The sequence below is a fragment of the Lactobacillus sp. B4015 genome (assembly GCF_026536055.1).
In the GTDB taxonomy this organism is placed as follows: Bacteria; Bacillota; Bacilli; order Lactobacillales; family Lactobacillaceae; genus Lactobacillus; species Lactobacillus panisapium.
In genome coordinates this window covers 115,344-173,014 of sequence record NZ_JAFNOY010000002.1, presented here as the reverse complement: position 1 = coordinate 173,014, position 57,671 = coordinate 115,344, and the positions used below count along the sequence as shown (strand labels likewise).

The following is a 57,671-nucleotide window of genomic DNA, read 5'->3' as shown; positions in this document are numbered from 1 at the left end:
TAAGACCTGCAAACGGAAATATTACTAGTATGAAGTTAGGGCAGGCTATTCGTCAAGGCTATACACTATGCAAATGGGAATATTAAAAAAAGAGGTTAATGACAATGATAAAAGTAGGTCTAAGAAAGCCAAGTCTCAAAAAATCTATTGCTACAAGAACCAAGGGTAGAGCTACGAGAGCTCTAAAAAAAGCAATCATTCCTAATTACGGGAAACGCGGTATGGGTTGGGCACATCCGAAGCAAAAAGTGTACAATGCCCTTTACAGCCGAACTACCATTGATTCACGAAAATTATTTACTGAAGCCAACAGTCAAAAAATCAAAACAAAAAGTGCGACAAATAGGCAAGCAAACTCTGCTAAGTTTTTTAACGAAAAAAATACCGTTCAAGAAAGCCGCATTAACAGTAATAATGATCATCAAAAAAAGCGTCAAAAATCAGATATTTTAAGGTCAAAAACCAAAAAGACTGGAAAATTAACCGGATACTTTATTATATAAAAATTATCCGCTCTTGCTTTCTGTGGTTTGGAGTGGCTGTATCAGTTATCGGGTACCTTGAAATAGGTCTATTACCACTCTTGATTTGGCTTGTACTTAAATTACCTACTTTGCCATTTGGAGAACCGATTGCACTTTCAAAGCTTAAAAAAGCACAAGAAACGCAAAAATTCAATGAGAAATAAACATCAAAGCAAAGCTTAGTATTTTAATACTGCAATAAACTTAAAACTAAAATAAAAGCAAGTCAGCCTAATTGGTAAACTTGCTTTTTTGTAACTCTAATTGAATAGTTTATCCTCTCAGTTCACTTTGTTTAAGCTAAACTATCGTAAACATTTAATTATGGTACATACTTTTTCATAATGCTAACTTTTGTTAACAGCATTTTACACTATATAAAAGTACAATTATGTGCGCGGTTTTTACATTTACCAACCTTCTTTTATTATTTACTATTGATTATGGAAAACGCTTTTATAGTGGAAAAATAGAACTTTAAAAATGGAGGTTTTCAATGATCAATAACTCAAATTTATGTCTTAATCGGAAGTCTGCTCCCGGTCTTCCAATTACGGATTTTATTAAACTAGCACATGATTTAGGAATTAAGCACGTAGAATTGCGCAATGACCTGGGTAGTGAGCCAGATAATAAGAACATTTTGGACGGAATGAGCATTTCTGAGTTCAACGACTTGTTAAAACAGTATGACGTTCAGGTTGAAGATATCAACTCACTAGGCAGTACTGATCTATTGTCGCAAAAAGAGGATAATCTTAAAGACTTAAATGAAATGATTACAATTGCTAAGGGCATTGGTGCAAAAAAAATACTTTTTTGTCCAGTTATGGATAAGCATGATTATCGCAGCAATAATGAAAAATTTACCGAAGGCGTCAAGACAGTCAAGGTTTTTGCAAAGCAACTTGAAGAAGAAGGAATGTCTGGACTTTTTGAAACCTTAGGCTTCCCAGAAAGCTCTGTAAGAACACCTTTTAGAGCCATTGACATTATTAAAGAAGCAGGAGCCGATAACTTTAAAGTAGTTGCAGATTTATTTCATTGGTTTATGGGTGGCGTTACACGAAAGGACTTAGACGAAAAATTGGATGTTAGTCAAGTAGGACTAATCCACATGAGTACGGTTGAAGTTAAAAGACCAAAATCAAAACTGACAGATCAAGATCGGGTACTTTTAGGTGATCCAAATCACGATAATATTAGTGCTTACGATACTATTAAGTGGTTTGCAAACAGCCAGTTTGACGGTTTATTTTCCTTTGAACCATTTTCCAATGAATTACGTAAATGGAATTACGAAAAAGCTAAAGCAAATCTTACAACCAGTATTGAACTGCTGAAAAAAATATAGGAGGAAACAACTATGCTAGAATTAAATGATTTTTGTGTTAATCGTTGTTGTGCCGGCGGTCTCTCATTACCCGAATTTGCTAAATTAGCAAATGATGTGGGTGTTCACAATATTGAACTTCGCACTGATATTCATCAAGGCAGTAATTTTTTAGATGATTTAACTACTGATGAATTTAACAACTTGCAGCGCAACTATGATGTACATGTCGCCAATATTTCTGCCGAATTTAACTTAGATGATCAAAGTAATTGGAACCAAAAACTGCAAGAAGTCACTAAATTAACGGAAATTGCGCAGAAAATTGGTGCGCAGAACATCCTTTTTACTCCTATTCGAAACACCGATGATATTCGAACTGACGAGCAAAAATTTGCCGATTTAGTTCACAATATTCGTATTTATTCTGATATTCTCGGTGCAGTGGGTGTAAACGGACTTGTTGAGCCACTTGGCTTTGGTGACTCATCACTCCGCTTTCCGTGGGTTGCACAAAGAATTCTCCAAGAAGCCGATGCTAAAAACTTCAAGTTAATTGCCGATACTTTCCATTACTATAAGGCAGGTGTTACTAAAGATGACTTTACAAAAAAAGTTGATGTCAGCCGGGTTGGTTTAATCCACCTCAGTTCAATCACGACTAACAAGAACCCTGAAGAGGCAGACGACGCTGATCGCTACTTTATTTCTGATAATAAAGATGATGTAATGAAATCAGTAGAGCAAGCAAATTGGTTTAAAGAAAGCAACTATTTTGGTCTTTATTCTTTTGAACCATGTGCTCCTGAAATTAATGACTGGAGTTATGATAAATGCAAGAAAGAAATCTCAAGTAGCATAGAAAAGATTATTGCGGGATAAAGAATAAAAAATAATCTGTTAATGACTTATTAGATGGATAAGTTGTTAACAGGTTTTTATATTAAGAAGTTTTTTAAACCTAGCTACAATATTTAAAGAATTCAATAAAAAAGCGTATCAGGCTAATAACCAGTCTGATACGTTTTGCGATTAGAAAGTTAAGCAAAAACTTTGAAAGGGTTTGATTTTGATAAGTCTACTGTTTATTTTATTAAACTTTATTTTTGATAAACGAATTGGATTATGAAGTAAGTATTTGATTCAAATTAGTTAGCATTAATTAAATTAATACTGTGAATAATTTCTTTTTTAGCCTTTTTGGCATCCCATTTGTATAGTTCAGGTGAAAAAGGCTCAAATGAATATAGTCCGTCATAAGAACTATTTTCGAACATTTTTGCATGAACATCAGCACGCATTATGTCATTTTCATCTAGCATGATTCTGTCAGCATCATCTAAGTTTTCACGTTTCTTATGGTTGATGACCGAACTTAGGTGAACCAAACCAACCATTTGTGGATCAATTTTTGTGTCGAAATCTTTTTGAGTAACATTAGCTAAATAGTAATGGAAGTTGTCGGCTACTAGTTTAAAGTTATCTACACCAGCGTCTTTGATAACATCCTGAGCTTGCCAAGGGGTTCTAAGGGAAGAATCCATAAAACCCAAGGGCTCAAGCAAGCCGCTCATGTCATTTTCCTTTAGCAAGTTTGAGTATGCTTTCATGTTGTTAACTGCGCCTTGATATTTTTCTTCACTAGTTCTTGAATCATTTTCATCCCTAACAGGACAAAATAAAATGTTCTTAACTTTTAAAACGCGACCAATACGAATCATTTCTTCCAAACTAGTGATATTTTCATCTAATTTTGTTACTAAATCCATGTTGCCCTGAGCATTGATATCAACGACCTGAATGCCCTTTTCATCAAGCAGGTCCTTGATCTCCTCTGGCTGGTAATCATCTAAAATTGTGGAGTTATCAACTTTACCTGTAATATCATTACGTAATTCAATATACTTGATCCCCAAATCAGCAACCATGCGAATAAAATCTTTTAAATCTAATCCTGGTGCTGCTTTTCTATTAATACAAAAGTCATCGTAAGAAAGCATAACTGTCTCCTTTTTAGTTTATATGAAGTCCTTCTTTAATAGACTTTAATGTTTTTTCATTTGACCATTCAATACGGTCAGGCCACATAAATACGTTGTTCGTAACAATACCATCAAAGTTAATTTCACGAAGAGTAGCATAGAATGTATCCATATCTACTTCACCTTCACCTGGATTGAGGTGTTGGTGAATTGTAACGGGGGCACCAGGAGGATTAATTGTGTATCGTAATCCATATGATCCAGCAAAATTAAATGTATCTGCGATTAATATGTGGCTCAAAATATCTTTTGAATCCAAAATTTCTTGACGCACATCACCCTTACCAGCATCTGAATAGAAAGCGTGTGCTGAACACAATACTTGTCCTACATTATCTGAATTTAATGAACGAATAAGTTGAGCTGCGGCATAGCTTGATTCGACAAAGTCATTTGGATGAGCCTGAATCTCAAGACGAATTCCTTCTTTTTCAAAAATTGGAAGCAATTCTTCCATCGATTTATACCATTGACCTTCAGAGGTTACAGAATTATATTTATCGCCAGAAAACTCAGTATTAATTATATCGACTCCTAATTCTGATGCTAGCCAAATAGTTCTCTTCATATTGCGAACTGCTGCCTGGCGTTCCTGTTCGTTTGGCGATGACCATTGCTGGACAGGTACCAACGATGAAATTTGTACTCCTGCATCCATACACCATTTGCGAACATCAGCAATCATGGCCGAATTTGCCTTCGGATATTGGTAAAACCAGAAAAAGTCTTGTCTTGGAGCTAATTCCAGGTACTTGTAACCCAACTGAGCTACTTTGTCAATTGTCTCATGAAGAGGTGTGTTATCACGAAACATCGAAGCATCATATGCTAATTTCATTAAAAGACCTCTTTTTTCTTCTTATCTTATTACTTGTTTTCATAAAGAGCTGGTCTCTCTGGTAAAATAACTGGCTCCTTAACAAAGCCGTTATCGCGTGACTTCTCTAAAGCATCAGCTGCGACGCAAGCCATTAAACCATCCCAAGTTGTAGGTGCAGTTGGGTTAAGATGATCGGCCAAAACTCCATTTACCCAATCCTGAATTTCAGAGTCAAAGGCCTGACGGAAGCGAAAGCTGTCATTTTGTGGAATTGAAGTCTGGAATCTTTCTTGTGTCTTGACTGATGTGAATGTTGGACTAGTCAAAGCAATATTACCTTCTTCACAAACGACTTCACAGTTTATGTCATAGCTGTTATGGTTATTAACAAAAACTTCGAGGTCAGCATGTACGCCGCTCTTAGTGTCGAAAGTCATAATTTGTGGGTCTTTCAAACCTTTGTGGGTATACTTGGTCTGTGCGCCTGGAATAAAGCAAGAAACTTTGTCATAGTCACTTCCTACCAACCAGTGCATGATGTCGCATTCGTGAATAGCTGTTTCAACAATTGCATCGTTGTCATAATAGTCTGAAACTGTAGTTTCGTTTCTATGAGTCATGTGAAGAACCAATGGTTTGCCATACGTTCCTTCATCGATTGCCTTCTTGATTTGACGGTAGCCATTATCATAGCGACGCATAAAGCCTACTTGCACCATTCGCTTACCGATTTTGGTTTCAGCTTCAACAACACGCTTACAGTCTTCAGCGGAAGTTGAAAGTGGCTTTTCACTAAAGACGTATTTACCTACTTCAAGAGATTTAAGAACAAATGGTACATGAGTATCGTGTGGACGAGTAACAACCATGACTGCATCAATATCAGGTGATTCAATCAATTCATCGCCCGTTTTGAATTGCCTGCAGTTAAACTTTTTTGCCAGTTTTGCTGCACGTTCCTGTTTGATGTCAGCCACACCTGCTAGTGTTGCGCCGTTAATACTATTTGCAACACGTTCGACATGGTCGGTTCCCTTGTAACCACAACCAATAATACCTATTCTAAGTGTCATAATTTGCCTCCTAAGACTTAAGTTATTTTTAGGTAAGCGCTTTCGCTTACTTGATACAAAATTCATTATAGAGCTTTATAAACTTCTCACAATGTAAATAAATATTTATAAAATGTAAAAACTAACTAAATATTTTCGTCTTTTTATCCCCAAAAAGCAGTACTATGAATCCACCTATTAATGAAGCAATCCCTAATACATAAAATGCTGTAATCATTGAATATTTAGCACGCAATTGGCCTGCTAGAATTGGAAATAATGTCATCCCTAACGCATAAATAGATTGAAAAAAACCAGTTGCAGTTGACAATGCGGCTTGTGGTACTTCAGAAATCGCCACAGCATTTAGAATTGCGAACAGCGTCCCTGTACCAATTCCTGGTATGAGCTGTAAAAAGTAGATTAAATAAATATTCTTTGTGATTGGTACCAAAAAGCAGTAAATTGCTAACAGAATATAGCTAACTATCAAGATGCTTTTTTTGGAAAATCGGGAAAGAAGCCTTGAAGAGGTTATTTGCGCAAATATAACTGCTGCCATCATGAAGATAATTGAAGAAAGACCCTCAGAATATTCTGGTGCATGAATTTCTTTAATAACTTGAGTGGTAAAAGACATTGTGGTTGACATCTGGACACCCTGCTGAATAAATGCAAGAAGTCCGCATATCAGTAAAGTCTTGTTTTTTACAACTCGAAAAAAATTAGACCAGAGATTTTGATCAGAGTTAGTTGAAAAGGCAACATCTGGTAGCGTTATGGATAATGCAAAAGCTAGTATTCCAGCTATAATGCTAAATAAACATAAACCTGACATCGAAAATTGCCCATAAAAAATACTGGAAATTATAAATCCTAAAAGCATTCCTATATTATTAAACATTACTAGAATTGCCATATTTTCTACTTTACTATTTTTAGTGTTAATTTTTAAAAAAAAGAGCATAAAGGACAGCCAAGTTGAGCTAGCAATTCCTGAAATAATATTACCAATTAAAAATCCTATTCCATTTGGAAAAACTAACCTTATCAAAGAAGCAAATCCGGAAAGAAATGTTCCAAAAATGATAAGTAATTTGTGATTCAAATACCAATCTGCTAGCATGCCTATTGGTATTCTAAGCAACAACTGTGATAAACCGTAGGCTCCTACAACAAGACCAATAAGGTTTGAAGCTACATTGATAGCTGTCAAAAAGGGAGTTTGGTAGGGAATATAAACATATTGCGCAAACCAAAATAAAACGATAATAGTGATAAATTTAATTGTTAGTCTTTGTTTTTTCATGAAAATATCCCAATTATATCTTGAATTTTTTTTCGAGATTAGCAATACTTTCAGTCCCAACAAGACGCGAAAAACGTGCTGCATCATTACAAGTTTTCTGCTTTTTTGAAACAGTTGTACACTTAAGCTCTTGTCTAAGCGTCTCCTGCTCTTTTTCTACACTTGCATATAACGTGCTATCATCGAATGTTACTATGGAAACGCCTAATTTAAGCAACTCATTCATGCTGATAGGTTCTTTCAGTGAGCAGGCATTTATTAGCAATGGTGTATCTGGAATTTCTCTGATAATTTTGCTAACTTCCATAATACTTGCAATATTATCAATGAACAGCATATCAGCGCCTGCCTTAACGTAATTGCTGCATTTATTAATTGTCTCATTAATATTACAAATATCACGAGAAGATGTATGAACCATAATTGTAAAATCATTATTTTTTCTGGCTGCAACTGCAGCGTAAATTCTGTTTACCATTTCGGGTATTGGCACAATCATAGTTTTCGCCATCATGCCGCATGCTTTAGGCCAGACTCCGTCATCAATGTAAATTCCTGCTGCACCAATGGCTTCGTAGCTACGCGTAGTTCTCGCAATATTTTCCCTAAAACCATGACCGGTACCTACATCACATAAAACAGGAATATCAACGCTATCAATTATCTCTTTTGCCTGATTAAATAATGCATAAAAATCAGCAAATCCCATGTTGGGCTGACCATAAGCAGAATTAACTGCAAAGCCAGTCAAATTAATGGCCCTTGCACCCGCTTTTTCACATACTTTGGCTGATAGTCCATTGCCGGCAATTGGTAATTTGAGGATTTTATCACCTTCGTGAACTAAATCATTAAAAGCCGAACACATTATTTGTGCTTTGTTTTTCATTGTTATTCCCCCCTAAATTAAAAACTCAATATTTCATTATCCGCTTTTTCAATCTGATCAATTGTCTGCCTGACCGGCAGAATAAATGAAGGTTTTAATTCACGGGCCTCAGTAAAAGATATTGCTCGATCGTCCAGCGCTATTCCTAAGTGATTAAAAAATGCTGTTTGCTTAAGTTTAAGCAAGTCACTTTTATTAGAGCGTGAAACAATAATCTGTGTAATTCCTAATTGCAACAATGCCTGAATACGATTTAATAATTCGCTATAGCCATACTCATTAATTCCCTCCAGTTTAGGAACAACTTGCAGATTATAATCTTCAGCACCATATATGGCTGCTTTGACAGTATTAATGAAAATTTTTTTTGCAATTGAGCCTGAAATCTTTACCGATGTTGAAGGCCAAATTTGGTCGTTTATTACCAAGTATTTCGCGCCAGCATTGCCCAGCTCCTCTGCTGTCATTCGCGCACTTAATTCATTACCAAAACCAGTCTGACCATCAGCAATTAATACCGCATCTGTTTCAATACTCAAAGTAGTAAAGTATTGTAAATATTCACGCCTAGTAATCAGACCTTCATTATCCCTACCTAAAGTCATTAAGGATAAGAGCCTGCCACTGACAAAAACTGGTGTGCTTTTCTTACAGTTTCTTATTAACCTTGCAGAAACAGATACAGGGATTATTCCTTTCAACATAGCAATCTCCTTATTTTTGCTTTTTACCAAAAAACTCGTAGAACTAATCAGCTGAATGTTTGCATTAATCATTCTGAAAAAGTTAACTACGAGTTTTAGCAAATATTTTAGTATGTCATCGAATGTGTTTTACACATCGCATATTTGTTGTCAATAAAATTTTATTTACTATGGAATTCCTTTGCCGAATCTAAAGCGTTTTTAACAGCTTCCCTCATAGCTCGACTCGAAGAAGAAGCTCCTGAAACAACATCAACATCATAAGTGTTTTTCTCTACCATGATTTTTGGCAAGGTCTTAACCGCACGCTTACCATAGTCTTCACTTTCGCTTTCCTGTAAAACTTCAACATTTTTCAGGTTCAAGTCATCATCTACAGTGATTCGGACAACGATATCATTGCCCATACCAGCAGAACTTACGCCAAGAAATTGGTTTTTGTCCAGCTTAACGGTATATTTTTTCTTCAAATCGGTAGATAAGTCAGTGTCTTCTTTTACAGATGCACCTGAGGTGACATCACTGTTGTCGTCAAACACATTATTTCTGTCGGGCTTTACCTTGGCAGCATTTTCACCTGCAACCTTACCAAATATCAGACAGTCAGCAAGGTTTTCACCACCTTGATAAATCCTAACAATGTTGCTTCCAAGTTCACCTGCACCATAAAAATGAGGAATCGCATTGTTAAATGGATCCATGATCTCAGCCTTGCCGTTTCTCTTTGGACCACCATGCGTTTGCGCAATTGATTGAACCATAGGCAAAGCATATACAGTATGCGTTGCGTCAAATCTCTCCATGGTATCAGCTGCACGGTGGTAATCTAGATCGTTACCGGATTCAGCGTAAGAATTAAACATATCAATTGTTAAAATTAGCGTTTCTGTTTCAACACCGATTTTGGCTGCCAGTTTCTCAACGCTGTCAGCACTTATCAAGAAATTCTTTAGTGCTCGTTGATATGGTACGTGATCTATTTTAGCCAGTCTTTCGTATTGCTTTTGATCAAAAACAACGTACGGCTTAATTGGAGCCTGCGGCGTCCGCCATTGACCATGATTGTAGAACCAGCCCTCTATACTAAATATATCTTCACGACAATATCTAGTACCATCATCACCAACTAAGAAAATGCTACCTGTGTACATTTCTTTAGCATCAATATCGGCTGGCTGGAAAATACTGCGCTCACCTTCATGCACTGGTAATGTTAAATCACCAACGATGCCAGCTGAGTTATAAGTAGTCATATGCCATAATCTAGCACCAGCTTCAATTGCAAGGTCAATACCATCACCAGTGTTGTAAAGAGTTCCCACTGGAGCTAAATGGTGCTCACCGATAAAATCTTGAATTTTAATTTTACTATTCGAGAAGCCACCAGTTGAAAGAACAACACCATTTCGTGCTCCAATATTTCTCACTTTGCCCTTTCTCTTGATTTGAACACCAACGACAGTTTTATCAGGGGTTTGAATAATATGAACGGCTGGCGATTCAAACCAAACGTCAATATTATCCATCCTGTCAATAACCCTCTCTCTAAGCACAGTCCATAGTGCAGAGTCAAACATTCCATTATGAACAGTCATTAATTCGGAAGCTGAAGAATTAGTGAATTCTGGGTGTGTTGCGGTCGTTTGATTATCAGCAGTATGACTTAACGGGTTATCATTCGGATGTTCACCAAATACAAACGGCTCTACCTCTAAGTATTTAGAGAAGTAATCTTTCATGTTTGACAAGCCCTTGATTACAGTATCTTCCACGTCTTTATCAATGTGGAAACCTTGCGCAAGCTGCTTATAATATGTTCTGAACTTTTCTGGATCTGGGGTATAACCAACATTTTGGCCCGAGTATCTGGTATTACCACCCTCATGGCCTTCCGGAGCTTTTTCTGCTACCAAAACTTTTGCACCGTCATCTGCAGCAAATCTGGCTGCACTAGCACCAGCACCACCAAAGCCTAACACTACTACATCGTAGACTTTATCCCAATTTATGGACTTATCAATTATCATATTTATTAAAAACCTCTCTTTTTTTAAGGCAAATTAGGCGTAAATTAATTTGAAAAATTTAATTAAACAAGCATGTTATATCAATCTAAAAACTAGTGAATTTATCATTATTATGAATTTTTAAAAGAACTACTCAAATAATTAGATGTTTACAGTTCGGGTAAATTCGCATTCTTGATATTAACTAGTAAACGTTATAAGTGATAAAAATACTTGTTAACTTATGATTGCTTATTTTTACTTTCTATATGGTGCAAACAGTTCATCTTCCATATACTTATGTGCCTTTAATGCCATTTCAAATGGATTATGCTTCTTAGGATCCTGTTCTGCCTCAACCATAATCCAACCTGTATAGTGATGATCAGCTAGTGCCTTAAATATTGGCCTAAAGTCAATATCACCGTCACCTGGTACAGTGAACATGTCATTCATAAATGCATCTTGGAACGACAATCCCCTTGCCTTTGAATCATCTTCTTTAGCTTTACGAACATCCTTGAAGTGTACATGGACAACACGGTCAATAAATGCGTTAAGCATCGGCATTACTTCACCTTCTGAAACAAAAGCATGACCTGTATCAAATACCAGACCAACCTTGTCCGGATCAGTATTGTCCATAAGTCTTTCAGTTTCTTCAAAAGTTTGAATGCCGGTACCCATGTGGTGATGATATGCGATTTTTACGCCATATTTCTTACCAATTTCACCATATTTATTCAGGCCTTCACAGACTTCATCCCATTCCTTATCCGTAAAGTAAGGTTTATCCGTAAAAATATTTTTACTTGTTTGCTGAATTGAATAAGTTTGCTCTGAAACTGTAGTAATGTGAGCTCCTAGAGCCTGTAGTTTCTTGCAGTGCTCTTCAAAGTCAGCCGTTGCTTTTTCAATACCGTCTCTAATAATGAAACTGCTGAACCATTGACCAGCAATTTCAATGTGACGTAATTTTCGTTCGTAATTTATTTCATCTGTGCTTGGGAAAAAGCCACCCATTTCTACACCCTTAAAGCCAGCTAATGCGGCATCGCTTAAGAGTTGAGGAAAAGTGTTTTCAGCACCAATTGATGGAATATCATCATTGCGCCAACCAATAGGACAAATACCTAATTTAATATTTTTATCAATTTTATATTCGGCCATAATATTTCTCCTTACTAAATAAATTATTTAGTTGCTTATTTTTATTTTTCATATCTTTCACGGAAGAATTTTTCAATACTGTCTAATGAAGCACCCTTTGTCTCTGGAATCCTAACTTTGACAAACCATGCGCCGATAAGACAGAATATCGCAAAAATATAGAATGATGATATCCCTAAAATAGAGAGAATAACTGGAAAAACTAATCCAACTATAAAATTAGCCATCCATAAAACAAAAATCGTGATACCAGTTCCTAATCCACGGTAGCGGACTGGGAAGATCTCCGAATTGAGCAACCACGTAACGGGCCCCAGGGTCCCCTGATCAATCACAATATAAATGAGTAAAATAATCAAAACTGCAAATGGAGCCCATGAAGTATGAAGGGCAAAACTGCCAATTAGCGCAATTGCAACTAAAGCAACTGCACAAAAAACATATCCGATTAGCAGCAATGGCTTTCTGCCAAGTCTATCAACCGTATACATTCCAACAATGGCGCCAATTACTGAAAATACTCCATTTGCAATATTCATATATAATGATGTATTGCTACCAAAACCAGCAGAAGTTAAAATTTTGGTACCGTAATACATGACGCTGTTAATTCCAGCAAATTGTTGGAAAACGCCTAATAAAGAACCTGTAATAACAATTTGCAAAATCCAGGGTTTTTTAAAATCCTTAAACGAAGCTTTTTCTGCATTTTCTTGTTTTAATTTTGCCGCGTTTTCTTTTAAGTCGTTAATCTCAGCTTCTGCTTGTGCCTTACTCCTGACCCGACAAAGAGCTTCCAGAGCTTGGCCAAACATTCCTTTGTTTGCATACCATTGAGGACTTTCTGGAACCAGGTACATGCCAAACCACAATAAAACACCTGGAATAGCCGTAATACCCAGCATTATTCTCCACACAGCAGCATCATGAAGACCAATCGTATTGCCCAAAACGGCATTAATGAGAAAAGCTAGTCCTTGACCACCGACAATCAGCAACTGGTTCATGCTTACAAACTTACCGCGTTCTTCAGCTGGTGAAATTTCTGCTAAATAAACGGGTACCATTGCAGAAGTTGCACCAACTGCTAGACCCATAATTACTCTAAAAATAATCAGAATCATTGTATTAGGTGCAAAACCACAACCCAAAGCGGTAATTGTGAATAACACTCCTAACCAAATCATCAGCCTTTTACGACCAATTCGATCGCTTAACGGACTGCCAAAGACGGCACCAAAAGCGGCACCAAAAGTCAGCCCACTTGAAACAACGCCTTGCTCAAAAGCTGACAAGTTTAACTGACTTGGTTTTGCCATGAAATCTAAGGACCCATTTACTACCCCAGTATCAAAACCGAAGCAAAGAGCTCCCATACATGCAATCCATGCAACCAAAACTAAATAACCATGATGGTTATTTTCATAACTATCTTCTTGCATTTTGCAATCTCCAAATTTTTCTAACCTAATGCTATTATTTATAAAAGCATAGGATTAAACTTAACTACACCTATTTTTTTAACGAGCAAAAAAATAAATACCTATGTAACATAGATCTTTAAATCTATTTTTTCGTGATTGCAATCACTAAAAATCATTTTATTTAGAGTCAACCTTTTTGCAAGCGCTTATATTTTTTTGGAAGATTCGTCACAAATTTATCTTTTATTTATGTTCCGTCAGATAAGGATTTTTCCAATATTTTGGCAAAAAATAATAAAGAACAATTTCCAAGCATAAAAGTAATTTAAACTAGAAAATATGAGCTTTATTAAGAATAAAAGCGTAAATTTTAACCACAAAAATGTAAATTTTTATCTCAGATGGCCCCTAAAATAACAACTTTAACCAGATTGTCCCTTAATTTAGAAAGTTTTCAAGAAATTAAACTGACTATCACTAATGCTTATATATCAATGAATCGCAAGTGTCATTTTTTTCTTTTGAACCCGGATTTACTTGTAATGATTTTAAAAATATGAATAAATTACTCACGAGCATATTTTTGACTGATTGCATCACTATAACTGATTTATTTTTGAATTAGGAAATGGTGATACGATGAATAATAATCAAGCTACGTCTTCTGGCAAAGAAGATGAGATCGTAAATAAGAAGAAAAAAGAAAAGTTACAATTATACGGTTGGATAATCACTTTGGGTGGTCTGCTTTTTGGAATTGATACAGGAGCAACTAATGGCTCTCTGGCCTTTATGAGCAGACCAGATCAGCTTAACTTAAATGCTTCAGACGAAGGACTAGTTACTAGTGGAATAACTTTAGGTGCAGCTTTTGGCGCAGTTATTGGTGGCAAATTGTCAGATCGATTTGGCAGAAAACATGTTTTAATGTACGCAGCCTGGATTTTTGTTTTGGGTACCTTAGGTTGCACTTTTGCTCCCAATGCCATTGTAATGATCCTATTTAGATTCATTTTAGGATTAGCTGTAGGGGCTGAATCTGTCATTAGCCCTGTTTTCCTTGCTGAACTATCTACCCCAGATATTAGGGGAAATTTTGTTAATCATCATGAATTGATGATTGTCAGCGGACAATTACTGGCTTACATTATCAATGCTCTTTTTGGCGTAATGCTAGGTAACTACAGTGGAGTATGGCGCTATATGCTGGCTTTTGGCTTAATTCCAGAAGTTTTACTTTTAGTCGGAATAAGCAAAGTTCCAGAATCACCAAGATGGCTGATTACCAAACATCAAAATAAAAAAGCCGCGAATATATTAAAGGATATTCGTAGCAATAGGGAAGACGTATCAACTGAAATATCCGAAATAGAAGATTCCTTAGCAAAAAGTAATAAACAAAAAAAGGTAACACTAAAAGACTTAAAAGTTCCGTGGATTCGGCGTCTAATTTTAATTGGCATTGGACTAGGCATTATGCAGCAAGGCATTGGCATTAACATTATTATGTTTTATGGAACAACGGTTCTAAGCAATGCGGGTTTTAGCCATTCTGCAGCCTTAGTCGCAAATATCAGCAACGGTATCATTTCAACCATTGCAACCATTGTCAGCATTCATTTAATGGGTAAAATTGACAGACGAAAAATGGTCATTACCGCAATTTGTGGTACTACTACCACTATGCTAATAATCAGTATCTTGTCTTTTTTGCTCAAGGATAATTCTCTTTTTCCATATATTATGTTGATATTAATGGCAATTTTCTTAATCTTTTTTCAGGGTGGAGTTTCGCCAATTGTATGGGTACTGTTATCGGAAATTTTTCCCCAGAGCATTCGTGGAATGGCAATGGGCATAGCGACTTTCTTTCTTTGGTTTGCAAATTTTTTAGTCGGCTATATTTTTCCGATTTTATTAACAAATTTTGGATTAAGCAATACATTTATTATTTTTACCATATTAAATGTTCTTTCTTTGTTTTATGCAATTAAATTCATCCCTGAAACACGTGGAAAGTCTCTTGAAGAGTTACAATCCTGTTTTCAGTCTAGCGAAACAGCTGAGGATAAAGAAATGAAGAAGGAATAAAATGAATAAGTACAAAGATTTTATTCCCGAAAATGAATGTGGCGTAACTGTTGAAAAAGGCATATATTATAACAATCCCAGTGATTTAGCTCACGAAATATACTTTTACCCGATGTTTGGAGCTGAATATCGGGTAACTTATCCTTATCAGGTAAAGAGAGATTTTATGGACTCATTTTTACTTATGTATATCAAAAAAGGAGAATTGAAGTTTTGTTTTCGTAATCAGGAATTTCACGCTAAGAATAAGATTGTTTTACTTGACTGTAAAGAAATAAACAGCTATAAGGCTATTACTGATAGTGAATTTTACTTTCTTCACTTCAATAGTCCATTTATGCAAAAGATTTTCAATCAAATTACTAAGTATACTCTTCCAGTTTTTAATCCTCGCAAAAATATTGAGAATTTATTCATAAGAATTTTCAGACTTATTTCTACCAATTCCGACGGTCAAAATGACCCATTTTTATCAAACTTAACTTACAATTTGATTTGTGACTTATCAGTAACACAGGAAAACAAATTAACAAATTTATCAAGTGACTTTCATTCTATGCCTGATTACATTAAGTCTGCGCTAGAATTTATGAATCGAAACTACAAACAAAAAATTAGAATAAGTGATATTGCTTATAATTGCTCAATTAGTCCTTCCCAACTTTCTCGAGACTTTAAAAAATATACAGGTATGAGTTTGCATCATTATTTATTAAAAGTTCGCGTTAAAGTAGCTAAAAGTTTATTAGTAAAAGATAATGCTATTCCGTTGGAAAAAATAGCTAGTTTATGTGGTTTTACAGACGCATCACATTTATACAAAAAAATTAAGGAAGCTACCGGATTATCACCTGGTAAATTTAGAAAAAAATACTACTAAACTATTTGCAATCTAAGTATTTGCTTAAAATAGCACAATTGTTTTTATATATTATGCATAAATTATTAATATAGTTACATATTATTTATAATGTATAAATAATTAAAAAATTCACCTAGTCATATGTACTAAGTGAATTTTTAAATATCTAGTGTTTTAAATATACAAATACTCGATAGAATAGATTCATTTTTTAAATCTCATTAGCCATTATTCATAATATAACAAGTTTTTCCTTTTCAATCAGATAATAATTGCAGCTTTTTACAATTTCCTGCACAAATAGACCAACTGTCCGTTTATTTCGGATAATTAGCCTAATTAATAAAATTTTAATAATACTATTGCCAATATCTGATTTAATTACTTAAAACTGTTTTTAGCTATCTAAAAGGAAAACAAATTATGCAATCTAAAAATCATTTTATAAGAAGTGGTCATTTTGGATACTAATATTCATAGCAATCTTTATAGCTAACACTTTCGGCACCAGCTTATCTAATTACAGCCACGCAACCGAACCTCATTTGGCCAATAACCAAAAATTCATTAACTCGCAGTTTTCCAACATGTATCTAATCGATATCTTAACTTCTTGTTTGCAAGAAGAAGATTGTTTTAAAAACTCAATGACTACAACAAGAATTGCAGTTGATGATCGCTAAGTTGCATACAAAAAAGCCATGGTCAAAATTATGACCATGGCTTATTGTTTTAACTTATTTTCCGCTTTCTGCTCTTGACTTATAGGCACCTTCGGCTGTGTTAATTACCAGCTCTTCGCCTTCTTTAATGAAGTCGGGAACTTGAACCACTAAACCTGTTTCCATTGTGGCAGGCTTACCGGAACCAGTGACAGTTGCACCCTTAATTCCAGGCTCAGTATGAGCGACCTTCATTGTAACGGTTGAAGGCAGCTCAACACCAAGCAGCTTAGTACCATCCGCAAATTCAAGTTGAACTTCAATATTAGGCATTAAGTATAGCTTATCGTCACCAAGTTGCTCGCCTGAGACCTCATATTGCTCATAAGTTTCAGTATCCATGAAGGTGTAAACATCACCTTCATTGTAAAGAAACTGCGCATTTTTCTTTGTAATATCAACTAATTCGACTTTTTCAGTCGGACGCATTGTCTTATGAACCACTGCACCACTTTCAATATTGCGCAAGTCCATTTGCATAACGGTATTACCCTTTCCGGGCTTGTGGTGATTGGCCTTGAGTACCTTAATCATTTTGCCGTCTTGACTGAAAACCATACCTTTTTTTAAGTTAATTGCCTGTACCATTTTTGTCTCCTTTAAAACTCACTTTAATTATTATTCATCAAGAAAGTTGACGCCGGAGGCAAGGCAAATTTTTTTATTAATAATAAATAAATCGTATTCATAGTGTTTAGTATAACAAAGTTGCGCACATCTAGGTACCAAAAAATTAGCGTTTTTAGTGATTATAACAACTGCCTTAACTCACCTAATTGTTAGCTACTGCAGCTTTAGCATAAATTGCTTTGGCGGTCATCAGGTCTTGTGCCGCAATGCCAACTGTTTTAAAGAAGATAGTCTCTTCGTCATTTTCACGCCCAACTAGTTCACCACTAATTACCTTACCGATTTCACCTTGCAAATGACTTTCGTCAATCAATCCTTGCTGTAGTGGAATAATAATATCACCGGCTTCTGCTAGAACCGCTTTTTTCGCATCAAAACAGATTTTATCAGCATGTGCCACCAGCTCTGCTGGGGTTTCCTCCATTTGTGGTTGATACGAACCAACGCCGCAAATTGTTGCCCCTTTTTTAACATTGCTAAAATCATAAACGGGTTTATGCGATGGGGTAACTGAAATGATGATATCTGCATCCCGAACGGCCTCATTACCTGTTTTTACGGCTTTAATCTTAGTCTGATATTTGGCTAGCTTAGTTTGCATTTTGCTGGCAAATTCCTGTGCACGCTCAAAGTTAAGGTCACTCACCAAAACTTCAGCCAAATCGCGAACAAGTAGCATTGCCTCTAGTTGTGTCGCCGCTTGTGCGCCCGTACCAATTAGTGCACCCTTAGTACAATTTTTTCTTGCTAAATATTTAAGTGCAACACCTGAAGCCGCCCCAGTGCGTAATTGCGTCAGGTAATTACCATCAATAATGGCATTTACGACACCGGTATTTGCATCAATATTTAACACCTGCGCGTTGATTGAGGGTAGGCCATGCTCAATGTTATTCGGAAACATGTTCAAAATCTTCACGCAAGCAGCATCTTTTTCTTCACAAAAAGCCGGCATACATAAGAAAGTATCGCGCCCATTCTTTTTCACAATCTGTGTTCGCAAGGGAACGTCAACTTTGCCTGCTGAAAAGTATTTGAATGCTTCTGCTACTGCATCGATACACTCTTTAAGTGAATAACACTTTTCAATGTCCTTTTTTGTTAATACTAACATCGTTTTTCTCCCGCACGGCTTTCGCCATCTTTTTAACTAAACAGATTACTAAAATTGCCTTAAATAAATCTCATCAATTCGGTGACCTGTCGTTTTATGCAAAACTAGGCTAGCACGTTGTCTCGTTGGTGCAATATACTCCCGCAGGTTAATCAAGTTAACCATTTGCCAAGTATCCTGAGCCAGTTGTAAAGCATCTTCTCGTGGCCCGTTAGCCATCTCGTAATAAAAGTTAGTAGGATTATTCTTATTAAGTTCCAAGACACGTACAAACCGCTGCATAAACCACTTTTCAATTAAATCTTCGTCCGCATCAATATAAATTGAAAAATCAAAGAAATCACTCGTGACAATTTGCCCATTTGTCGGCAACTGTAAGGTGTTAATTCCTTCAATAATCAAAATATCTGGCCGTTGAACATGACCGTACTTGCCGGGAACAATATCGCTTAATTCCTGGGAATAAAGTGGGTACGCGATATTATCTTTACCACTAAGGACATCACGCAAAAAGTTCCTGAGCAAATTCATGTTGTAGCTTTCAGGAAAGCCTTTGCGATCAAATAAGCCACGTCTTTTTAGCTCATCATTGGGATAAATAAAACCATCAGTGGTCATCAAGTGGACCTTTAAATTAGCAAACGTTCTACTCAATAAAACCTGCAACAAACGGGCTGTCGTCGACTTGCCGACCGCAACCGAACCGGAAATTCCAATGATAAAAGGGGCTGCCGTCACTTTTTGTCGTAAAAACTCGCTTTGTTTTTGCTGCAGCCGACACTTTTCCTGGTAAACCAAATAGAGGTAATTGATTAAACTGCCATAAATTTCTTGGACATCAGTAAGATTAATAACATCCCCTAATGACTTAATATTAGCCAACTCTTCTTTAGTAATTTTAACCGCAGCCTCAGATGAAAATGAGGCCCATTCATCACGATTAAAACGCAAATAATTCTTCATCAGTAATAGTTCCTTAATCTTTTTTATTCATTATAAAATAAATTTCTGCCTTGCACCAAAAACTGCCAGAGCAGGCATTTTCTAACTAAAAAACTCGCGTACATTAACGCGAGTTTGTAATTTTTATAAATCATAAGCCATCATTACATGCTCGATGCCAGCTTCAGTAAAAACATCTCCCTGAACCTGGTAGCCAAGGTAATCATAAAATGGTTTGGCTTGCATCTGTGCATGGCAATATAACCGCTTCGCCCCAAGTTTTTGCAAATATTCATGAACTTGCGCCATCATCTTAGTTCCAAGATTTTGACCACGCGCAGCTTTTGCAACCGCGACCCGGCCAAGCATCCATTTACCATTATTCACAAATAACCGGCAAACAGCTAAAGCATTGGTCTGATTTTCATTAAGCAGGAAGACTTGAATTGCGGTTAGATCTTGGTCATCAAGCTCTGGGTCAGTTATCTTTTGTTCCGTCACAAAAGTATCAATTCTGAGTCGGGCAACGCAATAGACCTCTCGCCCTGTCATTTCAGCAATCTTTTTAAAAGTAAACTTCTCATTTTCCATTTTGCGTGCCACCTATTTTTCAATAAAAGTCTGCGGGTCAACATCAAGCAGCGGACTTCTTTGACCAACATAGACAACATCTAGTTTATACATTGCCCGAGAAGTAATCGTATAGACCAATTGGGTTTCATCAGTTCGATGATAATTTTCGCGGGAAGCTCCCCACATAATAACGGCATCAAACTCAAGCCCTTTAGCAAGATATGACGGAATGATCAGTGTTCCCTCGACCAAGCGCTGGTTGGCAGTTGCAATCAGGGTAGCCTTAACGCCAGCTTGTTTTAGCTTGTCAGCAACAAATTTTGCTTGTTCAAGGTCTTTGGTAATAACGGCGGTGGTCAATTGCTCCTGATCATTATCTGCCAAAATCTTTTGGAGTAGTGCAATTGCCTGTTGATCATTCTCCCGGCCCCAGAGCACTGGTTTTGGCCCCTGCCGATTGAAAGACTCAATTTTTTCACCTTGACGTAAAATCTGCTTAGTGAAATCAGTAAGCTGCTTGGTTGAGCGGTAAGACTTTGTCAGCTGAACAACATCAGTTTTTTCAGGATCAAACAAGCCACTGATTTGTTTTAGTAGACTCTTACTTTCGTCTTTAGTAAAAATCGCTTGGTTCAAATCACCGAGCATTGTAAACTTCGCTCTGGGGAAGTTGTATTTAAGGTAGCAAAGCTGAAATGGTGTATAGTCCTGAATTTCATCAATAAAGGCATAGCGCATTTCATAATCGACGTGCCGTCCCGTAATCAGGTCATAAAGGTAAAGGTAGGCTGAAACATCGTTCATATGCATGTAATGCTTTTTAAAGCTTTCCTTGACCTTATTAACGTGATCACGCCAGTCGTTTTCCGTAATTTTCCATTTAGCCAAATCCGTCATTTTTGGCACTGCACGTAAGAAACTCAGGTACTGTGCCCGCATGTTGATAAAGTTGTTGCGTCGAATTTGCTGGAACACCTTATCCAAAGCCTTCACAACAATTTTGCGGCTCAAGAATTTCTCTTCTTTTTCTTCAGATTCAAACTCTTGATCCGGGCGGTCATACAACTGGTTAAGCTGTTCTTGGCTCAAACTTTGAATTGCATCTGACACCCATGCCTTCTTGCTTTCAGAACTTATTTTACGGTTCAACATCTTGATTAAATCTTCACGCGTTGCATCAATCCGGTTATTCAAGTTGTAATTGGAATTAAATGAATAATAGATTTCACCAATTTTTTCTTTAGTAAAAAATGGCCGCTTCTTATCGCGAAAGTAAATGTTTTTAAAAACCATGCCCCGACGATTGAGGTGTTTAGCATAGCGCGTTAAGAGGGCAAAGAAATTAGTTGAATCTTTAAAACGACTAATCGCAGAATCAGCAGCCGCATCTTCGAATTGGTCAAAGAGGTTTTCAACGCTCATTCCTGGTAAACGGCGGGCAACAAACTGCCAATAAGTCATTTGGACCATATTTTGTTCACCCATTTCTGGCAGAACATTTTTGATATAGTCATTAAATAATTGATTCGGACTAAACATAATGACGTTGCTACTAGTCAAGTTGCCCCGATAGCGATAAAGTAGAAAGGCGATTCGCTGCAAGATAGCGGAAGTCTTTCCCGATCCGGCTGCTCCTTGAACAAATAACAAGTCAGCGTCAGTATTTCTAATAATCTTATTTTGCTCACGTTGAATGGTAGTTACGATTGTCTTCATCTGCGTACTGGATTTTTCACCCAGCACTTCTAAAAGCATTTGATCACCAATTGACTCATTAGTGTCAAACATGTTAACAATTTGACCATCATCAATCATGAATTGCCGCTTTTTGGTCATTTCAACCGTAATCTCACCTTCTGGTGAATGGTATGAAACATCTCCCAATTTCCCATCATAGTAAATAGAGGAAATCGGTGCCCGCCAATCATAAATCAAAAAGTGATTATTTTTATCAGCAAATGAACCTAAGCCAATATAAATAGTCTCAGTTTTTTGCCCATTCTCTTTAAAATCTACCCGAGCAAAATAGGGCTTTTTTTCAAGCTTTTGAATCGTACTCAGTTGTCTAGCGGCATGCTGCCATGCATTCTCTCGTTCATCGAGCAATTGCTGCTGTTGATGAATGGATAATGCGGTTTCCATTGAAGTCGAGTAGCCATCATAATCCAATTTCACATCGTCAAAAAAATGCGAATTAATGTCTTTGGCTTCGCCTTCTGCCGACTTAATTGACGAGGATAACTCCGTCTTTTTTGCTCGAACCATCTTTAAGATTTGGTCAAGATGTTTTTGTTCAAATTTCTTATCATCTGTCGCGTTTAGCATAACGTCACCTATACGTTTTTAAAAAATACTAGCTTTTTAACATAACGTTATTTTTAGTTTTTTTAAAAAGCTGTCTATTATTTTACCATGATATCGATTTCGGCGATATCTAAAGAGCTTATTTTTTTAAAAAATTGTTATTAGAATATTATTCGTGAAATTATAGAAAATTACGTATATAATAGGTTAAAGAAACGAAAAATAATTATGTATATATTTCCCCAAAATAAAGTAACGGAGCTTGTAAACAATGAAAAATATTCAACACTTTTTAAATAAACTTGTTTTAGCTTTATTCACTGTTATTGCTGTCAACGGATCCTTCGAACTGCTTAATAATAGTATTTCCCTAAATAATTCATGTCAAATTGTTTATGCCAAGAAGACCAAAAAGGTTAAGCTTGCTAAGAAAACTAAAAAAGTTAAAGCTTCTACCGAATGGAGATGGCAAAAACCCGAAGCCACAGTTTACCTAGATTTAGATGGCAATAAAAATTTACTTTCTGCATCAGACGAAGCAATCAAGGCTTGGAATAATACCGGAGCTTTTACTTTTGTAAAAACTGATAACAAGAAAAATGCTGATATTGTAGTCGAACAAATCTACAATCCTAACAGTGACTATGCTGGTTACACCACTTTTCATTACTATTTAAAAAATGACATATTATTCTCGGCTGACACCAAATTAAACACCTACTACCTTGATAATTTCTCCTCATACAACTATAGTTATCAACGGGTAGTCAATACTGTTGAACATGAATTAGGACATGCAATTGGTCTAAAACATAATACTAATCAATCCGTCATGTATCCTACTGGTTCAATTTACCCAATTCAAAGTCTAGATATTCAAAATGTCAAGAAACTATATAAAAAGTAAAAATAGAAAATATGGGTAATTATTAAATGAAGAGAATATATATTGTTCGTCATGGTCAAACCTACATCAACCGTTACAATAAGATGCAAGGTTGGTGTGATACTCCTTTAACTGAAACAGGAACTAAGGGTGCTGATGAAGCAGGTGAAACACTAAAAGACACACCTTTTGATATTGCCTTATCTAGCGATTTGAAGCGTGCTAGTGATACTTGCGACATCATTATTAATCACAACGTTAATCGCAATGAAATACAGCACATTGCTACCCCATTTTTTCGTGAGCATTTTTATGGCTATTTTGAAGGCATGGACACCGATATGGCTTGGCAAATGATTGGTGGGCCTCATGGTTACAAAAATCACTATGATTTATTTAAGAATGAACCCATTGATAAAATTAAAGACTGGATTAAGGAAGCTGATCCATTTCATGATGCTGAAAATGCCCAAGAATATTGGGATAGGGTCGGACAAGGATTTAACTTAATCAGCCAACTTGATGGTGCTGAGAACATCTTGCTTGTAACTCACGGATTTACCATTCGTAGCATTGCCGCTAAATTCAGTGATGTTGACATCAGTGAAGGGCCTCGTAATTCTTCAATCACAATTATGAATATGACTAAACAATCTAAAAAAATTGTTTCGTATAATAAAATGAAACTCTAAGTTGTTTGAAGCTCTGATCATTTTAAGTTTCATTTACTAGTGGCAATCAATATTACTTTACAGCCTCATTTACCATATAATGGAAAATGAGGTTATTTTTTATTAAGCAACAGCTTTTTTATTTTATATTGATACCAAAAACACTTTTATTCTAATTAAATAGATTTCAAAGATGCTTTCTAGCTTATATATTTCAGGTTGCAACCCAAAATATATGTTTTTCATTTTAGCATTTTGAGACTATAATGTATATTATTTGCTTTACAGCTAGAATTGTTGCAATTAATATTTAAAAAAGATAGAAAGTCAAAAAATGAATAGGACATATCATTTTATAAATAAATTTATTAGTACAATATTGGTTTCAGCAGCTATCGGAAGCTGCTTTACTTTTAACAATCCTGTGATACCGACCCAAAATGCTGCGGCTAAAGCAACCACTTACCGGCGTTGGGATAAAGCTAAGACAACTGTTTACTTACAACTAGGTAAAAACAAAGATTTAATTGCCGCTTCAAACGACGCAATTAAGGCATGGAACAAAACCAAGGCGTTTACGTTTGTTAAGACCAAGAAGCCTAATAAGGCTAAGATTGTCATTATGCCTTGGTACAATACCACCACCGACTTTGCCGGGTATACTTCATGGCATTACAAGCTTAAGAATAAGCGAATGCATGATGCCACCATCCTGTTAAATCAATTTTACTTGCAAAACCATTCAAAAATCATTTTGACTCATGAAGACATTGTCAAAGTGGTTGAACATGAATTGGGTCACGCTATTGGCCTTAGTCATTATAAAAAAGCGCCATCAGTTATGGATCCTGAGTGCAAATATACCATTCAGCCACTTGATATTAAAAAAGTTAAAAAAATCTACCGTAAATAAGCTGGCAGTAAAACATTTTATAGCCAACGTAAAATGCTCTTAAGGACTTAGATTGAATATCTAGTTTGTCCTTAAGAGCATTTTTTACTACTTACCAGCTAACTTTACTAAGTAACTCAATTATTCAATTTTAAATGAATTGCTTACCTGTCCATTAGTCAGTTCTTCTGTCGCAATTGGCTTTTCCGGGTTGTGCTTTTGGTCAACCGTTATTTTGCCAGCAACTCCGGTAAAGTCTTTAATGTTGGCTAAGTTGGTTGCAATCTTAGCTGAATCATCCGATTTACCTGTTTCAATTGCTTCTTTAATCATATAAACCGCATCATAAGCAAGAGCTGAAAAAGTCGGTGCTTGTTCGTGATAACGCGCCTTATAAGCCTTCATAAACTTAGCAGCAACTGGATCCTTGGCAGCTGCCCGAACAGAAAATGGTGTCGTGTAGTAGATTTTAGTTGCATTTTTATTACCAGCAATTTGGGCTAATTTAGGATCGGCCATGCCATCACTACCAACGATTGGAACTTTAATCCCCATTTGCCGCGCTTGCTTGATGATTAAACCAGCTTCTGTGTAATATCCAGGAACATATATTGCATCAACTTTTTTGGATTTAAATGAAGTTAAAATGGCATTGAAGTCTTTGTCACCTGCTGAAAATGTTTGACTATCAACAATTTTGCCTTGATATGCCTTTTTAAAGGCCTTGGCTAAACCAGTGCCATAATCACTTGAATTATCAGCTAAAATTGCAACTCTCTTTGCCTTTAACTGATTAAAGACAAATTTAGCTGCGCTGCCACCCTGGAAGTTATTTTGATAGCAGGCACGAAAGACGTATGGTTGAACCTTGCCATCTTTTTGTAAGGTAAATTTGGGATCCGTGGCTGATGGACTAACACTAGGAACGGCTGCCTTAGTTATATTAGGTATCTGAGCAGTTCCGGCATTAGTCGTAGCTGGACCAACAATGGCCGCTACTTTATCCTTTGTTGTCAATTGCGCCGCTACTGAAGCCGAAGTGGCAATAGCCGTTTTATTATCACGAATTATTAGTTTAATTTTCTTTTTATGACCATTAACGTCGATTCCACCCGCTTTGTTTATTTCACTGGCAGCAAGTTGAATACCCTGTTTTTCTGCTTCGCCATAACCGGAGGCTGCGCCTGACAGTTCCATGTTGACTCCAATTTTTACTACCGCATAATCTTGCTTTGTTCCTGCATTACTGCTATTCTTCGCAACACTACATCCTGACATCATTATCACGGCAGCTGAGGCAGTCATTACTCCCAGCATTTTTTTAGTAAATTTATTCATTATTTTCTCCTTTAAACTACTAGTGGCAATAAAAAAGCCTCGTTCATTTAATGAACGAGGCTCATTGTTACTAAATAGTTAAGCCCCATTCATTAAGACGCAAACAAGGGCTTAACCATCAATAAATTACTAAAAGCAATTCATTTCGTTAAGTCCTTCGCGACAACAACAAGGCTGCTAAATTCTGAGTATAAGTCATTTTAATAGCAATCGAATTATGATCATTAGTTTCCATTGAAATTTCCTCCTCAGAATTTAGTTTGATGTTTAAAATTATAGCGATTGGCTTTAAGAAAGTCAATCTAAAATGGTAATTAAATTAAAATAAAATGATGCATATTAATGCAAAATTATTTTAACCTAGCTAACCACCAAAATATACTTTCTGAACTTCAGGGTTGGCTAGCAATTCATGGCCTGAACCTGTTAACTGAACCTGGCCTGTTGCTAAAACATAACCCCGATTAGCAATTGACAACGCTTGTTTGGCATTTTGCTCAATCAAAAGAATCGTGGTTCCTTTTTCATTTAACTCTTTAATAATCGTGAAAATTTGCTGGATAAACAGAGGTGACAGACCCATTGACGGTTCATCAAGCAGCAATAATTTGGGTTTAGCCATCAGTGCACGGCCAATAGCCAACATTTGTTGCTCCCCACCAGATAAAGTTGCCGCATCCTGATTCTTGCGTTTAGCAAGAATTGGAAACCGGTCAAACACTTCTTGATAGCTCTTGGCGGCTTCACTACTATTTTTTTGTAAAAAAGCCCCCATTTGCAGGTTTTCCATTACCGTTAAGCCTGAAAAAATATGCCGTCCTTCCGGAACCTGCGAAATCCCATCTAGCACAATTTGCGGTGCTTTTTGATGCACAATGTCTTTACCCTGGTAGATAATTTGTCCCTCTTTAGGTTTGAGCAGACCAGAAATCGTCTTTACGATAGTTGATTTTCCAGCACCATTAGCGCCGATAAGGGTGACGATTTCACCCTCATTGATTTCAAAGCTGACCCCTTTTACCGCTTGAATGACCCCGTAATTAACGGAAAGATCACTTACTTTTAGCATTGCCATCTAGTCTTCACCTTCTCCTAAGTATGCTTCGATTACCTTCGGATTTGACCTAATTTCTTCTGGAGTACCAGTGGCAAGCATTTGACCTTGATCAAGGACGTAAATCCGCTCCGCTAAATTCATGACTAAGGACATATCATGCTCAATCAACAAGACGGTAATTTGAAATTCTTGTTGAATGTGCTTAATCAAATTAGTTAAATCTGCTGTTTCCTCTGGGTTCATCCCTGCGGCCGGCTCATCCAAAAAGAGAATTTGGGGCTCTGTTGCAAGTGCCCGAACAATCTCGAGTCGGCGCTGCGTTCCATATGGTAAATTTTTGGCCAAAGTCTGCTTGTTGGCGGTCAAGTCAAAAATGTCTAAAAGTTTTTCAGCCGCAACCCGCATTTCTTTTTCTGTGCGATAAAAACTAGGCAAACGGAAAACCGTCGTTAAAAAGCCCTCTTTGTACTCATTGGTCATGGCCGTTAATACATTATCCATAACCGTCAGATTTTTAAATAACCGAATATTTTGGAAAGTTCGCGATAGTCCCAAATCAGCTATCTGAACAGCGCTTTTTCGCGTTAAGTCATAGTTTTGCTGGTCAACGTGCAAATCAATCTTACCGCTTGTTACCTGAACCATACCGGTCAGCAAGTTAAACAAGGTGGTTTTGCCTGCGCCATTGGGACCAATTAAAGCAACTAATTCATGCTTGTCTAAGTGAAGGGAGACGTCATTAACGGCTGTCAGTCCGCCAAATTTGCGCACCACATGCTCAACTTGCAATAAATGTTCCATTCTTTAGCCCCTCTCTTTTTTACCAAAACGACGCGTTAAGTTCTTCAGGGAGAATTCCCAGTTACCCAGCAGTCCTGATGGTTTGAAAATCATAATCAGAATCAGTGCAATTGCGTATATCACCATCCGCAACGAGCCAAAGTTCTGCAAAACCGTATCAAGTATGCCTAATACGGTAGCTGCCACAAAGGTTCCGGTCATACTGCCAACACCACCTAAAACAACGATTACCAGAATTGAGATAGATTCCATAATGCCATAATTAGAAGGTGAAATCGTCTGGACGTATGAGGCCTGTAAACTACCGGCAATTGCGGCAGTTGCCCCGCCTAAAACGAAGGCAGCTAATTTCCACTTAGTTGTATTAATGCCCATTGCTTCAGCAGCAATTTCATCTTCACGAACAGCCTTAATCGCTCTACCATCACGTGAGCGAATGAAATTCATCAAAACAATGGTCGTCAAGCAGACCAAGATATAAACAGTTGGCCACGAACAAAACTGCGGAATATTAAACATCCCAGCGGAACCGCCCGTAATTTTCAAATTATTAATAATGTTTCTGATAATTTCGGCAGCACCTAAAGTGGCAATTGCCAAATAATCACCTTTTAGTCTGATAAAGGTTGCGGTACCAATGACGGCAGCAATAATAATCGCTAGCGCCATTCCGATCAGTACAGAAGCAATAAAGCCTAATTCACTATTGATATGCTGCGTAATGATTGCGGTCGTATACGCACCAATTGCCATAAAGCCAGCATGACCTAGCGAAAATTGGCCACTGAATCCGATAATTAAGTTTAATCCCGAGGCCAAAATAATGTTAATTCCAATCGTAACTAACATATTTTCGATGAAGTCGTCAATGACACCTACCATAATCAGCGTATTGATTAGATAAAAGCCGGCAACCATGATTGCAAGCCACGACAAAATATATTTCCAATTTGCTTTCATTTTGCCACCTAAACCTTTTCCTTAGTATTTTTGCCAAAAATACCTGCTGGTAAAAAGAGCAAAATAACAATTAACACAAAGTAAACCACGGCATCCTTGTACGCAGAAAGACCAATTGATTGGAAAAATGTTTCCAATATACCAATTAGGAAACCACCAAGAGATGCTCCAGGTACTGAGCCAATTCCACCTAAAACAGCTGCTACGAATGCTTTAATTCCTGGCGTCATCCCCATTAATGGGTCAATTTGGTTATAGTACATCCCAATCAGGACACCGGCTGCACCTGCAAGCGCTGAGCCCAAGGCAAAAGTAAATGAAATAGTGTGGTTAACATTAACGCCAACTAATTCCGCTGCATCGGGGTCAACCGAAACGGCACGCATTGCGCGCCCCATCTTAGTTTTTTTAATGATAACTTGTAATAAAAGCATTAAAACTAAAGCCGTTGCCAAGATTAAGACCTGGACATTGGAAATGATCACGCCGCCGATATTGTAATTAACTTGTTCCATGACCTGGGGAAAGCTGCGGGCATTTGAACCAACCAGGTAGGACATGCCGTTTTCGAGTAAAAATGACACGCCAATTGCGGTAATCAAAACAGCTATCCGCGGTGATTTACGTAGTGGTCGATATGCGAAATATTCGATCACAACACCCGCAATCGCACCAACAATCATTGCTGAAAGCAAGGCAGTAATAAAGTTAAAATGCCACAGACTAATTGCATAGTATGCAAAAAATGCACCGAGCATGTAAATATCGCCATGAGCAAAGTTGATCAATTTAATAATGCCGTAAACCATGCTGTAGCCTAAAGCCAGCAAGGCATAAATTGAACCTAGCGACAAAGCATTAATGATTTGCTGTAAAACTATTTGCAAATTTAATCGCTCCTTTAATTTAGTAAATCTGCTGACAAAAAGCCAACCTACTCAATCTTGAATGAATTATTAATTTTGCCATTGGTAATCTCTTCAATAACTATTGATTTGTCTGGGTTATGGTATTTGTCGATTGTCATTTTGCCCGTAACTCCCTTAAAGTCCTTGAGCTTAGCTAACCCTGCTGTAATCTTAGTAGAATCATCAGATTTCTCGTCTTCGATTGCTTGTTTAACCATGTAAACAGAGTCATACGCTAGTGCTGAGAATGCAGGCGCATCTGCATGATAGCGGTCTTTAAAAGCTTTTAAAAATTTGGAAGCAACCGGATCTTGAGCAGCAACGCGAGTTGAAAATGGTGTGGTGTAGAAAATCTTAGTTGCATTTTTGGCACCAGCAATCTGAACCAGTTTTGAGTCACACATCCCGTCACCACCAACAATTGGTACCTTAATGCCCATTTGACGAGCTTGCTTGATGATTAAGCCAATTTCCGTATAGTAGCCAGGAACATAAATTACGTCAGCATTTTTAGCTTTAAACGAAGTCAGAACTGCATTGAAGTCCTTATCTCCGGCCGAGTAAGTCTGATTATCAACAATCTTGCCTTTAAAGGTCTTCTTAAACGCCTTAGCCAAGCCTGTACCGTAGTCACTAGAATTGTCAGCATAAATCGCTACACGCTTTGCCTTCAGCTTGTCCATGACAAATTTGGCTGCACTCTCACCTTGAATATTGTTTTGGAAACATGCCCGGAATACGTATTGCTGTACTTTACCATCTTTTTGCAAAGTGAATTTTGGATCAGTTGCAGATGCGCTGACAAAAGGTACGGCAGCCTTGGTAATGTTTGGAATTTGTGCTGTTCCCGCATTAGTCGTAGCAGGTCCCACCACTGCGGCAACTTTATCCTTAGTTGTCAACTGCGCTGCTACAGAAGCTGAAGTAGCAATTGACGATTTATTATCGCGCATGATTAACTTGATCTTTTTCTTATGACCATTGACGTTAATTCCACCTGCTTTATTAATTTCACTGACGGCTAACTGGATTCCCTGCTTTTCGGCGTTACCGTAACCTGCAACGGTTCCGGAAAGCTCCATATTGACCCCAATTTTAACCGTATCCTTATCTTGCTTGGTTCCAGCGCTACTGCCACCGTTTTTGGCAACTGAACATCCCGCTAGCATCAATACTGCCGTGCCCGCTGTCAGGACACCCAATACCTTTTTAGTAAACCTTTTCATCATCTTCTCCTTTTATCCCATGCCTACAAAAAGCCTCATTCAAGTTAATGAATGAGGCTTCAGGCTAATTGTTAGTTAAGCCTCATTCATCAAGACGTAAACAAGGGCTTAACTTATGTGAATTACCATTAGTAATTCTCGTTTGCTAAGTCCTTCTCGACAACAAGGCAATAATAATTTCTTGAGCGTCAGCTATTTTAATGCACAATTGCTTGTTAGTTTGTCCGTTGTTCATTAAAATATCCTCCTCAAAATTTAATTTAATACTTAGAATTATAGGTACACGCTTTTTGTATGTCAAGAACTATATGAAATTAAATTTAAATTTTTTAAACTTTTTTAGTAATAAAGATTATTTTTTATTAATAAGGAAAAAGCAAATACATAGTCAACAATTACCATTGTTCCCGGCACATTTAAAACATATTTGGAAATTAGCTGATTATACTTTTTCAGTTCAAAATGTACATCAGCTTCTCCAAATAAAGACTGATTAGCTTAAGCACATTAGCAATCGTTTAGCACAACATTAGCTGTCAGATTGATAGATGAATTGAAAATTCTTGTTTTTAGTCTGTAATTTTTCAATGTTTAATAACTTTTGGCTGTTACCCACAAAATACCCAAGTTAATAATTCTTTGACATCAAAAAATTATCAAAAAATCATCTATAAAACCAAAAAGATGAAGTTTATTAATCTCCTAGATTCTGCCAAGATATGAAATAATCATGTGATACTTTTAACTTTATGTTAAAATAAAAGAAATAATAAGGAGGCCAAAATGTTTGCAACAATTTTTTATTGGATCATAATTGCTGTTACTGGTTTGTGGGGAATATGGTCAGCTGTCTGGTCAATCATTTATATAGTTAAGCACGAAAATGGAAACTTATGGATTTTTGCGATTATTAATGCTTTAATTTTAGGTTTGCTAGGTTTAGCCAATCTGATTTATAGCACAGAAGGGAACCAATGGTATTGGTTTGCTTCTTCTAGGGCAGATATTAGTTTTTTGGTTTACATACTTTGGGCTTATTGCGTTCTTGTCATATTTCAGTTTCTTTGTGGCTTTACACGTAAGCCTAATAAAGCCTAATAATTAACCTATTTTGCTTATTTATTATTAAGATGGGTATTTTCTTACTAAAAAAGTTGATCTTGATAGATCAACTTTTTTAGTTTCAAATAATATTTCATCATCGCTAATTTTGAACAAGTAAAGTACTAGCTACTTTAAATTAGTATTTTCTCATTTGCATTTCTTGTATTAATGGAACTATTTCGGAAAAACCCGTATACCCAGAAAAATACTTTTTTAGGATATGTAATGCTTGCACGGTAAATTTATTTGCTAGATTCTGTGCATAGTTAATACCACCTAAATCACTAACCAGTTTATCAATTTGCCTTAACTGAGTTAATGAAAGTTTCTTTCCTATTTTGACTAAGTCCTTAAGTTCACCAGTCTCATCTTTTTTTAATGCAAAAATTAAAGGACCTGTATAAACACCATTTAAGACATCCATTAACACTGGTTTTTTTAGTTCTGTCTCTGTCGATGTATAGTCTAAGATATCATCACGTAACTGAAAAGCTTGACCAAACAGGAGCCCTACTTTCTGCGCTTTTCTAGCTAATGATCTACTTAGACCACCTTCAAGCGCACCAATATAGCAAGCATATCCAAAAAGACTGGCAGTTTTGCCACGGATTTGCTCAAGATATTCTTGTTCCGTAATTGTAATATTATACTCATTACCATACTGCATAGTTTCGCCCGCTAAAATTTCCTGCATAGTACTTCCATTAATCCGTAAATCAGTTATCCTAGAAGTGTTTTCACTAAGTAGTTGTAAAGAAAGAGCAAATAAGTAGTCTCCAGAATATAAAGCAATAGTTTTGCCAAATTTAGCCTGAACAGACTCTCTTCCCCGTCTTGTGGCAGAATTATCAATAATATCATCATGAATCAAGGTAGCATTATGAAGTATTTCCACAGAGCTCGCTATATTATATATTTTTTGTTCATTTTGATTATTTCCCATTTCTCCAAAAAGGAGCACAAAACTGGGACGTAATTGTTTTCCGGACATAGAAAAAGCATACTCAAGGGCTTCACCTAATTTTCCTTTTGGTAAAGCTACATTTTGATGAATTATTTTTTGCACTTGAATTAATTGTTTATCTAACCTCGTCATTTTAATTTCCCTTGTCAATAACGTTCTTAATAAAGCTGAATGCACCAACGTAATGTAAAAGGAAATTACTAATTAGGCCAACTAATAACCCCGATAGAATTCCGAATATCGTTAGCAGAGGCAAATATAAAAAAATAAATTTACTTTGAGCAAGTATTACTGCAATTAATAATTGACCAAAATTGTGGCTCACGCCGCCGATAACCGACACACCAATTAAACTAATAAACTTTGATGTTAATGGTATAAAAAGCTTCATCAAAATTAAACTTAGAAATGAACCAGCTGCCGCATATAAAAATGTTCCAGTTCCACCAGTCATTAATGCTGTTAAAACAATCCTGAGGAATGTTAATAAAAAGCAATACCTAAAAGGCAAAATCATCAAAGAAATAAGGGTAATGATATTTGTTAATCCCAACCTCGCTCCCGGAGCAAAGAAAAAGGGTGACGGTAACATCTGTTCAACAATACTAAGAATAATCCCCTGAGAACATAAAATTCCTGTAAAAACATAATTGTATAAATGGTTACTTGTCTTAGTCATAGTGCACGCAAAACTTTATTCATTATTTTCATTCTCAACCTTTAATTCAACTAAAAACTTGTGAGGTAAACAAACTATTGTGTCTCCAATCTTACTTTTCCAACCGTCTTTAACGCATATTTGATCTTTACAGTTTGCATCAATCATTCGAATTTTATGATTTTTTACCTTAACCACATTAAGTTTATTGCCATGCTGATATTTCCACACTATATCATGGTTCAAAGATAGCTTTTTGACCTGCTTATTATCAACTTTAATTACAGCAATAATATTATTGCTTTCTCTCATTGGCGATAATAAAAAGTAAAAGGGAATGATGCTAATAACTAGTAAAATTAAAATAATTATTAAATCGCCCAGTTTTACCCGTCTGCTTTTTTTCATAGATAAACACCATTGATATATAAACTAAAAAAGTCTTATAGATTTACTATAGGACCTTTTGGAAAATTCCGTTAATTCTTTATCCCATTTTTATCAATGTGATAAATTGGTTTTAAGATACCATAACGCCATTTAGTAAGTTTCTTTTCCAGCCAAGGCACAAACCACATATCTAAGCCAAAGGATCTGCCTGAACCATTCATAACTGCCAATGCAGCAAAGATCATCCATACATTTACCCAGTAGTTCATTCCTGATAAACAAAAAATAGCTACAAAGACTGCACTCATACCTCCAGCTAACCAAGTACAAAATCCTAAAATTAGCATGATTCCTAAAGCAATCTCAAGGCACGTCATAGTTTTCTGAGCTACCAATGCCGCTTCTTTATTAGGAATCATAACTTTAGTCATTGCTTGAACCCAACTTGGCATTTTATCAAAAACCGCCATTGGCGAATGACCATAATCATAGTTCAAAGAAAATATCGCCGGTGCTGCGGCAGTTGCAGCTTTTCCAGTAGCAGCTGTAGTTGCTGCAGCTTTTTGCGAAGCGCCGCTGGTAGCAGCCTGTATCAACCATGGGAACTGTAGTTGCAATTTATTAGTGAACCATGAACCACTGCCTTGAACTTTATACCAACAGTCTATTATCCACATCATGCCAAGGTATATTCTTAGTGGCACTGTCCACAAGACATTCCCATAGCGATTAAGGTTGCCACGCCACAATGTGGGGCGCTTAATTCTGAACCATTCATCCATTACATAATGAAAAAGATAATGTCCTGAATAAATTGCTATAAAGTAAATCATGTCAACAATGTCCTTCATCAAAATGGCAAAGAATCCACTTAAATGAAACGTGTTAACTAAAGAAGCTACACCCCAAGCCGGCCCCAAAGATACCATAAAACCTGAGTATGTACCCTTAAATTTAACGGGCTCACCACCATTAATTTGATTGTAAATATTTCTTAGCGCACACTTCCCCGCAGATTCAGCTCCTTGGACTACTTGTGGTTCACCACGTCCACTATCGTCTGCATCATATAACGCAACATCACCAATAACATATATATGAGAATCAGTAGGAATTTGTGAATATTCATTAACGATTATTCGACCGGCTTTCCCAGTTTGAAAACCAAAATCTTTAGCCGTATCAACTGCTTTAACGCCAGCAGTCCAAATCAAGGTTCTCGTTGGAAATGTAGAGCCATCCTTAAGATCAACATAATTTTTATGAACTCCGACTACACCAGTGTTAGTTTTAATTTCAACTCCCTGTTTTAAGAGATACTGTGCTGCCTTATCAGCATCTGGTCGATCAAGCATATTCATGACCGTTGGCGCCATTTCCATCATCGTGATTTTAATGTCATTCTTTTGCAAATTATATTTTTTAGCTAATTCTCCACGCCATGAATTCAATTCACCAGCCATTTCTGTTCCTGTAAACCCAGTACCAACAACAACGAAGTTTAGGTACTGTGCTTTCTTTTCGGGATCACGTTCCCTAGATCCCATATGTACCATCAAATCAATATGATCACGTAATCTCTCAGCATCGTCTAGATTACCTAAAGTAAAGCCATATTCCTTGACACCAGTTGTCCCAAAGTCGTTTGGCTGGGAACCAATAGCTAACACAACATAATCATATGGGTAAACATTATTATCACCTATAACTTTTTTGGCAGACTGATCAATCTTTGTAACATTATCAGTTACAACATCAACATTTTTCCTGCGGGAAAATAAACGCTGTAAGTCATATTTAAGACTTTTTGCTTCTACTCGATTAGCCGCTACTTCATGTAGCGAAGTCATCATCGTCATATAAGGATTTTTATCAATCAGTGTAATTTTAACATCTTGCCGTTTTTTCATTTTCTTTGCAAGATGCTTAGTCGTATAGAGACCGCCGAAGCCCCCTCCAATCACAACAACATTTATTTCAGCCACTTTAAGCACCCTTTCAAAAGTAATAACTGTACATATTTCTAATTATACTAGACTTTATATATTGGGTAAAGTGCTAAATTTCACAAATATATTTTTTAATTGGTGTAATACGCTTTCTTTATTGTTACTCTGAATATTTTTAAAACTTTAAATTGCTATTGCATTAACTAAGTTCCTATTTTATAATTTTAATAAGTGAAGTAATACACAAATACGTTCATCTTATTAGCAAGGAGAAATTTATGAAAAAAAACAAGATTATTTACAGTGCAACTATGTTATCTTTATCTGCTTTATTATTAGGTGCCTGCTCAACAACAGCTAGCAATGATTCTTCCAAGAATTCGAAACCAAAAGAAAGTAAAGTTACTCAGAAAAAAGCCATCAAACAAGTTGCTGGAGGCAAGTTAAAAGATGGTGACTATAAACTGGTAGAAGACAATTTCTCCAATGGCTATCGATTAAAAATGGCAATGACGGTTAAAAATGGTAAAGTAATTGATACTAGTTATGATTACTTTAATAAAGATGGTAAATCGAAGGCAAAGGACGATAAATATGAAGAGCAAATGAAGAAATATTCTAAGGAAAAGATAGGTCCTAAAGAATATATTCCTGAGTTACGGAAATCATTCGCTAAAAATGGTGCTAATTCAAGTGCCATTCAGGTAGTATCAGGGGCAACCGGTTCCAGTATGACTTTAAAGAACTATGTTAACCAGTTAACTCAAGCCGCACAAAAAGGTAAAACAGGTACTATTCATATTAATAATGATAAAAAAATGAAAGATGGTACTTACAAGCTAGAAGAACAGAATTACAGTCATGATTACCGTCAAGTATTTGCAATGGTAATTAAAAAGGGTAAAATCAGCAGTTTTAAATATGATCAAATTAACAAAAAGGGTATTTCTAAAACCAAAAATTCTTCATACGAAAAACAAATGAAGAAAATTAATAATATTGGCCCTAAAGAGTATATTCCAAAATTACAAGAAGAGTTCTTAAAGTCTAAGGGTAATACTGAAAAAGTACAGGTAGTTTCAGGAGCAACTGAATCTTCCAATTCCTTTATTGCCTACGTCAGTCAGTTAATTAATGCAGCACAAAAAGGTGACACTAAGACTATAAAAGTAGATAATATTGTTTATCAGGAATAGAAATTTTAATTATTAATTAGAAAAAAGAGTGACATTATAGCCGCTCCTTTTTTGTTAAGGGATTTAAGATGAAAAAGCAAGTTTTGAAAGTACTATTAGTAATAGAACTACTAATAGCAGGAACTAGTTTGGCAGCATGCTCAACTCAAAGTAAAAATACCAAGGCTGTGAAAACCGAGATCACAACTCAGCCAATTTCTGATACTAAATTTTTAATGGGTACCGTTTGCACAATTAAAATATATAACAAGCATAAACATCAAGCATTACAGGCCGGTTTCGATCGCATTGAAACTTTAGCAAAAGAAACTACTGTTAATCAAAAGGGTAGTGAAATAGATAAAATCAATCAAAATGCTGGAATTAAGTCGACTAAGGTAACACCAACTATTTATAGGATGTGCAAGGATGCGTACTACTACAGTAAAATATCCGCAGGTACATTTGATTTTACCATTGGCCCTATTACTAGTTTGTGGCGAATTGGTTTTCCTGATGCTCATAAACCTAAAGAAAGCACAATTAAAAAGAAATTACCCTTAGTAAATTATCATAACGTCGTATTTAATGATCAAAAACGAACTGTTTTTCTAAAAAAGCGAGGTATGAAGCTAGATCTTGGCGGAATGGCTAAAGGTTTTATTTCTGATGAGGTAATGAAAGTATTAAAAAAAGAAGGAGTAACTAGTGCCATCATCGACCTAGGTGGCAATGTTTATGTGTTAGGAAAATCACCAACTAATGGAAATAACTGGTCAGTTGGAATTCAGGATCCTAAAGCTGCACGCGGAGCAGCAATTGGATCCCTTCCTGAACAAAATGCTACAGCCGTAACTTCAGGAATTTACGAACGCTATCTTAAAGTTGGTAATAAGGTTTATAGTCATTTGATGAATCCTAAAACTGGCTACCCTTGTCAAAACAACTTATTGAGCGTAACAATTATCGCCAAACGTTCAAAAACTGGAGATGGATTATCCACTGCTGTTTTTAATCGAGGATTAAAGAAAGGATACAAATATATTGAAAAAAAGTCAGGTATAGAAGCAATTTTTATAACGAAAAAGAAAAATGTTTATATTACACCAGGTCTTAAAAATAAATTTAAGCTGTTTTCAAATAATGGTTACCACTTAGCTAATTTGAAACCATAAAATAGTTTGTGAAAGGAAATAAATTATGGAGGCTAAAAAACAATATAAACGCTTTACTATAACTGATTTTTTTGAATTAGTCAGACTTAACACCAAATTGAATAGCTTAATGCCCTACTTATTAGGTGTATTGTTTGCGTACTTTTATTTTCATACTTTTAATTGGGAAAACTCGTTGATTTACTTGATTGCTCAAGGAGCAATTGCACTTTTTGTTACAGGTTTTAATAACGTTCAAGACTACCGCCTTGCTAAAAGTAAGAGCTATCAAAAAGAGCATAATTTAATTGGTAAGCGTAACTTATCTCCCACAACTTCTTTAATATTAATGCTTATGTTGCTTTTTATTGCTGGAATTTTGGGCATTTGGCTAACAATTCGAACGGATCTTTTTATTATATTAGTTGGAGTACCTGGCCTTTTCGTTGCTGTTTTCTATACCTACGGTCCTGTACCTTTCTCTCGAATTCCTTTAGGAGAAATTTTAGCTGGCTTGTTTGAAGGTCTGGGCATAATGTTTTTAGCTGTTTACATTAATTCACCATTTTCACAACTGGCTAGTTTGACTTTAAATTGGCCTATATTTTCATTTTCTGGTAATTTAGCTAATTTATTAATGGTCTTTTGGATAGCTTTACCTCAGGCTTTTTTTAATGCCGCTACAATGCTAGCTGATAATACTTGCGACTTGAAGCAGGATTTAGCTAATGGTCGCTATACTTTACCTTCATATATAGGTATTCCAAGGTCTTTAAAGTTATTTAGTTTTTTAACTTTATTTCCTTATGTAATCGTTTTGATTAGTGTAATTTTTAAACTTTTACCTATTTGGCAACTTTTAGTATTTATCACCTTTCCTCGACTATATAAAAACGTTCAGACCTTTAGAAAAAAGCAAACTAAGGATATGACATTTTGGGTAGATAAAGATAATATTAGGCACAAAGTCCTGACTACCTTTGATTTGGCCCCACAAAATTTATTTTGGTTTCAACTAATGCAAATCTTAGGGTTAGTAATTGGAATTTTATTTTCATAAAATCTTTTAAATGGACTTAAAAGCTACGCTTCAAACAGCGTAGCTTTTTATATTTCACATATTACTAATTATCCAATACGATTTTTTTATAAAGTTTGACAGTTAAAACGTAATAGAACAAATAAAAAATAATAAAAATTGTAAACGGGATCCAAATGCCGCGGTATGGATACGGGAGAAGTCCTCTAAACAGCTTAAGCCCAAAGAGAACATCAATTATGCCCAAAATGCCTGGCAGTGCGAACAATACACCAATTTCCACCATAATTGAGTGCCGGAGCAATTTGATTCTTACCCCCATTTTGGCCAGCATTTGGTAGCGCAAGCGATCATTGTAAGCGCCGCTGAGCACCTTAAACATTAAGGTTGAAGCAAGCATGGTTAAGAAGGCTAGTCCGAGAAAGAAACCCATGAATTCAAAGCCGCTGACATAGCCGACTATCATTTGATAGGCATTAGCTTTACTAGTATTGATTACATTTGCAGCAGCCGCGTTTTCTTTTACTTCCATGCGTTCTATTTTTAAAATGCGCGGGTAGTCGTGAACGAAGTCTTTCGTCCTAATCAAGGTAATTGCTTTCGGCTTCTGCTTCAATTGTCGGTACTTTTCTTTTGTTACCAGTTGCACTACCTTACCGGTATTGGGAAAGAAATTGCTAAGAATTGGCGCAAGACTATCCTTAGACACGGTTACAACGCGCATTTTTATCATGCCGGTTGAAGTGCTTGAGTCAACTAATTCTTTATTTTTAAGTGGTTTATTGGCCAGTTCGGCACTTTGGAAATAGGCTTTTTGGCGATCCTCTTTATAATGGTATGTCTGCTGGCTTTTTAATGTCAGCTTTGCCAGTTCTTTTTTGACAGGCTTGGAATCGCTACAAATACTTGCATCATAGTAATATCCTTGGGCAACTGTCTCTTTAAGAGAATTAAAATTAAGGCCAACTGTGATTGCACCTAATGCCAAGGCAAAAAGAAGTGAAATCATGGTTAAAATGCGAGTATAGCTATGCAAGCGAAACTTCAGCTGCCCCAAGGTAAACATGCGAATACCACGGTAGGAAATTTTTTTATTCTTTAAAAGTAAGTTAATAATTGACGTGAAGACCGCATTGAAAACAAAGAAGGAACCAACAACAATTGTTATCAGAGCTGTGGGAATAATCTTGAAGATATTATTGGGGTTCAGGGTCATCACATAATAACCGCAGGCAAGCAGGCCAATTCCGGCTATTCCCTCAACTAGCAGTAATAGTGGATGCCGCTTCAACTTAACGGGTGTTTGATCTTCGTGCAACAGGCTGATTACTTGGGTTTTTGTTAACTTGCGCGCATTAAAAAGCGCACCGAAGAAAAAGATAACAATAAAGAAAAGAATCGTGCCTAAAATAGCCCGAGGTAAAATTACCTGAAAGTGGTTAATTGCTAGACCCAACTTGCTGACTAGCAGCCGAGAAACAAGTGCGGTTAAGCCTAAGCCTAAAATAATCCCCACAATTACCGCGATTAGCCCCGTCAGTAAAGTTTCGCAGAAAATTAGAAGACCGATCCGCATGCTTTTTGCCCCGAGCATCATATACATCCCATAATCGTGTTTACGCATGCTTAACAAGAAGGTATTGGCATAGAGCAAGTAAAAGAATGTAATAATCATCAACAATACGATGCCGAAAGTAAAAATATAGTTGACGTAATTCGGGTGGTTAACCGGAAGATTCTTGGCAAGAAAAGCGGGGTTAATGGCAATTGTCAAGAACATGTAAAAGATCATGCTGGCAACAATTAAGCCTGAAAAAAGCACGACATAATCTTTCATCCTGTTTTTGATTCCGGTTAACGATAATTTCCAAATCATAATTTTTCTCCTAGCGCAAAAGTATTAAAAAATCTAAGCGAGAGATTAGTTTTTTCATTTGCTTATTTTTCCTGTGGTAAAACGACTTTCTGGTAGAGCTTGACCGTGATTGCATAGTAGATAAAGTACAGAACAATAAAAATTGTAAATGGGATCCATAAGTGATGGTACGGATTAGGCAAAAGAATCCTAAATAGTTTCAAGCCAAATAAAACATCTAGTATTCCTAATACCGCAGGCAGCAAGAATAATGTACCCAGTTCACTTTTAACCGCTGAACTTAAAACTCTTCTTCGCGCACCAATTTGATAAAGCATCTGGTAACGAATACGGTCCCTAGCTGCCCCGCTTAGTACCTTAAACATCAAAGTAGAAGCCAGCATGGTCAGGAAAGCAAGTCCCAGGAAAAAGCCCATAAATTCAAACCCGCCACTGAAATTGCTAATTAATTGGTAGAAAACCGGTTTACTCTCATTAAATTGGTTAAGGTAATGCGGATTTTCTTTTAATTGCAATTGCTGAATCTTTAATAAAGTTGGGTAATCCTGTTCGAAATTTTTAACTAACATTAGCGACAAGAAATGAGGCTTACCAGGTAAGTTCTGCCAGTCAGAATGGGATACAAGTTTAATTTTCTTAGTCGTCCCTAATAGTGAACTAAAGGCATTGTTTGCATGTGTATCACTTTTAGCAAGGTCACTAAGTGCTAAATTGACAGTTTTATATGTTGGTTCATGACCTGCTAAATAGGCCTCTTTGTCTTTAACCGGCTGCTTTTTTAGCTCATCCCGCATTAAAAATAAATTCTTGCGATTTTCTTTATAATGGTAGGTTTGCTCAGTAGAAATATGTAATTTGGCAACTTCGGTTTTAACGGCGGGCGATGCGCTGACAACAATATTGTCGTAATAGATACTTTCTTTGCCCAAATCTTTAAGAGTAGTGAAGTTAAGTCCCACAGTGATTGCACCCAATGCCAAAGCAAATAGCAGTGAAATAATAGTTAAGATTTTAGTTAAGTCATGCAAGCGAAACTTCAGTTGGCCCAAGATGAAGACGCGTAATCCGCGATAAGAAAGAGATCTTTTTTTAATTAAGAAATTAATGACGCCAACACACGCGGCATCAAAAATAAAATACGTTCCTGCAACAATTGTTATGAGTGCACCTGGAATAATTAGTAAAAACATGTTTAAAGGCAGGCCCAAGATATGGTAACCAGCCGCTAATAATAGCAGACCCAAAATAGCTTCAACTGCAAGCTTAATCGGATGATTACCTAGTTTAGCAGGTTTTTGATCCTCCTTGAGTAAGCTAATAATTGGCGTGTGCGTTAATTTTCGCACATTATGAATAGCGCCCCAAAAGAACATGAAAATGAAGAAAATGAGTGTCCAGCCAATTGCTGGCGGATAAATCACAGCAAAGTGAGTAATCTGTAAATTTAATTTTGTAATGAGTAATTGTGACACAATAGCAGTTAAGCCAAAGCCAAAGACAATACCTGCAATTGTAGCCAATATCCCAGTAATTAAGGTTTCGATAAAAATCAATAGCCCGATGCGGCTGCTTTTAGCTCCTAGCGACATAAACATACCGTAATCATGCTTGCGCATACTGAGCAAAAGCGAATTGGCATTAATTAAGTAAACAAAAGTAATCAAGACTAATAAAACGATCCCAAAGGCAAAGGTAAAATTTAGATAATCCGTTGAGGCATTGACATCATGACTAATAAAAGAAGGATTAATAGCAATCGTTAAGAACATGTAAAAGATCATGCTAGCAACTATTAAGCCTGAAAAAAGAACAAGATAGTCTTTAAGTCGGCTTTTGATGCCCGTTAAAGAAAGTTTCCAAATCATGATTTTCACCCTATTCTTCAGTACCTAAGTGTTCAAGCAATTGGTGATAAAACTTTTGTCTCGGTAAATCTTGCTTGAGTAGTTGCTCACCAATTTTTCCGTCTTTAATAAACAAAATACGGCTAGCAAAACTAGCGGCAAGTGGATCATGCGTAACCATTAGGGTTGTAATACCATCGTTTGTATTTAAGTCGCTCATTGTATCTAACAGTTCACGGGCACTCTTTGAATCAAGAGCTCCAGTGGGTTCATCAGCTAACAAAATTGCTGGTTCATGTACTAAAGCCCTAGCTGCGGCAACTCTTTGCTTCTGCCCGCCAGAAACTTCAGCCGGATATTTATTAATAATCTGACTAATACTTAACCTAGCAGCAATACGATCAACTAAGGGATCAATTCGACTAGACTTTACCCCTTGAAGTGTCAACGGCAAGGCAATATTTTCGCGGTTAGTCAAATTTTCCAGTAAATTAAAATCTTGAAAAATAAAACCAATTTGCTTACTCCTGAAGTCTGCTAGCTGGTTGGCATTAAGCGTGCTGTTGTCTTGGTGATTAATAAAAACGTGGCCCGTTGTCGGTTTATCAAGTGTAGAAAGAATATTAAGCAAAGTAGTTTTACCTGAGCCAGAAGCACCCATGATGGCAACGAATTCACCTGAATTAACGGCGAAATTAATCCCCTTAAGTGCCTGATATTGCTTTTCTCCTCGTTTACCGTAGGTTTTAGTTACTTGATCTACCCGTAAAATTTCAGTCATAATTCAACCTCACTATTATTTCTCTGTATTATTTAACTAATACACTATTCCAATCTTTTGAATTTGTCAAACAAAAAAAGCCATTTGCAAAGCAAATGACTTTTAAATTTAATTATTTAACTAAAATTGGCGTAGCCGATAAAAGCTAATTTTTATCTAAAAACGGACTATCTAGCTCTACTCATTACGGTTTTTAACGGGGTAACAATAATTGGCGTAACGATAGCAGTAAAGATTGCTTCAATCAGTCCATTCATGCCAAGCGCAATAATCAGTGCTTGGATCAAAGGTGTTCCCGTGGCAAAATTGCCCATATACCCCATTAGCCTAGAGGAATTCCCCATAAAAATGAGACTAGTCAAAAGAATGACTAAAACAGTATTCGTTAATGACGTAACTGCACCAGCAACGATATAGCTGCCTTCTTTAACGCCTCTACTCTTATTTTGACTGGCCTTACCAATTAGCCCTGGAAAAAGTCCCGCACAAATACTTGGTATAAATGAAATAAAAATATTCTGGAATAGGATTAAGCTGACCATATCTCCAGGCTGGGTATATGCTAGGATCACCCGTAGCAGTCCCCAGAAAATACCAAAACAAGTTCCGGCAACCGGTCCCATTAGCAATGAATAAACAGCAACTGTCAACGGCGCTGTAGTAATTGCAGGCAAGCCAGGCAAAATACGGATGTAACCAATATTAGGGACGAAAGTCTGCAGTAAAAAAATTGCAATAAATAAGGCAGTAATTGCCAAGTTTCTAGTTTGTTCTCTACGCATCTGATTTCTCCTTAAATAACACGTTGTCATTATATTGCTAAACCAAATAAGCCGCAAATAATCGTGCTTAAGATTATTAAAAATTATAATAATGGCATAAAGAAAAACTATCAATGCTGTCTATGGCAAGTTTAATTATTTATTAGCGGTGATAGCAAAAAACTGCCGTAATTTTTGGGCCTCGTCCTGTAATTTCTCTTCGTTATCTACTTGAGATAGTTTGTAGCCAACAAAATATGGTGGCGCAGCAAAACGCGCAATCAGCTTAGCACAAATCACATTATTTTTTCGCGGATAAAAAAAGAGGTTATACGAATCACACCGGCCATTCGAAAGAACCGTCAGCATATATTTTGCCCCGCATTGAATCCAATCTGCCCACAAGTCTATACCGGCGCTATTAAGCAAATTGATATTAATTTCAATATAGCCTTGAACCGGAAAACGGGCAATATTGACTTCTACGTCCTCCTGGTTAAACAAAGTAACCCCATTAAAATTCTTTTCTGACAAATAATGGTAGCCGTCTTGCTTTTTCAGACCAACAATCTGCATATGAGGATGAATGAGTGATCCACCCGATTGCGGGCCAAAATTTTTATACCACAAGGTTGACCGAAACTCTTCTTGCTTTCGCATTTTATTAAAGCATGCTAAAGAAAAACGCATTAACGCCCGGTTTTGTTTAGTAGAATAAGTGGTAATATCGCCTTGATGATCGCTCGACTCAATTAGAACGGTTTGAACCGTATCACGCAACGTAGGATATTTGTTGCGCAACCAAATCATATCCCCGTTACGGTCATAAATGTTGCTCAATTCATCTGGCGCGCAAAAGGGACAACCTGACTTATTCTTGGTTTTTCGATATGAATTGGGCTTTTCCTTGGCAATATTAACATCAAAAATTAACGGATCATTTTCCATGCGAACCTCCTAACAAGTTTTTAACTATTGTATTTTACTAGAGTCTCAATAGATGATAAACTGGAACCGCAATTATTTTAAAAAAATTATTTACAGTGGATAAAAATTATGGAATCGAGAAAAAACTTAAAAAAATACAATAATCGCAACAATCTTTACCTAATCATTATTGGAATTGTTTTAATTTTAGCGGTTGTTTTCGGCGTAGTTTTATATAACCACCATGTCGAGTCACAAAGACAGGCAAGAGAATTTGCCACCAACCATTTTAACCCTAATGTAAGTATTTATGGTGTTAAAGTGGGTAATTTAACTATTGCCAAGGCAACGGCCAAAATTAACCGACAGGCCAACAATATTGTGACCCTTGAAAAAGGTAAAGTCGCAATCGAGCGTGATCCCAGCATTAACACAATTGATCGGCAAACTGTGCGCGACTATTTTGTTAAACAACACACAGCCATGCCCAACAAGAAAAATTATGAATACTACTATACTGATTTAGAAAGTGCCAACAGCAAGTTAACGTCAGTTAGTCGTGCCAGCGTTACCTACAAAGTTGCCGGTAAGTCCTATAAATTAAAGGCAAATGAGCTCCTTAACAAGGTCATTTTTAAACAAGGTACATTCTCGTTTATTAATTCGGAGAATCTAACAGCGAAATTAAATAAGATCGACCAAGAAGTTTCGACAATTCATAAAAGCTACCAGTTTAAAGTACCGGTTAAAAATAAGCTTAATAGTAAAACAATTACCGTCAAAAATGAGAGCTACGGCTGGGGCGTTAACGTCAAAAAAGCGCAAAAAGCAGTTGAAGAGGCCTTTTTAAAAGGTACAACCAGCTTAAATGGCGAAGATTACATCTATGGTTTAGGCTACAGTACTTATGGTCTAGGCTATAACAAGTCCAATCATGGAATCGGAAATGATTATGTTGTTGTTTCTCTCAAGAAACAAGAATTATGGATTGTCAGAAAAGGCAAATTAGCCGTTCACTTAAACGATGTTGTTACTGGAACTGAAAATGGCGGCAAAGGAAACCGTACCCCTACTGGCGTATGGTATATTCAGTATAAAGAATCGCCCGCTGTTTTACGCGGCCGCAACAATGACGGTTCAAAGTATGCCTCTCCGGTAAAATACTGGATGCCGTTTACTCTTAGCGGTTGCGGATTGCATGATGCCAGTTGGCGCGGCGATTGGAGTAAAAAGGCATACTTGCGGGGCGGTTCTCACGGTTGCGTCAATATTAAGCCAGGTGAAATCAAGCATGTTTGGCATAATGTTGTTAAGCATGAAGCAGTCATCGTCTATGACTAACTAGTGAATACTCTAAGTTAATAATAATTAAAAGGGCATGTTGCAATTTATAGCAGCATGCCCTTTTAATTTACTCGCGCATTTGTTAATAAGGGAAAAAGGTAAAATACCAGTTTTCCCATTTGAAATTTCGTAATTAATTTAAAGTTGAAAAGATTTGGTTTAAGATTGATTGATACATTGAATTGCATAGTATTGAAAAGAGAATAGCGATTGCTACTAGTATTATCAGATAAGAAATAATATAACCATACATTTTATCTCTAATAGGCTGTCTATTTTCACCAAGCGCAGTTACCTGGAAGCCCATGTAAAAGAGCGAAAAGATGATAAATAATACTACAGAAACAAATGAGCCGTTATTTGGACCCATTACTAAAATAACGAAGACTAATAATGATAATATCAAATTAAGGTTGCTGGCGTGAACGCCCCGATTAACGAAAGCGATTAAGCCGTCAGTTTTACCATAAATAAAATAATGTCCTGCATAATAGCCACCAATGATAATTGCTTCAAACAAAAGTGTGAACAGCAGTAAACTGATGACGCCGCTAAAGGCAAAACCAGAAACTATTCGACCTATACCATAGCCATTAGCCATAGACTTCAAGCAAAAATAAAAGCCTAAAATAATCAGCAAGTCGTCTAATAGAATCGTAGCCCAGCCATACCAGCTTTCACCAATCAGCGCTGAAAATGGATGCTGCCATGAATCAACGCACCATTGCCAGTAATTTTGAATGACGTTATTTGGTCTTTCTGAATTAGCTTCTTGCGTATTAGCTGAAGTCGGTGCTTGCCGGAACTGATTTTCTTGCGCTTGTTCATTATTAGCAGCATTTGGCTTTGTCTGATTTTGCTCAAAGTTTTCTCCACTATTCGGTTGACTTTTTATTTGGTGTGAATCCTCTGACTTAGCAATAGCCTCTTGAGGACTATTATCTATCTGCCGCAGATCGGCCCCACATTTAGTACAAAAATTGACATTTGATTTCATCAATGCGCCACAATTTGGACATTTTTTCATTTGTTAACCCCCTTATTATTCCCTTAATTATTTTACTAAATAACTATCAAATAGCAATTCACTAAGAAGTTAAATCTTAATTTAGCTGGTACGATAAAAGTGCCTATTCTGCTACGTCATTTACTATTACCATTAATAAATTACAATTAATTGCTTAAAGTGTTATTTTGCACCAATAAAAAAACACCAAGCTCACTGTTTAGCTTGGTGTTTTAAGTACATCAATATTAACTTAATGATACGAACTTGATAAGTGTTAGATTCCTACTTATCCTGCGACAAAATTGCCTTGATTGCTTCATTAACTTGCGCTTTTTCATTTGCAACTAAAGCAGCTTTTGTTGCAATTACGCGTGTATCCATCTTAATTTCACGACCAAGTCCTGGTTGATCGATTTTTGGCTCAAAGAATTCCTTGAATTCCGTTAATCTTTGTGCGGTATCGAAAACTTTCGCAGTTACAGTGATATAACTTGTGAATTCCATATCGCCACCGATTGTCTTTTCAAGCCATGACCAGTCTTGACGTAACCAATCCCATGCTAATTGTTGACCATTCTGGTTAAGTAAAATGGAGCGGTACCAAGCACGAAGATCTTGGGGTTTGATAATATCAGCATTTTCAAAATTATCCACAATCTTCTCTAATTCATTCTTGTCCTTAGTCATAGTAATAGCTGCTAACAAGTCTTGCTTAAAGTATGGATCTACTGCTTCTTGGTACTGCTTAATTAAGTCGGCAACAAGACCAGGCTGATGATAATTTCTAACTTCATTTACCAAAACATGAGGTCGTACTGATGCCTCAATGGCTGCTAAATTGTCCTTATTTTCTGTAAAAATTTGGTGACCTGCTGCATAAATAGAAGAATTTTCTGCATATAGCGCAGCCATTAAAACGATTGGTCGAATCAGTTTATCATCTGAAGTATCAGTCTTTTTGGCTTGCCAGCCTAAGCGGGTTACATTTTCGGCAGATAATTTATTGCAAAATGCCTTCAGCGCTTTTTCGTCAGCCGATCCGTGAGTGACAAATTTCCGCAATTGATCAACAATATTGAACAAAATATTAATAACAATATTAGATCTAGATGCAGCAAACTTCGGTAATAGCGGAATGATTTGCGCATAAGAAATTTGGTTACCCGCGGCAAGCAAGGACAAGTCTTGCAAGAGTTGTAATTGGTCAACTGGTTGTAATTGATCAACTTCGGTCATAATATCATTCATCAATGTTTCGTCATAGTTAACAATAAAGTGCGAACTATTACCAACATTAATGCGTAATGCATGACCGGCTTTTGCACGCAGGTCTTGATAATCACCAAGATCAAGTTCACGCTCTGACATAATTTGTGGCGCAGCGAAATTGGCGTTAAGTGGAATTGCCCATTTACGGTTAGCATCTTTGCCTTCACCAATAAAGAATTGCTTTTGGCTCAAAACCAAATGATTTTCTGCATTAACTTTAGCCGTGACAACCGGATAACCAGGTTGATCCAGCCAAGTGTGCATGATTTTACCAATATCTAGGTCAGTTGCAGTGGATAATGCATTCCACAGGTCGTCACCGGTTGCATTGCCAAACTGATGTTGGTCAAAGTAATACTTCAGCCCTTTGCGCAATGCCTCGTCGCCCAATAAAGCGCGAACCATTACTAACATTCTTGAGCCTTTAGCGTAAACTATCGCACTATCAAAAATCGAATCAATATCGGCAGGATGCTCAACTTCAACGTGAACTGGTTGGACACCATCAGTGGCATCACGATTTAAAGCAGCAGGAACTTCTGATATTTGGTAAACATTATCCCAAACGTGCCATTCAGGCTCTAAAGCGTCAATTGAGACATATTCCATCATGTTGGCAAAACTTTCGTTTAACCATAAATCGTCCCACCACTTCATCGTTACCAAATCACCAAACCATTGGTGAGCAAGTTCATGGGCAATAACTGTTGCTACATAAGCTTTTTGCTCCGGAGTAGCATTGTCTGGATCCAATAAAATTGCAGCTTCACGGTAAGTAATCAAGCCCCAGTTTTCCATTGCCCCGGCAGAAAAGTCAGGTAGCGCTAATTGCCAAGAATGTGGTAATGGGTACTTAGTTTGATAAAACTCCTCATAAAATTCAATTGCCCGCTTGGCGATATCAAGCGCAAAGTTTAGTTCCTTAGCTTGATGCGCTTTAGTCGCAAACACGCCTACTTTGACGCCGTCTTTGGTTTCTGTCATCTTAGATTGCAATTCACCGAACGCAAACGCAATCAAGTAACTGGACATTCTAACTGTTTTTTCAAAATAGTGAACGCCATTTTCAACCTTGATTTCCGGCATATTAGCAATTGTCGTTTCGCCTTCGTGCTCGTCATATTTAAGGGCTAACGAAAAAGTGGCCTTTGCTTCAGGCTCATCAACGCATGGGAAAGCCTGACGAGCTGAGGTAGTTTCAAATTGTGTTCCAATAATCTGTTTTTTAACGCCGTTCACTTTGTAATATGAAGGATAAATTCCCATCATAGTATCAGTTAGTGGTGCGGAATAAGTAATCTCAACTGTAACTTTGCCTGTTTTGCCTACCGCAATTTTTATTGCTTCTTCCTCATCATCAACGGTGAAAGGAACCTCAGTACCATCACACATGACTTTCGTAATAGTCATATATTTTTGGTTAATTAAAATTGTATCTTCGATTGCCTCACCAGTAATTGTTGAAGTACCGGTAATTGTTTTCTGTTCACGGTTAACATCAATAAACAAGTCATAATGATCAGGATGAAAAGTTTCATAAAAATGTTTTGCAGTCATAATCTACCTCCTAGAATAGTTTCCTCTAAATTCTACCAAAACTATGCAGAAATAACATTAAAACCTGATTGTAAGAGTCGCGTGTTAATTCTGTAACAACAATGAAATATTGCATGTGTATGATTATCCATAGTAAATGAATGATCTTTTTTATAGGGAATGAAGAAATTGAAGAAAAATAAAAGTCTGTTAACTAAGTTAATTGCAGCTTTAGCACTATCTTTTGGTTTTACTGTTGTTGCGCAAACAACTAACACCAGTTCAAATGTTCAAACTGTTCAAGCTGCTAGAAAATTATCTAAGCGTGAACGTGCTGCCAAGAACTGGATTGCAATGAGAGAATCCGGTGGTAACTACTATGCTAGAAATGGTGTGTGTTACGGTAAGTACCAATTAAACATTAATTACCTTCATGGTAATTATTCCCCTAAGAACCAGGAACGAGTTGCCGATAATTACGTTTACGGCCGCTACGGTTCATGGGTTAATGCCAAGAGCTTTTGGTTAAGTCATCATTGGTATTAAAAAGAGTAATAGATTTCAGTTTTCCTAATAATAAAAACAGTTTAGTAATTGACTAAGCTGTTTTTTATTTTGTCTTATTAATAATCTACTCCAAGCAAAACGCTTTTTAAAGAAATTAAAATAATTTCTGTGCAAACAATCTTTAGTTAAAGTAACTATCAATAATTACTAACTTTATAAAATCGGATAATCTATAAAAATACTAAAACTAAAATATACTTAACTAATCTTTTAATGATTAAAGCTTATTATTTATAAATAACCTTTAATTTTTTTAAATCTTTTTTTGAAGAATTTGGCGTTAGCTGAGAGACAAATTTAAAAGGTAAAGTGGCAATTTGTCTAATATATTTAAGGTCACTATTATCAACTTTAACACAAGTATCAAGCTGCATCTTTTTTTTATCACGCTTATTTAATGACAATAGTCCATAATTGCCAACGTTTATCACACCAATTTGCTCGACATTTTGGGCAATAGTTAATGCATCTTTAAAATTTTCAACAACAATCATGATTGCTAAGGACTGCTGTTTAAAGTGATTGAGAAATTTTATTGATTTATCAATGCTGTATAAATCAAATTTGATATTAGAAGGAACGGCAAGCTTCATCGACATTTTCTGAAACTCGTTTGCAGCTGTGTAATCGTTTGCCACCAAAATACTGTTTATACATAGTGCTTTTGACCAGACCATTGCGACTTGTCCGTGAATTAAACGCTCATCAATCCTCAACATCTTAATCATTCTGATCACGCTTTCTTTTTTATCTTTTAAAATTATACCGCATAAACAGAAAAAACTTCTAATACTAGTAAATAACTTAGTATTAGAAGCTCTTTTAGATATTTTTCATTGCAATTAAAGGCTGAACTAAATTATTCCAAACTTCGTTAAATAGCTTCTTCTGCTCTAATGACTGAACCGTAACCACCAAATTATTTTTGGGTACTACTATAATAAATTGCCCTAATTTGCCATCAGCTCTATATGACTGATAATCAGGATTAATCCAGTACTGATAACCATAACCAAATTTTGTTCTACCTTTTGCATTAAAAACTTGATTCTTCGTCGCGTCTTCTAAATACTTAGTATTAATAATTTGTTTCCCATGCCAATTACCTTTGTGCAATAAAAGTAATCCAATTTTGGACATTTCATCAATAGTCAGCATTAGAGAATGGGCACCCATTGTATGACCCATCGGACAGGAGAGCCAATCCGGATTTCCAATTCCGATAGGCTCAAAAAATCTTGGCGTCAGATAATTAACAAGAGTAGCACCACTGACCGCTTCCACAATACAGCTAAGGATATAGCTGTTAAAAGTGGAATACAGAAAGTTAGTGCCGGGCTCATAAACAAATTTACCATTAGTAAAGTAATATCTTATCCAATCTTTTACTTGGTAGCGCTCTAAATCGTCAGCAAAAAATAGCGGATTTTCGAGACCTGTAGTCATAGTCAACAGATTTAAAACTGTAACTTTTTTGATCCTCGAATCAAGCGTAGTAAAGTCAATTTGAGGAAAAAAATGAAAAATTGGATCAGATAGCTTTAAAAGTCCTTCTTGACAGGCAAGGCCAATTCCAATCGACGTAATGCTTTTAGAAACTGAATAAACATTAAGCCGCGTAATTGGATCAACTTCCTTTTTTTCATCTACAAGTTTATCATTTTGATAAATCTGTATATTATTAATATTAAAATGTTTTTCTAAACTGTAATCCATAAAATTACTGAGAATTGTCATTTAACCTACCTTCTTTATGCTTGTAAAATCCCAAAAAATGCTGCAATAATACTAATGATAATAATCCAAAGCAAAATTGTGTTAACTTTATAACCTTTCTTAATTGCCCAATAAACTATTCCTGTGGCGATCACACCTAGCATATCTGGCATGATTCCATTTAAAACTGACATTAGACTGATTGCCGACTTACCTGAGCCAATTGTTAAACCAGTTTTGACAGTAACCATTGTTGCAATCATTGCACCAATAACTAACAGACCTAAAGTTGCAGCACCTTGGAAAACTTTATCCGTAATACCCAATTTTTCGAATTTGTTTAAGGCTTTCATGCCTGAGTCGTAACCCCAGTGTACTCCATAATATCTAACTAAAATATTGGGAATATTAAAAATCAACAAGAATAAAATCGGTGCAAACAGATTACCCGTTAATGCAAGCGAACAAGCTATGCCTCCTGCAAGTGGCCGCAAAGTTCCCCAAAATACCGAATCACCGATACCAGCAAGTGGTCCCATCAGCGAAGCTTTTACCGAATTGATTGAGCCTTCATCAAAATTCGAATCGTTAGCATTTTCTTCTTCCATAGCTGCCGTAATACCAAAAACAAAGGGACCAAGCATTGGTGTAGTGTTAAAAAACTCAGCATGCCGTTTTAAAGCATCAGCTAAGCGTTCTTTTTCTGGATAAAGTTTCTTAAGTGTCGGGCCTAAAGCATATTGTACGCCCTGACTCATTTGCCGTTCATAGTTAAATGAAGCATTTATTGTGAAAGAACGCCAGAAAATTTTATTTATATCATGTTTAGTTAATTTCTTTTTATTTATATCAGAAGTCATCATCATTATCCTCCATTTCAACTGAATCCAGTTGAGGTTTATCATTATTTACTATACTTAAAGCTACAATTACTATTCCAATTAAAGCAACGCCTAATACAGGAACTTTTAAATATGCTGCTAAGACAAAGCCCAGTAATAAGTATGGTGCCACTTTTTTATTTATAAGCATGCTAGTTAATAGTGCAAAGCCTAGTGCGGGTAAAATACCAGCGGCAATATTCATACCATCTATGATAAACTTAGGAATAACTGCTAAAAATGACTTAACTACGCTGCTTCCCGAGTAAAAACAAACTGCCAAAATTAACGACATTAGTATGTCGTATGATAAAAAGCTAATCAAATGCATTCTGTCTACACCAGCTACATCCCCCTTTGCTGCATAGTCATCTGACTTATGTAAAAAGAAAACACGCACAGTTAAGTAATAAAAATTTTTCAATAACAGAGCAACTGTCGCAATTGGAATAGCGAGTGCCAGTGCAGCTGCTGCCCCAGATCCTGTCTTAATAGCAAATGCTGTTCCCAAAATACCACCAGCAGTAATTTCTGGTGGCAATGCGGCACCAATTGTAATGTTGCCCATAAAGGCAAGCTCCAAAGTAGCTCCAACAATTAGGCCGGTATGTAAATCCCCTAAAACAAGTCCTACTAGCGGTCCCATAACTATTGGTCGCTGAATCATAGAATTGCCTAACCCACATTCTAAAAAGCCAATAAATGCTACTACAAAAATTAAAAACGCTTGCAACATTATTTTTCCTCCTACTTATATAAAATTTTTTTAGGATCACTTGGCACGGCCTGAATGTTAACTTCCTTACCCAAAGCCGCAACTTCTTTGAGCAATTGTTCATCTTTATCTGTCACGTTTACCATCTTAGACAGCGCATGTGTTTGGGATGTAGCCTTAGTTCCTCCTAAATTGATTGCTTTAATTTGACTAACATTCTTAGCAAGAATCACTGCTGCTTCAACAGTTGGTACTACAATCATCAAACGGTATTTATCAGTTTTTCCCGAATTAATTGCTCCAATTGAGTCCTTCACACTTTTAAAAACAAGTTTTACACCTTGTGGTTTGCCCAAACGTAAAGTCGACTTACGCAAATCGTCTTTAGCTACGTTATCATCAGCAATCAAAATACAATTTGGCTGCAACTGCGAACTCCACGAAAAAACCACTTGACCGTGTAATAACCGATGATCTACTCGTAATAACAAAATCATTTTTTCTCTCCTTCTAAAAGTCTTCTTCAACTGCATTCTTACTATTCACAGTATTCGGCATCAACATTTTCACCGTATCTTTACTAACTTCTACCGTTTGCTTAATTTGCTCAATACTAGCTTCACTGTCAAGCAAAACTAGGCTTAAAACTAGGGCCACATTCATCCCACTAATCAAACAAACATCCTTAAATGCTAACTTTTCAAGAGCTAATCGATTAACACTCCCCCCCAGCAAGTCAGTTACTACGATAAAAGGAGAATGTTCTTTCGCCAGTTTCTGTAAGAATTCTAATAAATCTGGCCCGTTCTCCAAATATGAATCAAATGCAACTAAGTTAGGCTGCTTGCCAGCAAGCAATTCAATTGTACTTTTCATTCCGCTTGCTAGTTTTCCGTGACTTAATAAATAAATCTTCACTTACATTTCTCCTTATTCAAAACATTAAATTACAACATCTGTAAGAATTTTTAATAAGAACTTATTTAGCCCGCTTTATTACCTCCTTTTAAGTCTTACTTATTCAATTTATAATTAGCAAATATTATGCCAAGCTTTACAACTCAACAAAAATCGGCAGCAAAAAAATAGTGCTTAAAAATTTTTTAAGCACTTCTTTACTATAAATAATCTTCCAGCAGTTCAAAAATTAATGATATTTCGAAATTATTTATTTTAATATTATATTTCATCTCAATTGGTTTAAAAATGGTATTCGAAATTAAGGCAAATTCTTTTTCAATGTCATTTTTAAAAAAAATTTGGTTATTTTTATCCTTGTTTTCACTCAAAAGGATACGTTCAATCATTAAAGAAAGATGCATATATAGATTTAGCTTTATTTTTCCACTAAAAGTTACACCATAATATTTTTGGTATTTAGCAGCTACGGCTTGCACTTCATCAATTACAGTATTTGGATTAAGAAATTGCAGCCTTTCTTTTATTCCCTGAATAGTCAAAAATTTTAAAAATTTTTCAAGCAGATTATCCACATTTTTACTCTCTTCTCCTGAATCCAGGAGATAAGTTTTAAGTTCATTAAACCATTTCTGATCTAAAATATTGTAAATATTGATAATAGGAATATCTAATTTAATTTTAAAGTCAGTAGTTGTGACAATTAACTGTGTGTTTTTAAAGAAACTACTATCATTATTGTCTAAAAGTTCACGAAGCTTACGGTAATCCATTGTAATTATCTGTTTCTTTGTTGAAAGTGTGCCTTCAATGATATCCTTAATTGCCCGAGATAGCCCCGCACCTGATAGACAGGAAACAATAATATTATCTTGATCTGAAAGGCCTTCAAAATATTGTACACCCATATACTTACCGTAATTTTTAGCCTTTTCAGTAATATCACTAAAAGATTCACTCCGTTGTACGCGAATGGCTATGTCCAGAGCGGAAGCAGTTGTTAAATTATTGATTACAAGTAATTTCTTATTTGAGGCGTGCTTGATCTTCGTAAACATTTGATTTAATGAGCCCATATCAAACAACAAGATGATTCCATGATCATGTGCTTTTTGGGTTTGTAAATAATTCTGAACACACACATTTATGTCGTCAACTGTCGCATCTATTGGCATATCAAATGCTTCAAAAACGTAACTTTTTGCCAAATTATTAACTATTTTCTGAATACTGGTAGCTGTTGATTCTCCATGAGCAAGTAAAATGCAAGTATAACGAATTTTTTCAATTTGATTGATTAAATCTGAAAATAATAAAATAAACCATAAATAAAAATTAGCATAATTTTTAGGTTTAAAATAATTTAAAAATTGCCGATAAATATAAAAAGAACGCGGATAGTTCTGCTCGAATAATTTAACCAGCTCTTTAGAATGTGCCAATGGCTTTTCCTGAGTAAAACTTAAACTAAATGCAAGCACAAACAGCTCGAATTCATTTTGATGTAGATTAAGTCTCAATCCATATTTATCACCTAGAACCTTTTTAACTGCCTGTGTAATATTTCTGCCAAATAATTGAGTTGGGATTGAATTAGCTATACGCGGAAGCGAGCGTAGCGAACGCAAGATGATTAACTTGCAATCGCTTATTGACGAACCTTTAGAAAAAGAAGCAATCAATTCATTTTGAATGTTTTGAAAACGCTCAAAAACGTAATCTGTTAATTTAATTACTTCACTCCAATTAAAATCTGAATCAATTAAAGCGAACTCGTTGTCAGTTGCTGAACCAATTTGAATAGTTTGAGCATTTGGATACATGGTGTATCCTTTTGAACATAA

53 protein-coding genes (2 of these 53 cut by a window edge) are annotated in these 57,671 nt (G+C 36.2%); 15 read left to right on the top strand and 38 right to left on the bottom strand.

Annotation, left to right across the window (positions count from 1 at the left end; all coding sequences use genetic code 11):
• The 4 genes from J3U71_RS02510 to J3U71_RS02495 all read left to right on the top strand — a co-directional run.
• Positions 1-86, top strand: partial view of a hypothetical protein gene (locus tag J3U71_RS02510; protein WP_267392531.1) — the 3' portion only. It extends 397 nt beyond the left edge of the window; 86 of the gene's 483 nt are visible here — the last part of the coding sequence; its start codon lies off the left edge, out of view; it ends in the stop codon at positions 84-86.
• 18 nt (positions 87-104) lie between these two features.
• On the top strand, positions 105-503 hold the full coding sequence (locus J3U71_RS02505; RefSeq protein ID WP_267392532.1) for a hypothetical protein: 399 nt from the start codon (positions 105-107) through the stop codon (positions 501-503).
• A gap of 517 nt (positions 504-1,020) precedes the next feature.
• On the top strand, positions 1,021-1,878 hold the full coding sequence (locus J3U71_RS02500) for a TIM barrel protein (protein ID WP_103752830.1): 858 nt from the start codon (positions 1,021-1,023) through the stop codon (positions 1,876-1,878).
• A 12-nt stretch (positions 1,879-1,890) separates the two neighbouring features.
• On the top strand, positions 1,891-2,739 hold the full coding sequence (locus J3U71_RS02495; RefSeq protein WP_267392533.1) for a TIM barrel protein: 849 nt from the start codon (positions 1,891-1,893) through the stop codon (positions 2,737-2,739).
• A 266-nt stretch (positions 2,740-3,005) separates the two neighbouring features.
• Here J3U71_RS02495 and J3U71_RS02490 read toward each other — a convergent pair whose 3' ends face one another.
• The 9 genes from J3U71_RS02490 to J3U71_RS02450 form a co-directional block, all read right to left on the bottom strand.
• Positions 3,006-3,857: a TIM barrel protein gene (locus J3U71_RS02490; protein WP_267392534.1), complete on the bottom strand. Its 852-nt coding sequence runs from the start codon at positions 3,855-3,857 to the stop codon at positions 3,006-3,008.
• 13 nt (positions 3,858-3,870) lie between these two features.
• Positions 3,871-4,737 (bottom strand): sugar phosphate isomerase/epimerase family protein, encoded by an 867-nt coding sequence (locus tag J3U71_RS02485; RefSeq protein ID WP_103752827.1) that lies wholly within the window; start codon positions 4,735-4,737, stop codon positions 3,871-3,873.
• 29 nt (positions 4,738-4,766) lie between these two features.
• Positions 4,767-5,792 carry a Gfo/Idh/MocA family protein gene (locus J3U71_RS02480; protein WP_164715406.1) on the bottom strand — a complete coding sequence of 342 codons (1,026 nt, stop codon included), beginning with the start codon at positions 5,790-5,792 and terminating at the stop codon, positions 4,767-4,769.
• 121 nt (positions 5,793-5,913) lie between these two features.
• Positions 5,914-7,080 carry an MFS transporter gene (locus tag J3U71_RS02475; protein WP_267392535.1) on the bottom strand — a complete coding sequence of 389 codons (1,167 nt, stop codon included), beginning with the start codon at positions 7,078-7,080 and terminating at the stop codon, positions 5,914-5,916.
• Between the two features lie 13 nt (positions 7,081-7,093).
• Positions 7,094-7,969 carry an isocitrate lyase/PEP mutase family protein gene (locus J3U71_RS02470; protein WP_267392536.1) on the bottom strand — a complete coding sequence of 292 codons (876 nt, stop codon included), beginning with the start codon at positions 7,967-7,969 and terminating at the stop codon, positions 7,094-7,096.
• Between the two features lie 17 nt (positions 7,970-7,986).
• Entirely contained in the window at positions 7,987-8,673 is a 687-nt protein-coding gene (locus tag J3U71_RS02465; protein ID WP_267392537.1) for a hypothetical protein, read from the bottom strand.
• Positions 8,674-8,834: 161 nt separating this feature from the next.
• The gene (locus J3U71_RS02460; protein ID WP_267392538.1) at positions 8,835-10,700 is read right to left on the bottom strand and encodes an FAD-dependent oxidoreductase; all 1,866 of its coding nucleotides are present in this window, start codon (positions 10,698-10,700) and stop codon (positions 8,835-8,837) included.
• A 237-nt stretch (positions 10,701-10,937) separates the two neighbouring features.
• Entirely contained in the window at positions 10,938-11,849 is a 912-nt protein-coding gene (gene iolE / locus J3U71_RS02455; RefSeq protein WP_103752821.1) for a myo-inosose-2 dehydratase, read from the bottom strand.
• Positions 11,850-11,890: 41 nt separating this feature from the next.
• Positions 11,891-13,291 (bottom strand): sugar porter family MFS transporter, encoded by a 1,401-nt coding sequence (locus J3U71_RS02450; protein ID WP_267392539.1) that lies wholly within the window; start codon positions 13,289-13,291, stop codon positions 11,891-11,893.
• 621 nt (positions 13,292-13,912) lie between these two features.
• Here J3U71_RS02450 and J3U71_RS02445 point away from each other — a divergent pair.
• Entirely contained in the window at positions 13,913-15,364 is a 1,452-nt protein-coding gene (locus J3U71_RS02445; protein WP_267392540.1) for a sugar porter family MFS transporter, read from the top strand.
• 1 nt (position 15,365) lies between these two features.
• Positions 15,366-16,244 (top strand): helix-turn-helix domain-containing protein, encoded by an 879-nt coding sequence (locus J3U71_RS02440; RefSeq protein WP_267392541.1) that lies wholly within the window; start codon positions 15,366-15,368, stop codon positions 16,242-16,244.
• 719 nt (positions 16,245-16,963) lie between these two features.
• Here J3U71_RS02440 and efp read toward each other — a convergent pair.
• From efp to helD, 5 genes are all read right to left on the bottom strand, one after another.
• Complete coding sequence (gene efp / locus J3U71_RS02435; protein ID WP_103752817.1) at positions 16,964-17,536, bottom strand: elongation factor P; 573 nt, start codon at positions 17,534-17,536, stop codon at positions 16,964-16,966.
• 184 nt (positions 17,537-17,720) lie between these two features.
• Positions 17,721-18,692: an ornithine cyclodeaminase family protein gene (locus J3U71_RS02430; protein ID WP_267392542.1), complete on the bottom strand. Its 972-nt coding sequence runs from the start codon at positions 18,690-18,692 to the stop codon at positions 17,721-17,723.
• A 48-nt stretch (positions 18,693-18,740) separates the two neighbouring features.
• On the bottom strand, positions 18,741-19,655 hold the full coding sequence (coaA, locus tag J3U71_RS02425; protein ID WP_267392543.1) for a type I pantothenate kinase: 915 nt from the start codon (positions 19,653-19,655) through the stop codon (positions 18,741-18,743).
• 123 nt (positions 19,656-19,778) lie between these two features.
• A complete protein-coding gene (locus J3U71_RS02420; RefSeq protein ID WP_267392544.1) occupies positions 19,779-20,225 on the bottom strand; it encodes a GNAT family N-acetyltransferase in 447 nt (148 codons plus the stop codon).
• Between the two features lie 12 nt (positions 20,226-20,237).
• Positions 20,238-22,532, bottom strand: a complete 2,295-nt coding sequence (gene helD / locus J3U71_RS02415; protein ID WP_267392545.1) for an RNA polymerase recycling motor HelD — start codon at positions 22,530-22,532, stop codon at positions 20,238-20,240.
• Positions 22,533-22,782: 250 nt separating this feature from the next.
• Here helD and J3U71_RS02410 point away from each other — a divergent pair, with 250 nt between their 5' ends.
• From J3U71_RS02410 to J3U71_RS02400, 3 genes are all read left to right on the top strand, one after another.
• On the top strand, positions 22,783-23,418 hold the full coding sequence (locus tag J3U71_RS02410) for a matrixin family metalloprotease (RefSeq protein WP_220269018.1): 636 nt from the start codon (positions 22,783-22,785) through the stop codon (positions 23,416-23,418).
• A gap of 26 nt (positions 23,419-23,444) precedes the next feature.
• A complete protein-coding gene (locus tag J3U71_RS02405) occupies positions 23,445-24,089 on the top strand; it encodes a histidine phosphatase family protein (protein WP_267392546.1) in 645 nt (214 codons plus the stop codon).
• A 313-nt stretch (positions 24,090-24,402) separates the two neighbouring features.
• Positions 24,403-24,981, top strand: coding sequence for a matrixin family metalloprotease (locus J3U71_RS02400; protein ID WP_267392547.1), 579 nt, complete (start codon positions 24,403-24,405; stop codon positions 24,979-24,981).
• Between the two features lie 120 nt (positions 24,982-25,101).
• On the opposite strand, the gene J3U71_RS02395 is transcribed toward J3U71_RS02400, so the two are convergent.
• The 6 genes from J3U71_RS02395 to J3U71_RS02370 all read right to left on the bottom strand — a co-directional run bounded on the left by J3U71_RS02395 (position 25,102) and on the right by J3U71_RS02370 (position 31,253).
• Positions 25,102-26,301: an ABC transporter substrate-binding protein gene (locus tag J3U71_RS02395; RefSeq protein ID WP_416381416.1), complete on the bottom strand. Its 1,200-nt coding sequence runs from the start codon at positions 26,299-26,301 to the stop codon at positions 25,102-25,104.
• A 361-nt stretch (positions 26,302-26,662) separates the two neighbouring features.
• A complete protein-coding gene (locus tag J3U71_RS02390; RefSeq protein ID WP_164715403.1) occupies positions 26,663-27,373 on the bottom strand; it encodes an ABC transporter ATP-binding protein in 711 nt (236 codons plus the stop codon).
• Positions 27,374-28,156 carry an ABC transporter ATP-binding protein gene (locus J3U71_RS02385; protein WP_103752808.1) on the bottom strand — a complete coding sequence of 261 codons (783 nt, stop codon included), beginning with the start codon at positions 28,154-28,156 and terminating at the stop codon, positions 27,374-27,376. It abuts the gene before it with no gap.
• 3 nt (positions 28,157-28,159) lie between these two features.
• A complete protein-coding gene (locus tag J3U71_RS02380; protein WP_220220603.1) occupies positions 28,160-29,116 on the bottom strand; it encodes a branched-chain amino acid ABC transporter permease in 957 nt (318 codons plus the stop codon).
• A gap of 8 nt (positions 29,117-29,124) precedes the next feature.
• Positions 29,125-30,003 carry a branched-chain amino acid ABC transporter permease gene (locus tag J3U71_RS02375; protein WP_103752806.1) on the bottom strand — a complete coding sequence of 293 codons (879 nt, stop codon included), beginning with the start codon at positions 30,001-30,003 and terminating at the stop codon, positions 29,125-29,127.
• A 47-nt stretch (positions 30,004-30,050) separates the two neighbouring features.
• Complete coding sequence (locus J3U71_RS02370; RefSeq protein ID WP_416381415.1) at positions 30,051-31,253, bottom strand: ABC transporter substrate-binding protein; 1,203 nt, start codon at positions 31,251-31,253, stop codon at positions 30,051-30,053.
• A gap of 780 nt (positions 31,254-32,033) precedes the next feature.
• Here J3U71_RS02370 and J3U71_RS02365 point away from each other — a divergent pair.
• The gene (locus J3U71_RS02365; RefSeq protein ID WP_267392550.1) at positions 32,034-32,348 is read left to right on the top strand and encodes a hypothetical protein; all 315 of its coding nucleotides are present in this window, start codon (positions 32,034-32,036) and stop codon (positions 32,346-32,348) included.
• Between the two features lie 142 nt (positions 32,349-32,490).
• Here J3U71_RS02365 and J3U71_RS02360 read toward each other — a convergent pair whose 3' ends face one another.
• The 4 genes from J3U71_RS02360 to J3U71_RS02345 form a co-directional block, all read right to left on the bottom strand.
• The gene (locus tag J3U71_RS02360) at positions 32,491-33,450 is read right to left on the bottom strand and encodes a polyprenyl synthetase family protein (protein ID WP_267392551.1); all 960 of its coding nucleotides are present in this window, start codon (positions 33,448-33,450) and stop codon (positions 32,491-32,493) included.
• Between the two features lies 1 nt (position 33,451).
• A complete protein-coding gene (locus J3U71_RS02355; protein ID WP_267392552.1) occupies positions 33,452-33,997 on the bottom strand; it encodes a Gx transporter family protein in 546 nt (181 codons plus the stop codon).
• Positions 33,998-34,012: 15 nt separating this feature from the next.
• The gene (locus J3U71_RS02350) at positions 34,013-34,384 is read right to left on the bottom strand and encodes a NusG domain II-containing protein (protein ID WP_267392553.1); all 372 of its coding nucleotides are present in this window, start codon (positions 34,382-34,384) and stop codon (positions 34,013-34,015) included.
• Positions 34,385-34,455: 71 nt separating this feature from the next.
• Positions 34,456-36,351 carry an FAD-dependent oxidoreductase gene (locus tag J3U71_RS02345; RefSeq protein ID WP_267392554.1) on the bottom strand — a complete coding sequence of 632 codons (1,896 nt, stop codon included), beginning with the start codon at positions 36,349-36,351 and terminating at the stop codon, positions 34,456-34,458.
• Positions 36,352-36,593: 242 nt separating this feature from the next.
• On the opposite strand from J3U71_RS02345, the gene pplA reads away from it, so the two are divergent.
• From pplA to J3U71_RS02330, 3 genes are all read left to right on the top strand, one after another.
• The gene (gene pplA, locus J3U71_RS02340; RefSeq protein WP_267392555.1) at positions 36,594-37,511 is read left to right on the top strand and encodes an extracellular electron transfer flavoprotein PplA; all 918 of its coding nucleotides are present in this window, start codon (positions 36,594-36,596) and stop codon (positions 37,509-37,511) included.
• A 68-nt stretch (positions 37,512-37,579) separates the two neighbouring features.
• A complete protein-coding gene (locus J3U71_RS02335; RefSeq protein ID WP_267392556.1) occupies positions 37,580-38,665 on the top strand; it encodes an FAD:protein FMN transferase in 1,086 nt (361 codons plus the stop codon).
• A 25-nt stretch (positions 38,666-38,690) separates the two neighbouring features.
• On the top strand, positions 38,691-39,704 hold the full coding sequence (locus tag J3U71_RS02330; RefSeq protein WP_267392557.1) for a UbiA family prenyltransferase: 1,014 nt from the start codon (positions 38,691-38,693) through the stop codon (positions 39,702-39,704).
• A 64-nt stretch (positions 39,705-39,768) separates the two neighbouring features.
• Here J3U71_RS02330 and J3U71_RS02325 read toward each other — a convergent pair whose 3' ends face one another.
• The 5 genes from J3U71_RS02325 to J3U71_RS02305 all read right to left on the bottom strand — a co-directional run bounded on the left by J3U71_RS02325 (position 39,769) and on the right by J3U71_RS02305 (position 45,893).
• Positions 39,769-41,559 (bottom strand): FtsX-like permease family protein, encoded by a 1,791-nt coding sequence (locus J3U71_RS02325; RefSeq protein WP_267392558.1) that lies wholly within the window; start codon positions 41,557-41,559, stop codon positions 39,769-39,771.
• A gap of 62 nt (positions 41,560-41,621) precedes the next feature.
• Entirely contained in the window at positions 41,622-43,424 is a 1,803-nt protein-coding gene (locus J3U71_RS02320) for an FtsX-like permease family protein (RefSeq protein WP_267392559.1), read from the bottom strand.
• Between the two features lie 10 nt (positions 43,425-43,434).
• On the bottom strand, positions 43,435-44,184 hold the full coding sequence (locus J3U71_RS02315) for an ABC transporter ATP-binding protein (RefSeq protein WP_103752803.1): 750 nt from the start codon (positions 44,182-44,184) through the stop codon (positions 43,435-43,437).
• Between the two features lie 167 nt (positions 44,185-44,351).
• A complete protein-coding gene (locus tag J3U71_RS02310; protein WP_220220600.1) occupies positions 44,352-44,966 on the bottom strand; it encodes an ECF transporter S component in 615 nt (204 codons plus the stop codon).
• 135 nt (positions 44,967-45,101) lie between these two features.
• Entirely contained in the window at positions 45,102-45,893 is a 792-nt protein-coding gene (locus tag J3U71_RS02305) for a DUF4931 domain-containing protein (protein ID WP_267392560.1), read from the bottom strand.
• A 108-nt stretch (positions 45,894-46,001) separates the two neighbouring features.
• Here J3U71_RS02305 and J3U71_RS02300 point away from each other — a divergent pair, with 108 nt between their 5' ends.
• Complete coding sequence (locus J3U71_RS02300) at positions 46,002-47,213, top strand: L,D-transpeptidase family protein (RefSeq protein ID WP_267392561.1); 1,212 nt, start codon at positions 46,002-46,004, stop codon at positions 47,211-47,213.
• Between the two features lie 136 nt (positions 47,214-47,349).
• Here J3U71_RS02300 and J3U71_RS02295 read toward each other — a convergent pair whose 3' ends face one another.
• Positions 47,350-48,243 carry a zinc ribbon domain-containing protein gene (locus tag J3U71_RS02295; protein ID WP_267392562.1) on the bottom strand — a complete coding sequence of 298 codons (894 nt, stop codon included), beginning with the start codon at positions 48,241-48,243 and terminating at the stop codon, positions 47,350-47,352.
• Between the two features lie 264 nt (positions 48,244-48,507).
• Positions 48,508-51,051, bottom strand: coding sequence for a M1 family metallopeptidase (locus J3U71_RS02290; RefSeq protein WP_267392563.1), 2,544 nt, complete (start codon positions 51,049-51,051; stop codon positions 48,508-48,510).
• Between the two features lie 159 nt (positions 51,052-51,210).
• Between J3U71_RS02290 and J3U71_RS02285 the strand changes: the two genes are divergently transcribed.
• On the top strand, positions 51,211-51,576 hold the full coding sequence (locus J3U71_RS02285) for an aggregation promoting factor surface protein (protein ID WP_220220595.1): 366 nt from the start codon (positions 51,211-51,213) through the stop codon (positions 51,574-51,576).
• A gap of 248 nt (positions 51,577-51,824) precedes the next feature.
• Here the strand turns inward: J3U71_RS02285 and J3U71_RS02280 are convergent, their stop codons facing one another.
• From J3U71_RS02280 to J3U71_RS02250, 7 genes are all read right to left on the bottom strand, one after another.
• A complete protein-coding gene (locus tag J3U71_RS02280; RefSeq protein ID WP_267392564.1) occupies positions 51,825-52,325 on the bottom strand; it encodes a PTS sugar transporter subunit IIB in 501 nt (166 codons plus the stop codon).
• Positions 52,326-52,419: 94 nt separating this feature from the next.
• The gene (locus J3U71_RS02275) at positions 52,420-53,334 is read right to left on the bottom strand and encodes a serine hydrolase domain-containing protein (RefSeq protein WP_267392565.1); all 915 of its coding nucleotides are present in this window, start codon (positions 53,332-53,334) and stop codon (positions 52,420-52,422) included.
• A gap of 14 nt (positions 53,335-53,348) precedes the next feature.
• Positions 53,349-54,176 carry a PTS system mannose/fructose/sorbose family transporter subunit IID gene (locus J3U71_RS02270; RefSeq protein WP_267392566.1) on the bottom strand — a complete coding sequence of 276 codons (828 nt, stop codon included), beginning with the start codon at positions 54,174-54,176 and terminating at the stop codon, positions 53,349-53,351.
• Positions 54,163-54,930 carry a PTS mannose/fructose/sorbose/N-acetylgalactosamine transporter subunit IIC gene (locus tag J3U71_RS02265; protein ID WP_267392567.1) on the bottom strand — a complete coding sequence of 256 codons (768 nt, stop codon included), beginning with the start codon at positions 54,928-54,930 and terminating at the stop codon, positions 54,163-54,165. The genes J3U71_RS02270 and J3U71_RS02265 overlap by 14 nt, the downstream gene beginning before the upstream one ends.
• Before the next feature lie 11 nt (positions 54,931-54,941).
• The gene (locus J3U71_RS02260) at positions 54,942-55,406 is read right to left on the bottom strand and encodes a PTS sugar transporter subunit IIB (RefSeq protein ID WP_267392568.1); all 465 of its coding nucleotides are present in this window, start codon (positions 55,404-55,406) and stop codon (positions 54,942-54,944) included.
• A 13-nt stretch (positions 55,407-55,419) separates the two neighbouring features.
• The gene (locus J3U71_RS02255) at positions 55,420-55,827 is read right to left on the bottom strand and encodes a PTS sugar transporter subunit IIA (protein WP_267392569.1); all 408 of its coding nucleotides are present in this window, start codon (positions 55,825-55,827) and stop codon (positions 55,420-55,422) included.
• Between the two features lie 200 nt (positions 55,828-56,027).
• Positions 56,028-57,671: the 3' portion of a sigma 54-interacting transcriptional regulator gene (locus J3U71_RS02250; RefSeq protein WP_267392570.1), read on the bottom strand. 900 nt of this gene lie beyond the right edge of the window; 1,644 of the gene's 2,544 nt are visible here — the last part of the coding sequence; its start codon lies beyond the right edge, outside the window; the stop codon is at positions 56,028-56,030.

Coding starts and splice junctions, on each gene's coding strand:
- J3U71_RS02500 (WP_103752830.1), top strand. CDS start 1,021: ATGATCAATAACTCAAATTTATGTCTTAATCGGAAGTCTGCTCCCGGT.
- J3U71_RS02505 (WP_267392532.1), top strand. CDS start 105: ATGATAAAAGTAGGTCTAAGAAAGCCAAGTCTCAAAAAATCTATTGCT.
- J3U71_RS02355 (WP_267392552.1), bottom strand. CDS start 33,997: ATGACTAAGACAAGTAACCATTTATACAATTATGTTTTTACAGGAATT.
- J3U71_RS02330 (WP_267392557.1), top strand. CDS start 38,691: ATGGAGGCTAAAAAACAATATAAACGCTTTACTATAACTGATTTTTTT.
- J3U71_RS02310 (WP_220220600.1), bottom strand. CDS start 44,966: ATGCGTAGAGAACAAACTAGAAACTTGGCAATTACTGCCTTATTTATT.
- J3U71_RS02470 (WP_267392536.1), bottom strand. CDS start 7,969: ATGAAAAACAAAGCACAAATAATGTGTTCGGCTTTTAATGATTTAGTT.
- J3U71_RS02315 (WP_103752803.1), bottom strand. CDS start 44,184: ATGACTGAAATTTTACGGGTAGATCAAGTAACTAAAACCTACGGTAAA.
- iolE (WP_103752821.1), bottom strand. CDS start 11,849: ATGGCCGAATATAAAATTGATAAAAATATTAAATTAGGTATTTGTCCT.
- J3U71_RS02390 (WP_164715403.1), bottom strand. CDS start 27,373: ATGGCAATGCTAAAAGTAAGTGATCTTTCCGTTAATTACGGGGTCATT.
- J3U71_RS02465 (WP_267392537.1), bottom strand. CDS start 8,673: ATGTTGAAAGGAATAATCCCTGTATCTGTTTCTGCAAGGTTAATAAGA.
- coaA (WP_267392543.1), bottom strand. CDS start 19,655: ATGAAGAATTATTTGCGTTTTAATCGTGATGAATGGGCCTCATTTTCA.
- J3U71_RS02300 (WP_267392561.1), top strand. CDS start 46,002: ATGGAATCGAGAAAAAACTTAAAAAAATACAATAATCGCAACAATCTT.
- J3U71_RS02370 (WP_416381415.1), bottom strand. CDS start 31,253: ATGATGAAAAGGTTTACTAAAAAGGTATTGGGTGTCCTGACAGCGGGC.
- J3U71_RS02410 (WP_220269018.1), top strand. CDS start 22,783: ATGAAAAATATTCAACACTTTTTAAATAAACTTGTTTTAGCTTTATTC.
- J3U71_RS02280 (WP_267392564.1), bottom strand. CDS start 52,325: ATGATTAAGATGTTGAGGATTGATGAGCGTTTAATTCACGGACAAGTC.
- pplA (WP_267392555.1), top strand. CDS start 36,594: ATGAAAAAAAACAAGATTATTTACAGTGCAACTATGTTATCTTTATCT.
- J3U71_RS02335 (WP_267392556.1), top strand. CDS start 37,580: ATGAAAAAGCAAGTTTTGAAAGTACTATTAGTAATAGAACTACTAATA.
- J3U71_RS02490 (WP_267392534.1), bottom strand. CDS start 3,857: ATGCTTTCTTACGATGACTTTTGTATTAATAGAAAAGCAGCACCAGGA.
- J3U71_RS02295 (WP_267392562.1), bottom strand. CDS start 48,243: ATGAAAAAATGTCCAAATTGTGGCGCATTGATGAAATCAAATGTCAAT.
- J3U71_RS02285 (WP_220220595.1), top strand. CDS start 51,211: ATGAAGAAATTGAAGAAAAATAAAAGTCTGTTAACTAAGTTAATTGCA.
- J3U71_RS02475 (WP_267392535.1), bottom strand. CDS start 7,080: ATGAAAAAACAAAGACTAACAATTAAATTTATCACTATTATCGTTTTA.
- J3U71_RS02265 (WP_267392567.1), bottom strand. CDS start 54,930: ATGTTGCAAGCGTTTTTAATTTTTGTAGTAGCATTTATTGGCTTTTTA.
- J3U71_RS02445 (WP_267392540.1), top strand. CDS start 13,913: ATGAATAATAATCAAGCTACGTCTTCTGGCAAAGAAGATGAGATCGTA.
- J3U71_RS02290 (WP_267392563.1), bottom strand. CDS start 51,051: ATGACTGCAAAACATTTTTATGAAACTTTTCATCCTGATCATTATGAC.
- J3U71_RS02350 (WP_267392553.1), bottom strand. CDS start 34,384: ATGAAAAAAAGCAGACGGGTAAAACTGGGCGATTTAATAATTATTTTA.
- J3U71_RS02405 (WP_267392546.1), top strand. CDS start 23,445: ATGAAGAGAATATATATTGTTCGTCATGGTCAAACCTACATCAACCGT.
- J3U71_RS02325 (WP_267392558.1), bottom strand. CDS start 41,559: ATGATTTGGAAATTATCGTTAACCGGAATCAAAAACAGGATGAAAGAT.
- J3U71_RS02385 (WP_103752808.1), bottom strand. CDS start 28,156: ATGGAACATTTATTGCAAGTTGAGCATGTGGTGCGCAAATTTGGCGGA.
- J3U71_RS02420 (WP_267392544.1), bottom strand. CDS start 20,225: ATGGAAAATGAGAAGTTTACTTTTAAAAAGATTGCTGAAATGACAGGG.
- J3U71_RS02275 (WP_267392565.1), bottom strand. CDS start 53,334: ATGACAATTCTCAGTAATTTTATGGATTACAGTTTAGAAAAACATTTT.
- J3U71_RS02380 (WP_220220603.1), bottom strand. CDS start 29,116: ATGAAAGCAAATTGGAAATATATTTTGTCGTGGCTTGCAATCATGGTT.
- J3U71_RS02485 (WP_103752827.1), bottom strand. CDS start 4,737: ATGAAATTAGCATATGATGCTTCGATGTTTCGTGATAACACACCTCTT.
- J3U71_RS02400 (WP_267392547.1), top strand. CDS start 24,403: ATGAATAGGACATATCATTTTATAAATAAATTTATTAGTACAATATTG.
- J3U71_RS02360 (WP_267392551.1), bottom strand. CDS start 33,450: ATGACGAGGTTAGATAAACAATTAATTCAAGTGCAAAAAATAATTCAT.
- J3U71_RS02430 (WP_267392542.1), bottom strand. CDS start 18,692: ATGTTAGTATTAACAAAAAAGGACATTGAAAAGTGTTATTCACTTAAA.
- J3U71_RS02460 (WP_267392538.1), bottom strand. CDS start 10,700: ATGATAATTGATAAGTCCATAAATTGGGATAAAGTCTACGATGTAGTA.
- J3U71_RS02305 (WP_267392560.1), bottom strand. CDS start 45,893: ATGGAAAATGATCCGTTAATTTTTGATGTTAATATTGCCAAGGAAAAG.
- J3U71_RS02260 (WP_267392568.1), bottom strand. CDS start 55,406: ATGATTTTGTTATTACGAGTAGATCATCGGTTATTACACGGTCAAGTG.
- J3U71_RS02480 (WP_164715406.1), bottom strand. CDS start 5,792: ATGACACTTAGAATAGGTATTATTGGTTGTGGTTACAAGGGAACCGAC.
- J3U71_RS02495 (WP_267392533.1), top strand. CDS start 1,891: ATGCTAGAATTAAATGATTTTTGTGTTAATCGTTGTTGTGCCGGCGGT.
- J3U71_RS02270 (WP_267392566.1), bottom strand. CDS start 54,176: ATGATGACTTCTGATATAAATAAAAAGAAATTAACTAAACATGATATA.
- J3U71_RS02320 (WP_267392559.1), bottom strand. CDS start 43,424: ATGATTTGGAAACTTTCTTTAACGGGCATCAAAAGCCGACTTAAAGAC.
- helD (WP_267392545.1), bottom strand. CDS start 22,532: ATGCTAAACGCGACAGATGATAAGAAATTTGAACAAAAACATCTTGAC.
- J3U71_RS02365 (WP_267392550.1), top strand. CDS start 32,034: ATGTTTGCAACAATTTTTTATTGGATCATAATTGCTGTTACTGGTTTG.
- J3U71_RS02450 (WP_267392539.1), bottom strand. CDS start 13,291: ATGCAAGAAGATAGTTATGAAAATAACCATCATGGTTATTTAGTTTTG.
- J3U71_RS02440 (WP_267392541.1), top strand. CDS start 15,366: ATGAATAAGTACAAAGATTTTATTCCCGAAAATGAATGTGGCGTAACT.
- efp (WP_103752817.1), bottom strand. CDS start 17,536: ATGGTACAGGCAATTAACTTAAAAAAAGGTATGGTTTTCAGTCAAGAC.